Origin of the sequence: Bacillus sp. SG20033 (assembly GCF_044570195.1) — a bacterium.
Taxonomy (GTDB): domain Bacteria; phylum Bacillota; class Bacilli; order Bacillales; family Bacillaceae; genus Bacillus; species Bacillus subtilis.
In genome coordinates this window covers 3,914,538-3,972,041 of the sequence record NZ_CP172606.1, presented here as the reverse complement: position 1 = coordinate 3,972,041, position 57,504 = coordinate 3,914,538, and the positions used below count along the sequence as shown (strand labels likewise).

Below are 57,504 nucleotides of genomic sequence, written 5' to 3'. Positions count from 1 at the left end.
GAAGAGTAGGAGCCGAAAGTGACGGCGTATTCATTGAGCGGCAGCTGAGTCGCACCGACAGAAATCGCTTCTCTTGATGTGCCCGGCGATCCGACTGTCCAGCCGTTCGGTCCGCTGTTGCCGTTTGAGGTAACAGCGACAACGCCTTCTGACATGGCCCAGTCAAGCGCTGTGCTTGTCGCCCAGTCCGGGTTGTTTAAAGAGTTTCCGAGAGACAGGTTCATCACATCTGCCCCGTCCTGCACTGCACGTTCCACACCGGCGATGACGTTTTCCGTTGTGCCGCTTCCGCCAGGCCCTAACACACGATAAGCAAGAAGTGTGGCATCAGGCGCTACGCCTTTAATTGTTCCGTTTGCAGCCACAGTTCCGGCTACGTGTGTGCCGTGGTCAGTCGCTCCGCCCCTCGGATCGCCTGTTGGTGTTTCTTTTGGATCGTAATCATTGTCCACAAAATCGTATCCTTTATATTGTCCAAAGTTTTTCTTTAGATCTGGGTGATTGTATTCAACTCCAGTGTCAATAATCGCCACCTTGATGCCTTTTCCTGTGTAGCCTAAATCCCATGCATCGTTTGCTCCGATATAAGGCGCACTGTCATCCATTTGCGGAGATACGGCGTCTTCGGAGATTGTGACGTCTTTATCCTTCATATTGTCTGTTTTATATGTGACGTTCGGGTACACTGCCTTAACGTCTTTTACCGCGAGAAGTTTTGGAATCTCATTAGCTGGAAGCTTCATAGAGAAGCCTGAAAATACCTGCTCATATTCCCGGTTTACTTTTCCGTTTTTCACCGCTTTGATTGCTTTGTTTTTTGCTTTTGTGCGAGCGGTTTTCAGCTTGCTTTTCGATTGGCTTTCTCCCGCTTCCTTCGCTTCTGCCAAGGATTTTTCTTTTAATTCCACAATAACGGTTGTTTTTTTGCTTGTCGTCATGTCGATATCACCGAATACCTCGGCTTTTTCCAGATCAGCCGACGTTTTTGAAGAAGCCGGAGCGGCCTTGACGCCCGTAATACCTGTGGATAAGGCAAAAAGTAAGACGAAACTTACAAGCAGAAAGCGAATGATTCCCTTTTTCAATGTGTTTCCCCCTTTGTATTTAGAAAAAATGTGAAAGATCTAGTATATATTTCTTGAAAATTCAAAAAAATCCTTGTGTCATTTGGACCATTTATTGGATTTTGTTTGTGTATAAGGAAGGAGTTATACACAGAACCCTGTGTATAAGTGAATAAACCTGTGTATATATATAGTTGGGAATAAATGTTCGTATACAAAATATAGATAGAGTTTGTGGACATGTGGATATCTCTTGTGATTAAGTTGTTCTTATCTTTGGGATAACTTGTGTATAAAGTTTTCAAAGCGGTTCTCCATTTTTCATTTCAATTCTTTCAGCTTTCAACAAAACTTCTAAAAACTAGTTGGTTTTTTCACTCATATTGTGACAAAGAATTCTCTTTCCACGGTCTATCATAGAGTCATGAGTTTTGCTAGAGCCGCTAGTTTGCGAGAAAAGAAATCGGCCGTCTTTTCCTGCGGGCTGTGGCTGAGAAAACGGGCTGCTAAAAAGGCTGCCTGCCAAAAAGAAGCGGAGGGATGTTTTTCTATGAAACGTTTGCTTGTATCTTTACGGGTGTGGATGGTCTTTTTGATGAACTGGGTGACGCCGGACAGAAAAACTGCGGCTGCCGCGGTCTACTCGGCTCAGCGTACATACCAAAGAAAGGCGGCGGTGCAGGCCGCGGGACTTGTTTCGTTTTATGAATGGCGAATGGCTGTGAATGAGGAAGAAAAGCAGAAAGCGAAAGCCGCCCCGCTTTATAAAAGAAGATGTTTGCAAGCCTTCAAGGAATCGCCAAAGCAGGAGAGAGCGGGCCCGCATCTTTACATGGCGGTCAAAAGGAGGTAAAATCCCAGTCAAAAGCAAATTGGCGGGAGAGATAACCTCTTGAAAATCTATAAAGTATTAAACAACAATGCGGCTTTAATAAAAGAGGATGATCAGGAAAAAATCGTGATGGGGCCGGGAATCGCTTTTCAAAAAAAGAAAAATGATCTCATCCCTATGAATAAAGTGGAAAAGATCTTTGTCGTACGCGACGAGAATGAAAAGTTCAAACAGATCCTGCAAACACTGCCGGAGGAGCATATAGAAATAGCTGAGGATATCATCAGCTATGCGGAAGGAGAGCTCGCGGCGGCGCTGAGCGATCACATTCATATCGCGCTTTCCGACCATTTGTCCTTTGCGATCGAAAGGATTCAAAATGGGCTGCTTGTGCAGAATAAATTGCTGCATGAGATAAAGGCGCTCTATAAAAAAGAATATGAGATCGGCCTGTGGGCGATCGGACATGTAAAAGAGACATTGGGCGTGTCTCTGCCTGAAGATGAAGCGGGTTATATTGCCCTTCACATCCATACGGCGAAGATGGATGCGGAGAGCATGTATTCGGCGCTGAAGCATACAACCATGATCAAAGAAATGATAGAGAAAATAGAACAATACTTTAATCGAAAGGTGGATGAAAACAGCATTTCCTATCAACGCCTAGTCACGCATTTGCGATACGCGGTCAGCCGGTTGGAATCAAATGAAGCGCTCCATCGTATGGACGAGGAGATGCTTTATTTCATCCAAAAAAAGTATTCATTCGCCTATCAATGTGCGCTGGAGCTGGCGGAGTTTTTGAAAAATGAATATCAATTACATTTGCCGGAATCCGAGGCCGGCTATATCACGCTGCATGTCCAGCGTCTTCAAGATCTCTCGGAATAACCGCTTTGACTTGCAGGGAGTGATCTCTGGAAGTTTTTTTATTGATCAGGATTCAGTGTGTAGTACATCCAGCCCATCATAACTATTCCCGCGGTCAGATTGCCGAGCGTAACGGGGATTAAGTTTCTGACTGCTCCCATCAGTGTCACTGTATCAGGGTGCTCAATCAAAAGCGAGATGGCGAATGTGCACATATTGGCAATGCTGTGTTCAAAGCCTGAAATAAAGAAGCAGAAAACGAAAAGCATCATGGTAAAAAGCTTTGCTCCTTCCCCTTTGAGAGACATTGGAATGAAAAAGGCGAGGCACACAAGCCAATTGCACAGCATTCCTCTGAAAAACAATTCGGAAGTCGGCGGCTCCATTTTGTGCTCTGCCAAATGAATCAAAAAGGAATGAACAGAAGGCTCCTCAAAAAGTCCCGTCGCGCTGATCAGGATGGCAAACAGAATGGCGCCGATTAAATTGCCGGCATAGCTTGATATCCACAAGTACAGGGTGTTGCGCCAGCTGATTTTTTTCCGGAGCGCGGTATAGGTGAAATAAAAGGTGTTGCCGGTAAATAAATCTCCGCCTCCGTAAGCAATCAGCAGAATAGCGGCCCCGAAAGTGACAGCGGCTGCCGGAAAGGCAAACGGAGAATCAGCCATAAAGAAATAGCTGCCTGTTTTGCTTGCGGCTGTAATGCCAAAACCAATAAACATACTGGCCAAAATGGACCGAAGCACATAACGGATTTTGCTTGAAGCGAATATGTTTTGTTTTTTCAAAGCATACTGTTCAACCTTTTGCAATCCTTGAGTTTCCATTGTCTTTTCCTGCTTTCATTCATGATTGAGCATAGTATAGCATGATATTGTGAAGTGTTTCACAATTAATTTTTACGAATTTTTGTCTACATGTTATATCAAACTATTTAACTAAAAAAATAGTTGACGAAAACGCTGTCATGATTTATGATGAAAGCGTATTCTTAATCTGAATAAGCGGGATTGTGACTGGTAAAGCAGGCAAGACCTAAAATTTGCGTAAATGAAAAAGGATCGCTGTGTCCTTTATTCGTTGGCGAATTTTAGGTCTTTTTTGTTTAAATAAAAGGGGGAGAAATAGATGGATTACAAAGAGACTGCAAAACGCCTCATTGAGCTTCTCGGAGGGAAAGAAAATATTATCAGCGCGGCTCATTGTGCAACAAGACTGCGTTTAGTGATGAAAGATGAATCAAAGATAGATCAAGCACAAGTAGAAGAGCTTGATGGCGTTAAAGGGGCTTTCAGCAGCTCTGGCCAGTACCAGATCATTTTCGGAACAGGCCTTGTGAATAAAGTATTCGATGCCTTTTCTAAAGAAGCTGATATCGAGCGTGAAGAACACGTCAATCATCAGGATGCGGCAAAAGAAAAGCTGAATCCCGCTGCGAGATTTGCGAAAACGCTTTCTAATATTTTTGTTCCAATCATCCCTGCTATTGTAGCCAGCGGCCTATTAATGGGATTGCTGGGTATGATCAATGCGTTTCATTGGATGAGCAAGGATTCTGCAGTTTTTCAGCTGCTTGATATGTTTTCAAGTGCAGCATTCATTTTCTTGCCGATTCTAATCGGAGTAAGCGCTTCAAAAGAATTTGGCAGCAACCCGTACTTGGGAGCGGTCATTGGGGGAATCATGATTCATCCAAACCTTTTGAATCCATGGGGTTTGGCTGAAGCGACACCTGATTATATGCATCTTTTCGGATTGGATATCGCGCTTCTAGGCTATCAGGGAACTGTCATCCCTGTTCTGCTGGCGGTTTATGTAATGAGCAAGGTAGAGAAATGGACAAGAAAAGTGGTTCCGCATGCGGTAGACTTGCTTGTTACACCATTTGTTACTGTAATTGTCACCGGGTTTGTTGCTTTTATTGCGATTGGCCCTCTGGGCAGAGCGCTTGGCTCCGGCATTACGGTTGCTTTAACTTATGTGTATGACCATGCCGGTTTTGTGGCAGGTTTGATTTTCGGGGGCACGTATTCACTCATCGTGCTGACAGGTGTTCATCACAGCTTCCATGCGATTGAGGCGGGGCTAATTGCAGATATAGGCAAAAACTACTTGCTGCCGATCTGGTCAATGGCGAATGTCGCACAGGGCGGGGCAGGTCTTGCCGTCTTCTTTATGGCGAAAAAGGCAAAGACAAAAGAAATCGCGCTTCCGGCAGCATTTTCCGCTTTTCTCGGCATTACTGAGCCCGTCATATTCGGAGTCAATCTTCGCTACCGAAAACCGTTTATCGCCGCGATGATCGGAGGCGCATTGGGTGGGGCATATGTCGTCTTTACACATGTAGCTGCAAACGCTTACGGGTTAACGGGAATTCCGATGATCGCCATTGCGGCTCCGTTTGGCTTCAGCAACTTGATTCACTATCTGATTGGCATGGCGATTGCGGCAGTGTCAGCGTTCATTGCAGCATTTGTCATGAAGATTAATGAGGATGAGGAGAGGAAAAAATGACAGCACATGACCAGGAGCTTCGTCGCCGGGCTTATGAAGAAGTGGAGAAAAAAGAGCCCATCGCTAACAGCGATCCGCACCGCCAGCATTTTCACATCATGCCGCCGGTTGGGCTGCTGAATGACCCGAATGGCGTGATGTATTGGAAGGGCAGCTATCATGTATTCTTTCAGTGGCAGCCGTTTCAGACGGGGCACGGCGCAAAATTTTGGGGGCATTATACGACACAGGATGTTGTGCATTGGAAGCGGGAAGAGATTGCGCTGGCTCCGAGTGATTTGTTTGATAAAAACGGCTGCTACTCGGGCAGCGCTGTCACGAAAGACGATCGGCTCTATCTGTTTTACACAGGAAATGTCAGGGATCAGGATGGAAATCGGGAAACGTATCAATGCCTTGCTGTTTCTGACGACGGGCTGTCCTTTGAGAAAAAGGGTGTCGTCGCCCGCCTTCCGGAAGGATATACGGCGCATTTTCGCGATCCGAAGGTATGGGAGCATGAAGGCACATGGTATATGGTGATTGGTGCGCAAACAGAGAATTTGAAAGGGCAGGCTGTATTGTTTGCTTCTGATAACCTGACAGAGTGGAGATTTCTTGGCCCGATAACCGGCGCGGGCTTCAATGGGCTGGACGATTTCGGATACATGTGGGAATGTCCGGATTTGTTTTCCCTTCAAGGATCGGACGTACTGATTGTTTCGCCTCAAGGGCTTGAGGCTGACGGTTTCCGTTATCAGAACGTATATCAATCAGGTTATTTTGTCGGCCGTCTCGATTATAACAAGCCTGAACTGAAGCATGGTGAATTTACGGAGCTTGATCAAGGTTTTGATTTTTACGCGCCGCAAACACTTGAAGACGATCAGGGAAGGCGGATTTTGTTTGCATGGATGGCGGTGCCTGATCAGGATGAAGGGTCCCATCCGACGATTGACTATCACTGGATTCACTGCATGACGCTGCCGAGACATCTGACGCTTTCAGGCCAGAAGCTGATTCAGCAGCCGCTGCCTGAGCTAAAAGCCATGCGCAGAAATGAGAAAAAAATACACATCAACATGCATGGATCATCTGGTACGCTTCCAGTGGAAAAACCTGAAAGAGCTGAGATTCTGCTGGAAGACATTCATACGGAATCTGGCTTTTCAATCAGTATCCGCGGAACGGCTACGTTTTCCTTCCACAAAGACGAGGGGATTGTTACGCTGGAACGAAAGAGCTTTGACGGAAAAAGAACAGAAGCGAGACATTGCCGCATCATAGATTTGCATACCGTACACATGTTTCTCGACGCGTCATCTGTGGAAATCTTTATCAATAACGGAGAAGAGGTCTTTAGTGCGAGATATTTTCCTTTCCCGGGAAATCATGAAGTAACAGCCAGTTCGACCGGGAAATCTGAAATGAATGTCGGAATTTGGACACTTATGTAGAAAATCCTTCTATTTTCTTATGTGAAATCTGAGTCATCTGTGCTATTCTTCAACGATAACCTACTATTTTTTTCTGTAAAAGGAGTTGTTTTCTTGAATATACATGAACAGAAGATAACACCGGAATGTTTGGAAAAGGCTGCTAACCAAGTTGAAGATAAGCGGGAAGAATATAAGGATGTGCTGCTTCAGCTGAAAAAAATGCTTGGTGGAACAACGCCGCACAGTGAAACGGCGGAAATTCTCACGCGGGCATATGAACAAATGAAGGAATATGCACTTTTTGTTCAGTCGATAGAAACATTTTTGAGGAAATCTGCAAACAATTTAAAAATCAAATAAACAGGCTGCCGACGGGATCGGCAGTTTTTTCTGTGAAAAGTCTTCGGTGATTTAAAAAGGGCTGCCTCTTTGTTAGGCAGCCCCTTTTGTTTATGATTGTTGATTCAGGCGCAGTGCAGAATGCTTCGTAGGACCAACATACTGGTTTAGCGGGAAGGATTCTTTAATAGCCGCTGTGATGAATTCTTTCGCTGCGTAAATGGCTTCTTTGACTTCCGCACCTTTGGCAAGCTCCGCTGTCACGGCTGCTGAGAATGTACAGCCTGCGCCATGTGTATGAGACGTATCGATCATTTCGCTTTCAAGGACTTCCGCTGTTTCTCCGTCATAGAGAACATCAACGGCTTTCTCATGTTTGAGTTTGCCTCCGCCTGTAATGACGACATATTGAGCGCCGAGTGCGTGAATTTTTTTCGCGGCTTCGATCATATCGTCAACTGTTTTTAGTTCATCCATGCCGCTGAGCTGGCTGGCTTCAAACAAGTTTGGCGTAATGACAGTGGCTAGCGGAGCCAATTGCTCACGCAGGGCTTGGGCGTGCTCCGGATAAAGGACTTCATTAGCACCTTTGCAAACCATAACCGGGTCAATTACCACATTTTTTAATTGTTTTTCTTTGATCGTTTTTGCCGCAAGCTCGATAATATCAACGGTTGGCAGCATTCCTGTTTTCATGGCGTCCACACCGATGCCGTCCGTAATTGTTGCAAGCTGGGCGCGGATTGTATCAGTATCGATCGGGAATACCTGATGGTCCCAGCTGTTGTTTGGGTCCATCGCAACGATCACCGTTAAGGCGGTCATCCCGTATACGTTTTTTTCTTGAAATGTTTTTAAATCAGCTTGAATCCCAGCACCGCCGCTGGAATCTGAGCCGGCAATGGTGAGTGCTTTGTGCATAGACATGTCTTGAACCTCCATCGTGTTTTGTCTTTCATTATAGTTAGATTTTCTCTGTATCACAATATAGAAGGCTTAGCAATTCATCTAGTATTTTCATTAGCACCTTATCCTGTTTCAGTAGGATATTCCCACTGATCTCCCGTCCAATATATGTTTTAATAGTACATGACTATGAAAATGAGAAGGAGAGCATCATGAAGATTTCTATCGTAATTGTGACCTATAATCGGATTCCGGCTTTGTGTGAGCTTTTGGAGTCGATTTCCCGCCAGACCTTGAAGCCGTATGAAATTATTATTGTGAATGATGCCGGGGAATCGGTCGTGCCGGTCAAAGCACTGTATCCGGAGCTGCCGATTGCTGTCATCAATTTAGAAAAGAACTCGGGGCATGTGGCTGCGAGAAATGCCGGTGTAAAAGAGGCGTCTGGCGATTGCATTATGCTGTGTGATGACGATGATTTCTTTACGCCAGGGCATATCGAGAAAATGGCAAAGGAAATAGAAACGGCAGACTTCGTTCATTCTGATGCGGAAATAGTTTCGTTTGAAGAGAAAAACGGAACAAGATATCCAGTGTCACGGAAATTGTTTGCTTACACCGCTGACTATGAGGATATGAGAGTGTTTTCTACATACGTGCCGTCGGGCAGCATGTACAGACGTTTTCTGCATGATGAAATCGGGTATTTCGATGCTGATGTGCACAATTACTGGGATTGGGATTTTTATCTGCGCGCGGCCAAGGATTACCGGGTGAAGCGTGTCCCTTGCGCCAGTGTGATTTATGCCTTCAGTGACGCGGGAGACAATCAGTCTGCGGACCTTGGCGCCAAGCGGAAGCAATATTTGGATCGTTTAAGTGAAAAGCACGGACTCGGGGAGCTGCCGACGAAAAACTTTGCCGTCCTGCTTGAAGAGCCTGAGATGAAGAGGCGGGAAGCAAAAAGTGAAATGGTTTGGGATGGCGAGCCTGTCTATTCCAGACTTCATCGTTCGTAAGGGGGCCTGAATCTTGAAACAGCTTTTACAAGACAGCTGGTGGAATCAGCTAAAGGAAGAGTTTGAGAAACCGTATTATCAAGAGCTCAGAGAAATGCTGAAGCGGGAATACGCGGAGCAAACGATTTATCCGGACAGCCGGGATATTTTCAATGCGCTGCATTATACATCATATGATGATGTCAAGGTCGTCATTCTGGGACAAGATCCGTATCACGGGCCGGGACAGGCTCAAGGTTTAAGCTTCTCTGTCAAGCCCGGTGTAAAGCAGCCGCCTTCGTTAAAAAATATTTTTCTTGAACTGCAGCAGGACATCGGGTGCAGCATCCCGAATCACGGGTCGCTTGTGAGCTGGGCAAAGCAAGGCGTTCTTTTGCTGAATACTGTGCTGACAGTAAGGCGCGGACAGGCGAATTCCCATAAGGGAAAAGGCTGGGAGCGACTGACGGACCGAATTATTGACGTGCTGAATGAAAGGGAGCAGCCGGTTATCTTTATTTTATGGGGACGGCATGCCCAAATGAAAAAAGAACGGATCGACACGTCCAAGCATTTTATCATTGAATCGACGCATCCCAGCCCGTTTTCGGCGAGAAACGGATTTTTCGGGAGCAGACCGTTTTCCCGGGCGAATGCCTATTTGGAGAAAATGGGAGAGGCGCCGATTGATTGGTGTATTAAGGATTTGTAAAAAGCGCAGGTGATCTGCGCTTTTTTATTTGAGTATTTTTCGAATCATTCGCAGCCCGTTTTTGGAGGAAGGATAACGAAATGCGAAGTCGAAGCGGTTCGTTTGTTTGACGACGCTTTTTTTGTGCGTGAATGTGTTAAAACTGTCAAACCCGTGATAGCTGCCGATGCCGCTTTCCCCCACGCCGCCGAATGGCAAATACGGCGTCGCCACATGCATTAACGTATCATTGACACAGCCCCCGCCAAACGACAGATTTCCTAAAACAGCGCGCTCAATTTCTTTGTTTGTGGTGAAGAGATACAGGGCGAGCGGCTTAGGGCGCGATTGGACTTTTTCAATGACTTCCCCGATATTGCGGTATGTAAAGAGCGGAAGAATCGGCCCGAAAATTTCCTCCTGCATCACTGGAGAGTCATCTCTCACTTGTTCGAGAATGGTCGGCGCAATTTTGTGATGATTGGGATCAGATTGTCCGCCTGTGAGTGGGATGCCGTCATTCAGAAAGCTGAGCAGCCGCTGATAGTGCCGTTCACTGACGATTTTGCCGTACTGCGGATTCCGTTCCGGCTGAGGGCCGTAAAATTCTCTGATCGCACGCTTCATTTCTTCTGTGAGCTTCGTTTTGATGTCCTCGTGGACAAATAAATAATCCGGTGCGATGCAGGTTTGTCCCGCATTTGTAAATTTCCCGAAGACGATGCGTTTGGCGGCAAGCTGAATGTCAGCATCTTTATGGACGATGCAGGGACTTTTGCCGCCGAGCTCCAAGGTTACGGGAATTAATTGTTTGGCGGCGGCCTCCATGACGATTTTTCCCACGGCTACGCTGCCTGTAAAGAAAATGTAGTCAAAGGGCTGCTGTAATAATGCTGTGCTGACGTCGGGCCCGCCTTCTGCCATAGCGACATAATCGGTCGGAAAAACGCTGCTGATGAGTTTCGAAAGTGCAGCGGAAACAGCCGGCGTATATTCCGATGGCTTGAGAACGACCGTGTTCCCCGCCGCAATGGCTCCAATCAACGGAGAAAGCGCCAGCTGCAAGGGATAGTTCCAAGGCGCAATCACCAAAACGGTTCCATACGGCTCAGGGATGATGATGCTTTTGGAGCCTAGATGAGTCAGCGGCGTTTTGACTCGTTTCGGCTTGGACCATTTTCTCAGCCGTTTCATGACAAAGCTGATTTCCTCCAAGACGATTCCGATTTCTGTTGAGTATGCTTCTTGCTCGGATTTATGGAGATCCTGGTAGAGAGCGGCTATGAGATCGGCTTCATGAGTTCTGACGGCTTGTTTCAGCTTTCGCAAAATGTTCAGTCTCGATTCAAGCGGTCTCGTATGTCCCGCCGCAAAATAGGCTTTATGCTTGCTGATGATAGAGGGGATGCTGTTCATTCCGTTTCTCCTTTTTGTAAGGTATGGTGATTTATTATGTGAAAAATCTCTTCTGCTTGTCAATCGCGCAAGGTTTGTCAGAAAAAATAACAAACTCATATCTGCGTTTACAGCAGGAATTTGATAAAATGCAGGAAGACAACATTTATTTTTTTGGAGGGTGCTTCATGAACATTCATATATCTGCATTAATTCAAAAGATGGAAGAGGAGCTGAAAAAAGCAAAAACAGCTGAACGGGATGAGGAGCTGAAGCGTTATGTAGCGGTTGTCCGTTCTCTGTGTGATGTCGTGCTTGATCAGCCGGAGAACGTGAGCGCGCCCCGCATACAGCCGAGCGTTACGCCAAGTCCTGCCGCGCCGCCATCGACAGACCAGCTGATGATGGAAAAAATGATGGGGAGCGCGGGATTAAACAAATTTCGAAAGCAAGAAAAAGAGAAGCAGGAAGAGGATGGAAACGGAGAGTCTTTATTTGATTTTTAAAGAGAGAGGTTGAGCTTACGTGAAATTGGTTCTTGGCGCGCTGCAATGGACAGCGTTTATCATTGCTGCGGCGATAGTTGTTCCGGTGGCGGTTGCCCAGTCGTTTCATCTGGATCACTCAGATTCTGCAAGATTGATTCAAAGCACTTTTTTTGTACTGGGAATTGCCGCCGTCATTCAGTGTTTGAAAGGCCACAGACTGCCGATTAATGAAAGCCCAGCCGGCTTGTGGTGGGGAGTGTATACGATCTACGCAGGGCTGACGGGAACTGTGTTTGCGACATATGGAGACACACTGCGGGGTTTGCAGGGAGCTCTTCTTGTAAGCGCTGTATGTTTCTTTTTGTTAAGTGTTTTCAAGGTCATTGACAGACTTGCAAAATTGTTTACTCCGGTTGTAACGGGCGTCTATTTATTGCTTCTTGTCATGCAGCTGAGTCAGCCCATTATAAAAGGAATTCTCGGAATCGGTTATCGACAGGACGGGGTGGACGGTCTTGTATTTGGCCTGGCGCTTGTTGTGATCGCAGCCGCCTTTATAATGACAAATTCGAACATCATGTTTTTTAAGCAATATTCTATTTTATTAGCCTTGTTCGGCGGATGGGTGCTGTTTGCGGCTGCCGGAGCGGCAAAGCCGATTGAAATGCCGGACCGGCTGTTTCAGCTGCCTTCCCTGTTTCTTTTTGGGACACCATTATTTAACAGCGGCCTGATCATCACTTCTATTTTTATTACCATCTTGCTGATCGTGAATATGCTGGCGAGCATGAAGGTCGTGGACATCGCCGTGAAAAAATTCAGCAAACAGCCTGATGGAAAGCATCATGAACGCCATGCCGGTTTTGCCGCTTCATTCAGCCATCTGCTTAGCGGTTTGACGGGAGCCATTGCGCCTGTTCCGATTTCGGGAGCCGCAGGTTTTATTGAAACGACCAAAATGCCTTCTAAAAAACCGTTTATGCTCGGCAGTATTCTGGTTATCGTGATCAGCGTGATCCCGTTTTTTATGAATACGTTTGCGAGCCTGCCGTCACCCGTTGGATTTGCGGTGAATTTTGTTGTGTTCTCCGCAATGGGCGGTCTGGCCTTTGCCGAATTTGATTCATATGAGAAAGAAGAATCAAAAAGGGTGAGGTCTATCATCGGCATCTCGCTGCTGACAGGGGTCGGTATCATGTTTGTTCCTGAAACTGCGTTAAAGGGATTGCATCCGGTATTTATTTCTCTATTAAGCAACGGGCTCGTATTAGGTACGCTTGCTGCAATAGCGGCTGACCAGTTCCAGCTTTGGCGCAGGAGAAAATCCGACAATCTCGTGTCAACGGAGAACAAACATTGAATTTTGGTGCAGGTGCGATAAGATAAATGATATGAGTTTAACGAAAAGGCGGGAGAGATAGATGAAAGTTTTTATCATATTAGGGGCCATTAACGCCCTGCTTGCCGTGGGACTCGGAGCATTCGGCGCTCACGGATTAGAAGGGAAAATACCTGATAAATATCTTCAGGTTTGGCACACAGGCGTGCAGTATCATATGTATCACGCCCTTGGGTTATTCGTTGTCGCGTTTCTGGCTGATAAATTATCCGGCATAGGCAGTGTCACAACAGCCGGATGGCTGATGTTTGCGGGAATTGTGCTGTTTTCCGGAAGCTTATATATTCTAAGTGTGACGCAAATCTCCATTCTTGGAGCGATCACCCCGCTCGGCGGTGTGGCGTTTATTATTTCTTGGATTATGATCGTTGTCGCAGCCGTCAAATATCTATAAACAAAAAAGCCAATCCTCATCATTTGAGTGATTGGCTTTTTTCTTATCTTGGCGAATAGGACGCCATGGAATATGGATACGTATAAGCAATTTCTTCATCAAATGTAATGTAATCGAGGTAGATTGTCAGGAGCAGGTAGCGTGTTCCTGATTTCGGGTCGCTGATAATAATGTGATCCCGGCCCGCAGCTTCGATGACGCCGCGAAAAATCTTCGAGCCCCATTCCTTGCTGTTTTCAAATGTCATATAAATGGTGGCCGTTTTTCCCCGATTCAGGCGCAAAATATTCTCGATGTAAGATTCCTCAACAGGCAGCATGCCGGGAACGCTTTGGCCCGGTCCTGACGGTGTAGGCCCCGATGGAATTTGAAAACCGCCGCCCTGCTGCTGGCCCGGGAATCCAAATCCCTGCTGTCCTTGTTGTCCTTGCTGTCCCTGCTGCATTGGCATCATTGGCTGCATCCCCATTGGCTGCATTTGTGAGCCTTGGCCTTGCTGCGGGTACGGGTTGGCGCCAAACTGAGGCTGATACCCCTGCATATTATCAAATGCCTGCATTTGCTGATATTGATTTTTTTTCGGTTTCATATCGTTCCTCCTTTTTATGAAAACCATTCAAAACATGTTCTGGATGTATAGGTGAACGCTCCGCGATGACTCACCTCCGATGGAAAACGATCTTAGTCGCTGGTGCGATTTTTATCTCTTTCACCTTATGAGGCTGATGCTTGGATTATGCTGAAAAAGAACAGCGGACCGATCAGATTTCGCTCTGGGCAGCCGCTGTTTTTCATAGACATACACAAACTTTTCGCATATTGGTTTGTATCCCTAGCGCAACTTGAGCATAAGCAACATAAGATAACGATAGTTTCAGGTGTGAAGTTCCAAGAAGGAGGTGTAGGATTTGCCTAAAGTATCAGTCATTATGACGAGCTATAACAAAAGCGATTATGTGGCAAAGTCCATTTCTAGCATACTCTCACAAACGTTTTCAGATTTTGAATTGTTTATTATGGATGACAACTCCAATGAAGGGACGCTGAATGTAATCCGTCCTTTTTTGAATGATAACCGAGTGCGTTTTTATCAAAGCGATATATCTGGAGTGAAGGAAAGAACAGAAAAAACGAGATACGCGGCACTGATCAATCAGGCGATTGAGATGGCGGAGGGTGAATATATCACCTATGCGACGGATGACAACATCTATATGCCGGACCGCCTCCTGAAAATGGTGCGGGAGCTCGATACCCATCCTGAAAAGGCTGTGATTTACTCAGCCTCCAAAACCTATCATTTAAACGAGAATCGCGACATTGTAAAAGAAACTGTCAGGCCTGCCGCTCAAGTGACATGGAACGCACCGTGCGCAATTGATCATTGCTCGGTGATGCACAGGTATTCGGTGCTTGAGAAGGTAAAGGAGAAGTTTGGCTCCTATTGGGATGAAAGCCCGGCGTTTTACCGTATTGGAGATGCTCGGTTCTTTTGGAGAGTCAATCATTTTTATCCGTTTTACCCACTGGATGAGGAGCTGGACCTGAATTATATTACCGACCAATCGATTCACTTTCAGCTGTTTGAATCAGAAAAAAATGAATTTGTCAGGAACCTTCCTCCGCAGCGAAATTGCCGAGAACTGCGTGAATCATTAAAAAAGCTTGGAATGGGGTGAGAGCTTGTCGGCCTATTTAAGCAATTATTGGGTGCTGTACCGGAAGTACGTGGAGCTTTTTGACAAACTTCGCTACAAAGGGATTCCGCTTGGGCTTATCAGTAATTTTTATCAATACATCAGCCCTGAGCTGAGGGTGATGATGGAAGAAGAACCGGAATTATTCGGATCGGTGGATCAGCATATCGATGAGGGACAGATTCAGCCGTTTTTTGAAGAAAGAATCCGAAAAATCGTTAAAACAAATGTCAAACCTGTTAAAGGGAAAGTCATTTTGCACTTTGATTACCTGCGTTTTTCAAACGAAAATTACTATCAATTTGATCCTGAAAAAACGGCTGTTTTGGCCAGATGGAGTTTGCCGCATTATTGTGATCTGCCTGTAATTAGCAAGCGGGAGATTGCGGATTCATGCCAAAAAGGCGATTCGAAGCAGTATCTCGAAACAGCCTGTTCGCTTCTCGCCCCTTATGATGATCACCCGGCATTTGGTGATCAAGCGTTTCGCGACCGGCTTTTCAAAGATATTCCTTTATTTATAGAGGCCATTGATACAGTTGATGCGCTGTTTGAACAGGAAAAGATTTCAGCTGTTATTGTCGGAACGGCAGAAGACATTTACAGCAGGGTGCTCGCTCTCATGTGTCAAAGAAAAGGGGCCGTCAGCATTTGTCTTCAGCATGGCGCATTGATGGGAGATGAAGCCTTCATTCCTGTTTTTACAAGCTATCAAGCTGTTTTTGGTGCGTATGAAGCAGAGTGGTTCATACGAAAAGGCTGTAAACCCGAGCAGATTCTCGTAACGGGACATCCCCGCTTCGATCAGATTTTTAACAGAACGCCTATGGATATGTCCATATTCTATCGAAAACTTGCTTTTCAGCCGACTAAAAAAATTGTGCTCATTGCCACTCAGCCCTTTTCAGAAGACTTTTATTCCGGTGTGCTGCAGGGGCTTTCTGATCAGAAGCAGCTGCAAATCATTATCAAACCCCACCCGTGGGAAATCGGAAAAAACAAGCTTGATCTGTATCACGAGGCGGCGAAAAAACATCAAGCATGCAGAGTCATCAAAAAGGAGCTGGAGCTTTATGATTTGCTGCCGTATGTTGATGCCGCAGTGACGCAAACCTCGACAGTCGGTCTTGAAGCCATGCTGTTTCAAAAGCCTGTGCTGATAGGAAAATCGTCCGGAAATCGCTCGTATCCGTATTATGAGTCTCTTGGCGATTTTATGTTTGACCAGCCGGATGAACTGGCGCACACCTTGGTTGAGGTTCTTCGAAGTCCCGACGTGCATCAAAAAGCAGAAGAGGCGCGCCTGGCATTCATAGCGGCTAATTATCCGGTGGCAGAATCAACAAATGCTTTATTTGCGGAACTGAAAGCCAAAACAGGGGTTGATTACAGGCGGGAAGATACTGAATAAAATGATAGGAGCGCAAAGAAATGGTGCAAAAGAGAAATCATTTTCTCCCTTACTCATTGCCGTTAATCGGTAAGGAAGAAATTCAGGAGGTTACAGAAACGCTTGAATCGGGATGGCTCTCTAAAGGCCCGAAGGTTCAGCAGTTTGAAAAAGAGTTTGCCGCGTTTGTCGGGGCGAAGCACGCCGTGGCGGTGAATTCATGTACCGCAGCTTTATTTTTGGCTTTGAAAGCAAAAGGGATCGGGCCCGGGGACGAGGTCATTACCTCTCCGCTTACGTTCAGCTCGACCGCCAATACGATTATTCATACAGGAGCGACGCCTGTGTTTGCGGATATTGACGAAAACACGCTCAATATTGACCCGGTAAAGCTTGAGGCGGCCGTCACACCGCAAACGAAAGCAGTTGTGCCCGTCCACTTTGGCGGGCAGTCCTGCGATATGGATGCAATATTGGCTATTGCCCAAAATCATGGTTTATTCGTGCTGGAGGATGCGGCACATGCGGTATATACGACTTATAAGCAAAGAATGATCGGTTCTATCGGGGATGCAACGGCATTCAGCTTTTACGCCACCAAAAACCTCGCGACAGGGGAAGGCGGCATGCTGACGACTGATGATGAGGAGCTTGCCGATAAGATCCGGGTGCTAAGCCTTCACGGCATGAGTAAAGCCGCATGGAACCGTTATTCTTCAAATGGTAGCTGGTACTATGAAGTCGAATCGCCCGGCTATAAGATGAATATGTTTGATTTGCAGGCGGCCCTCGGACTTCATCAGCTGAAACGGCTGGATGATATGCAGAAACGGAGAGAAGAGATTGCCGGCCGCTATCAAATCGCTTTTCAGCAGATTCCTGGGCTGATCACGCCGTTTGTCCATGATGACGGCAGGCACGCCTGGCATCTATATGTTCTGCAAGTTGATGACAAAAAGGCCGGGGTTACGCGCAGCGAAATGATTACGGCTTTAAAGGATAAATACAATATCGGCACTAGCGTTCATTTTATTCCAGTACACATTCATCCGTATTATCAAAAGCAATTTGGATATAAGGAAGCGGACTTTCCGAATGCCATGAATTACTATAAACGAACCCTTTCTCTCCCGCTCTATCCATCAATGTCTGACGACGATGTAGATGATGTCATTGAAGCTGTGCGGGATATCGTAAAAGGGGCTGATTAAGTGTATACGGTAAAAGAAAATGTCTCCAAAGAGTTGATTGAGGAATTTCTCCAAAGCCGACAGCTTACACTGGATGTTCCGTATCAATTTTCCCTCGGCCTTTTTGAAAACAGCAGGCTCCAAGGCGTATTGCTTTACGAAGATTCTTTGTGGGAAAGCAAGGTGCTTCAGAAGAAAGTCATGAACGTCAAACTTCTTGCGGCAAATAGTACCGGGCAGCTAAAGAGGCTGTTTGAAGCTTTTTATACTGTACGCCAAATGGATGAAACGGATTTTATCTTTGTCCGCGTTCCGGCTGAAGATATCGGAGCCGCGCATGTGATACAGCAGCAGCCATCCTCTTACTTTGTCGGGAGTTTGCTGAAGCTGGCGATGCCTCCGTCTTTTTATGACAAAACACCGCCATTTTTTGAACTGGGCCCGCCTGAGCCCGGGGACACAGAAGCGATATGTGAGCTGGCCCGAGACTCGTTTACAAAAAGCAGATATTTTCAGGATCCTCATCTCAGCCGCGATGCAGCAAACAAAATATTTCAGGAGTGGACACGAAACAATCTGAATGGAAGGGCGGCGGTCAATATTGTCGCTAAACACAATGGCGAGGTCATCGGCTATCTTCAGGGCTTATCAAGAGATGATGAGTGCATTCTCGATTTGATGGCTGTAAAGCCGGGATTTGAAGGAAAACGTATTGCGTTTCATTTATTGGCGAATCTCATAGAACAACCGGAGACCCAGAAGCATAGAACGGTAACAGCGGGGACGCAGCTTCACAATGTAAGGGCGATCCGCCTTTATGAACGAATGGGCTTCACCGCTGAACAATCGTATTACTATTATCATATTTGGCCGGGCAAGGAGGCGAAATAATGGCAGCGTTTCAGATCGCGAATAAAACTGTAGGCAAAGACGCTCCTGTTTTTATTATTGCTGAGGCGGGGATTAATCATGACGGGAAGCTTGATCAGGCTTTTGCGTTGATAGACGCCGCGGCGGAAGCGGGAGCGGATGCCGTGAAATTTCAAATGTTCCAAGCTGATAGGATGTACCAGAAAGATCCTGGTTTGTACAAGACGGCAGCGGGCAAGGACGTCTCTATTTTTTCTTTGGTTCAATCTATGGAAATGCCCGCTGAGTGGATTTCACCGTTATTGGATTACTGCCGCGAAAAGCAGGTGATTTTTTTAAGTACGGTATGTGACGAGGGGTCAGCTGATCTGCTTCAGTCTACCTCGCCGAGCGCTTTTAAAATCGCATCCTATGAAATTAACCATCTCCCGCTGCTCAAATATGTCGCCCGGCTGAACAGGCCGATGATTTTCTCGACAGCCGGAGCTGAAATCTCTGATGTCCACGAAGCTTGGCGCACCATCAGGGCAGAGGGAAACAATCAAATTGCCATAATGCATTGTGTGGCGAAATACCCAGCACCGCCGGAGTACAGCAACCTCAGCGTCATTCCGATGCTTGCCGCCGCTTTTCCTGAAGCGGTCATCGGCTTCTCCGATCATAGCGAGCATCCGACAGAAGCGCCGTGTGCCGCGGTTCGGCTCGGAGCAAAACTGATAGAAAAGCATTTTACGATCGATAAAGATCTGCCGGGTGCCGACCACTCGTTTGCATTAAATCCGGATGAATTGAAAGAAATGGTCGATGGCATCAGGAAAACGGAAGCTGAGCTGAAACAGGGGATCACAAAGCCGGTCTCTGAAAAACTGCTTGGCAGTTCATACAAAACAACAACCTCCATCGAAGGAGAAATCAGAAATTTTGCATACAGAGGCATTTTTACAACAGCTCCGATTCAAAAAGGTGAAGCCTTTAGTGAAGACAATATCGCAGTGCTTCGGCCCGGACAAAAGCCGCAGGGGCTGCACCCGAGATTTTTTGAACTGCTGACCAGCGGTGTTCGGGCTGTAAGAGACATTCCAGCCGACACAGGCATTGTCTGGGATGACATTTTACTGAAGGACAGCCCGTTTCATGAATGATATTCTCTTTATCATTCAAGCAAGAATGGGTTCAACAAGGCTTCCGGGAAAAGTGCTTCGGCCGCTCGGATCGAATCGTTTACTTGATATTCTCGTTCACCGTGTCCGGCAAAGCGCGTTTTACCAAAAGGATCGGGATAATCTTGTCATCGCCACGTCTGACAAAGAAACTGACGACATATTAGAGGCGCACTGTATCAAACAAGGCTTTCGTGTTTTCCGCGGGAGCGAAGAACGTGTCCTCGATAGGTTTGTGAAGGTCATAGAAGCTGTTAAACCGTCAGTCATCATCCGGTTAACGGGTGATAATCCGTTTGTCGATCCTGAGCTGCTCGATGTAATGATTAAGGCGCATTTTGATCAAGGATCGGATTATACGTATATCCTGAATGCGCCATTAGGGATTTGCGGCGAAGTGGTCAACGCCAACCTGTTAATTGACATCAGCCGTATTCAGAATATGGAGGATCAATATCAGGAGCATGTCACGTTATATATAAGGAATCATCCAGCTCTTTATCGTGTTCAGTTTTTAGAGGCGCCGGAACGATTTCGCGCCCCTCAATATCGGCTGACCATTGATACAAAGGAAGACTATGAATCGATAAAGGCCCTCTATCAAAAAGCAGGCGAGCGCCCCGATGTATCCGCCTCAGAGCTTATCACCCTTCTGAACCGGAATCCCGATGCGGCAACCGAACGAGAGGCTGACTAGCCATGCATGTTGGGATCTTCGCAGACGGCGGCTATGAAAAGGGAATGGGCCATGTTGTCCGGATGAAGAGACTTGCGGAGGGGCTCAAACAGCGATGCTTGATTACGTTTTATACGAATCAGGAGTCTGAAGCGTTTCTTCATGAAGAGCATTGGCGTGTCATCGTAAAGCCGGAGCTGCAGCAGCACGAATTTATTCTCCGGGAAATAAAAAGCAAGAAGCTTGATTTGCTTTTGTTTGATATTCTAGGCGCGCCTGCAGAGCTGTTAAAGAAAATAAAGACGGAGACAGATGCGAAAATTGTTCTTTTTGAAGAGAAAAACGGTAAATCGATTCAATATAGTGACGCAGTCATTAACGGAATTTACGGTGACATCAGAGGCAGGGTGTACATTCAGGGAAACACACGCATCTATGAAGGTCCGGACTATCTTATTCTTCACCCCGCCTTTCAGGCCGCAAGAGAGGATTACACACTTAAGAAAGACTGCCGCAATATCCTTGTTGCATTAGGAGGAAGTGATCCGAAGCAGCTTATTTTTAAAGTGCTGGCTGCCGCTGATCAAGTCCCCGACATAAAAGACAAAAACATAATGTTTGTGATGGGGAGCGCTTCACCGCATCAAGAGGCAGTCCGAAAGCGGATCGAAAAGAAGCCGCAGTACAAGATGATCGAACAGACAAATGATATGGCAGGTTTGATGAAACAAGCGGACGCAGCCATTGTCGCCGGCGGCATCTCTCTATATGAAGCCATTTGCATCGGCGTGCCGTGCCTTGTTCTTTCTCAGGTTGAGCATCAAACGGCTACAGCCAAAACATTTGCTGACCAAGGCGCCGCTCTTGATCTTGGCTTAGGTGAGCTTGTACCGGATGAAACACTCATCTATCAGATGTCGCGCATTATGAGCAGCTATCCTCTTCGCCTTTCTTTGCATAAGGGAGGAAGGCCGCTCGTGGATGGCAAAGGCATTATGCGGGTAACAGCTATTCTTCAAGATTTATATGAACAAAAGATATAAAAATGCATGTAAGGAAGTGTTAATGTGAAAGGTGTTATTTTAGCCGGAGGAAACGGCTCACGCCTTATGCCCTTAACGAAAGCCGTCAACAAGCATTTGCTTCCTGTAGGCCCGTATCCGATGATATACTGGTCGATTATGAAGCTGGAGGAAGCCGGAATAAAAGACATTTTACTCATCAGCCAAAAGGAGCATATGCCGCAATTTTACAAACTGCTTGGGAACGGGGAAGAGCTTGGCGTTACTATCACTTATCAAGTACAGCCGGCAGCATCGGGCATTTCGGATGGGCTGTCTTATGCAAAGCGCTTTACGAAAAAAGAGTCTTTCATTTTATTATTAGGTGATAATATATTTGAAGATTCATTAAAGCCTTATACAGAACGCTTTGAACAGCAGGGGAAAGGAGCAAAAGTGCTTCTGAAAGAAGTTGATGACCCGGAACGTTTCGGGATTGCTGAGATTGATGAGAAAAACAAGCGGATTCGTTCCATCATCGAAAAGCCCGAACAGCCACCGACCAACCTTTGTGTTACCGGCATTTATATGTATGATGCAGAGGTGTTTTCATATATTGAACAAATATCACCATCAAAGCGCGGCGAGCTGGAAATCACCGATGTGAATAATCTATACATCGAAAACAGCCAGCTTACGTATGATGTGTTATCAGGCTGGTGGGTAGATGCCGGAACTCACGAATCGCTTTATCTCGCTTCCCAGCTTGTACACCAGGCTCTACGGAAAGGACAGGACGAAAAGTGATGGCAAAATCATATTTAATTACAGGCGGGGCCGGCTTCATCGGGCTCACGTTTACAAAGCTCATGCTGAGGGAAACGGATGCGCGCATTACCGTTTTAGATAAACTGACGTACGCCAGCCACCCGGAGGAAATGGAAAAATTACAGCAAAACAGCCGTTTTCGCTTTGTAAAAGGGGACATCAGCGTTCAGGAGGATATCGACCGCGCGTTTGATGAGACCTACGATGGCGTCATTCACTTCGCAGCAGAATCGCATGTGGACAGAAGCATTTCCCAAGCGGAGCCGTTTATCACCACAAATGTCATGGGGACATACCGATTGGCGGAAGCGGTCTTGAAAGGAAAAGCCAAGAAGCTGATTCATATTTCAACAGATGAGGTATACGGGGATTTAAAAGCGGATGATCCCGCGTTTACAGAAACGACGCCGCTTTCTCCTAATAACCCATACTCAGCCAGCAAAGCAAGCTCAGATTTGCTCGTGTTGTCTTATGTGAAAACCCACAAGCTTCCGGCCATCATTACACGATGCAGCAACAATTACGGACCTTATCAGCACAGCGAAAAAATGATTCCGACGATTATCCGTCATGCGAAGCAGGGCCTGCCTGTTCCGCTGTATGGCGATGGACTCCAGATCCGAGACTGGCTGTTTGCGGAGGATCATTGCCGCGCGATCAAGCTGATTTTAGAAAAAGGGACCGACGGCGAGGTGTATAACATCGGCGGCGGAAATGAACGCACGAATAAAGAGCTGGCGAGTGCCATTTTGAAGCATCTGGGCTGTGAGGAATTGTTCGCCCACGTGGAAGACCGAAAAGGGCATGACCGGCGCTATGCGATCAATGCATCAAAGCTGAAAAATGAACTGGGCTGGCGGCAGGAAGTGACGTTTGAAGAAGGCATTGCGCGTACGATTCAGTGGTATACAGACAATGACCGATGAGAAGGTGATCTGATTGACAAAGGTATTGGTAACTGGGGCGGGAGGACAGCTTGGCTTGGAACTATGCCGCCAGCTGAAGCAAGCCGGATATGAGGTCATTGCGTTAACAAAGAAGATGATGAACATTGCTGACCAGCGCTCAGTACGGCATTCGTTTGGCCATTATCAGCCGGATATCGTGGTCAATAGCGCCGCGTTTACGTCGGTTGATCAATGCGAGAAAGAGCTTGATAAAGCGTACTTGATTAACGGAATCGGCGCTTATTATACAGCGCTTGAGTCAACCCGCATCGGAGCTCAATATGTTCATATCAGCACGGACTATGTATTCAATGGGAAAGGAACCCAGCCATATAGGGAAGACGATCCCCTCGATCCGAAAACCATTTATGGCAAAAGCAAAAGGCTCGGAGAAGAACTGATACGATTAACGACAAAAGACAGCACGATCATCAGAACATCGTGGGTGTACGGACATGGCGGCAGTAATTTCGTTGAAACCATGCTGAAGCTTGCTGAAACGAAACAAGAGCTTCGGGTTGTCAGCGATCAAATTGGTTCGCCGACTTATACGAAGGATTTAGCAGAAGCGGTCATCAAGCTGTTCAGCCATCCGCCGGGCATCTATCATGTCAGCAATTCAGGCATATGCAGCTGGTATGAGTTTGCGACGGCAATTATGGAAGAAAGCGGGCTGGAAACAGCCATTTTGCCTGTAACGACAGAGGAATACGGGAACAAAACGCCCCGCCCGGCATACTCTGTGCTGAGCCATCGGGCTATTGAAGAAGCCGGCATCCGCCCCCGCCACTGGCGGGAAGCGTTACGAGAGTATTTGCAGGAAAGGAGCAGTGCGTGTGATTGATGGAGTCAAGGTGAAAAAATTGATGAAGCATAGCGATGACAGAGGCTTTTTTGCTGAGCTGGTCCGGGACGATGAGAATCTCCTTGAGCATTTTGGGCAGGCCTCTTGGTCGAAAAGCTATCCGGGTGTGATTAAGGCATTTCATTATCATGAGAAGCAGGATGATCTCTGGTTCTTCCCAACCGGCCACGCTCAGGTTGTCCTATACGATCTTCGAGAGGATTCAAAGACAAAAGGAGAAACGGACGTCTATTATATGGGCGAAGACAACCCGATGCTGTTATTAATCCCAAAAGGGGTGGCTCACGGATATAGAGTGCTGGGAGAGACGCCGCTGACAATTATCTATTTTACCACCATGTCGTATAACCCGGATCAGCCTGATGAAAAAAGAATTCCGTGGAATGATGAGACGATCGGTTTTAACTGGAACACTGAATTCAGATAAAAATAGGAACGTGATCAATCGAAGAGCAGAGGCATCTTCGACTTTTTTTTGCCCTTTTTTAAAATAGGATAAAAGATAGAAAATGTCAGGCGGATGTTACTAGAAAAAGAGAGGGAAATCGTCCATTTGAACCTTGTATAAACAGGAAGGAATTCTCATTGAATTCCAAGTGTTAATATTCCTTAAAAAACATTTACTTCCATGGAAAATGATGATAGATTAATTTTTAAGAAAAAGAACTGGTAATTCGCGAATTATGAAAAAGCGCTTTTTCTGCAGAGGACGCTCTGGCCAAATTTCAACAATCAATTAGGGGGAAATGTCATGCTAAAAAGAACTTCATTCGTATCTTCATTATTCATCAGTTCAGCTGTTTTACTATCAATCTTACTTCCTTCGGGCCAAGCTCATGCACAGTCTGCATCAATCGAGGCAAAAACAGTTAACAGCACGAAAGAGTGGACCATTTCTGATATTGAAGTGACATATAAACCAAATGCGGTGCTTTCTCTTGGAGCGGTAGAATTTCAATTTCCTGACGGGTTTCATGCTACGACAAGAGATTCAGTGAATGGAAGAACACTGAAAGAAACACAGATTTTAAACGATGGAAAAACAGTCAGACTCCCGCTTACGCTTGATTTGTTAGGCGCATCCGAATTTGACCTCGTCATGGTGCGCAAAACTCTTCCTCGCGCAGGCACTTACACGATTAAAGGCGATGTAGTAAACGGTTTGGGAATCGGCAGTTTTTATGCTGAAACGCAGCTGGTGATTGATCCCCGTTAATCGATAGATTTGTAGTCAGAGACTGAGATGTTTTCAGTCTCTTTTTTTGTGGATTCAAAAGCTGGTACGGATCTTGCATGATGATAAGGGTGAATCCAATGCAGAAAGGAATTGGCGGGCTGATTTTTTTAAAGCGCTTACATTACAGCCGGCCAAAAAAACAATGAGGTGAAAAAGATGTCAGCAAAGCAAGTCTCGAAAGATGAAGAAAAAGAAGCTCTTAACTTATTTCTGTCTACCCAAACAATCATTAAGGAAGCCCTTCGGAAGCTGGGTTATCCGGGAGATATGTATGAACTCATGAAAGAGCCGCAGAGAATGCTCACTGTCCGCATTCCGGTCAAAATGGACAATGGGAGCGTCAAAGTGTTCACAGGCTACCGGTCACAGCACAATGATGCTGTCGGTCCGACAAAGGGGGGCGTTCGCTTCCATCCAGAAGTTAATGAAGAGGAAGTAAAGGCATTATCCATTTGGATGACGCTCAAATGCGGGATTGCCAATCTTCCTTACGGCGGCGGGAAGGGCGGTATTATTTGTGATCCGCGGACAATGTCATTTGGAGAACTGGAAAGGCTGAGCAGGGGGTATGTCCGTGCCATCAGCCAGATCGTCGGTCCGACAAAGGATATTCCAGCTCCCGATGTGTACACCAATTCGCAGATTATGGCGTGGATGATGGATGAGTACAGCCGGTTGCGGGAATTCGATTCTCCGGGCTTTATTACAGGTAAACCGCTTGTTTTGGGAGGATCGCAAGGACGGGAAACGGCGACGGCACAGGGCGTCACGATTTGTATTGAAGAGGCGGTGAAGAAAAAAGGGATCAAGCTGCAAAACGCGCGCATCATCATACAGGGCTTTGGAAACGCGGGTAGCTTCCTGGCTAAATTCATGCACGATGCGGGCGCGAAGGTGATCGGGATTTCTGATGCCAATGGCGGGCTCTACAACCCAGACGGCCTTGATATCCCTTATTTGCTCGATAAACGGGACAGCTTCGGTATGGTCACCAATTTATTTACTGACGTCATCACAAATGAGGAGCTGCTTGAAAAGGATTGCGATATTTTAGTGCCTGCCGCGATCTCCAATCAAATCACAGCCAAAAACGCACATAACATTCAGGCGTCAATCGTCGTTGAAGCGGCGAACGGACCGACAACCATTGATGCCACTAAGATCCTGAATGAAAGAGGCGTGCTGCTTGTGCCGGATATCCTGGCGAGTGCCGGCGGCGTCACGGTTTCTTATTTTGAATGGGTGCAAAACAACCAAGGATATTATTGGTCAGAAGAAGAGGTTGCAGAAAAACTGAGAAACGTCATGGTCAGCTCGTTCGAAACAATTTATCAGACAGCGGCAACACATAAAGTGGATATGCGTTTGGCGGCTTACATGACGGGCATCAGAAAATCGGCAGAAGCATCGCGTTTCCGCGGATGGGTGTAATTTGAGAAGCCTCCGCAAAATCATTTTGCATTTGTTTTTTGCGTAAAGAGCAAAAATCGCAAAATAAATTTGCGTTCAAGATTGGAAAAAGAGAAAGGTGATCACCTGTTAGACAAATTTCTGTTCGATTCAACAAGTTTTTTCAGCAAAAGACAAGAAAATGGCATGATTCTTGCATTTTTATTCATATGCGAAGATATATTTCATAACACGAGGAGGACTACATATGACAGTCACATACGCACACGAACCATTTACCGATTTTACGGAAGCAAAGAATAAAACTGCATTTGGGGAGTCACTGGCCTTTGTAAACACTCAGCTCGGCAAGCATTATCCGCTTGTCATAAATGGAGAAAAAATTGAAACGGACCGCAAAATCATTTCCATTAACCCGGCAAATAAAGAAGAGATCATTGGGTACGCGTCTACAGCGGATCAAGAGCTTGCTGAAAAAGCGATGCAAGCCGCATTGCAGGCATTTGATTCCTGGAAAAAACAAAGACCGGAGCACCGCGCGAATATTCTCTTTAAGGCAGCGGCTATTTTGCGCAGAAGAAAGCATGAATTTTCAAGCTATCTTGTGAAGGAAGCGGGAAAACCGTGGAAGGAAGCAGATGCGGACACGGCTGAAGCGATAGACTTTTTAGAGTTCTACGCGCGCCAAATGTTAAAGCTCAAGGAAGGGGCTCCGGTGAAGAGCCGTGCTGGCGAGTTCAATCAATATCATTACGAAGCGCTTGGCGTCGGCATCGTCATTTCTCCATTTAACTTCCCGCTCGCGATTATGGCGGGAACAGCGGCGGCAGCGATTGTGACAGGAAATACGATTCTCTTAAAACCGGCTGACGCAGCCCCGGTAGTGGCAGCAAAATTTGTCGAGGTCATGGAGAAAGCGGGTCTGCCAAACGGCGTTCTGAATTACATTCCGGGAGATGGAGCGGAGATCGGTGACTTCTTAGTTGAGCATCCGAAAACACGGTTTGTCTCATTTACAGGTTCCCGTGCAGTCGGCTGCCGGATTTATGAGCGAGCCGCCAAAGTGCAGCCGGGCCAAAAATGGCTCAAACGGGTAATTGCTGAGATGGGCGGAAAAGACACAGTGCTTGTTGACAAGGACGCTGATCTTGACCTTGCTGCATCCTCTATCGTGTATTCAGCATTTGGATATTCTGGACAGAAGTGTTCTGCGGGCTCCCGCGCGGTCATTCATCAGGATGTTTATGATGAAGTGGTGGAAAAAGCTGTGGCGCTGACCAAAACGCTGACTGTCGGCAATCCAGAAGATCCTGATACGTATATGGGTCCCGTGATTCATGAAGCATCCTACAACAAAGTGATGAAATACATTGAAATCGGCAAATCTGAAGGCAAGCTATTGGCCGGCGGAGAAGGCGATGATTCAAAAGGCTACTTTATTCAGCCGACGATCTTTGCAGATGTTGATGAAAACGCCCGCTTGATGCAGGAAGAAATTTTCGGCCCAATTGTTGCGATTTGCAAAGCGCGTGATTTCGATCATATGCTGGAGATTGCCAATAACACGGAATACGGATTAACAGGTGCGCTTCTGACGAAAAACCGTGCGCACATTGAACGGGCGCGCGAGGATTTCCATGTCGGAAACCTATATTTTAACAGAGGATGTACCGGAGCAATTGTCGGCTATCAGCCGTTCGGCGGTTTTAATATGTCAGGAACAGACTCAAAAGCAGGCGGTCCCGATTACTTAATTCTTCATATGCAAGCCAAAACAACGTCCGAAGCTTTTTGATTTGAGAGAAATAAAATCGTGCGATTCTTTAGCGGATCGCACGATTTCAACTTTTTGATCAGGAGGACAATTTATGCAGTATACAAAAATCAGTCACATGAATCCGGCTGAAAGAGTGGAGGCGCTGACAGCATCTCTGGTCAGCCTCAGCAGTGTGAACGGCACCGTTGGAGAAGGGACAAAAGCAGATTTCATCAAAGAAGTGATCACGAGCTATCCTTATTTTCAGGAAAACCCCAGTCATGTGTGGGAACAGGCCATTCCCAATGACCCATACAATCGCAAAAATATTTTTGCGTTTATTAAAGGACATGGAGAAAGCCGTAATACAGTCATTTACCATGCCCATCTGGATACAGTTGGAATTGAAGATTTCGGCCCTTTAAAGGATATCGCTTTTGATTGTGAGAAATTGGCCGAGTATTTCAGCCGCTATGAGTTCGATCAGGATGTTCAGCGGGATGCCAAATCAGGCGATTGGATGTTCGGAAGAGGATCTGTCGATATGCAAAGCGGCATCGCCGTGCATTTAGCCAATCTCCTGCATTTTTCGGAGAACCTTGAGACGTTGCCGGGAAATGTATTGTTTATGGCCAATCCCGATGAGGAGAGCCAGCATTCGGGCATTCTTGCCAGCATTTCAGAGCTGAACCGGCTAAAAAAAGAAAAACAGCTTCACTATTTGGCTGCTATTAATACGGATTTTATTACCCCGCTTTACGATGGTGATCAGACAAGATATATCTATACCGGAGCCGCGGGAAAACTGCTGCCTTGCTTTTACATTTACGGGCGTGAAGTCCATGTTGGCGATACACTGGCAGGAATTGACCCAAATTTAATTTCATCTGAAATCACAAGCCGTCTCCACAATAACATCCATCTGGCAGAAAAGGTTGAAGGGGAGTTGGTTCTGCCCCCATCCTGTTTGTATCAGCGTGATAACAAGGAATCCTATAATGTGCAAACTGCTGTCAGCACCAGCTTGTACTTCAATTGTTTTATTTATGAAAGAACAGCAAAAGAAATGATGGATTTGCTTATTGAAGTCACTGAGGAAGCATGCCGAGAGACAGAACAAAAATTATCAGATTATTATGAAGAATATGTAAAAAGAGCCAACCTGCCAAAGAAACATTTATCATGGGGCATTCAAGTGTATAGCCTGGAGCAATACTTAGAAAAGCTGAGAAACCGGGGGATAGATCCCGAGCAGTGTATCGAGCAGACATTCAAAGCCAACGAGCACCTTGAACTTCGCATGAGATGCTTTCAGGCAATCGAAGAGCTTCAAAAGCTTGACCCCGATCAAGGCGCAAAAGTCATTCTATTTTACGCACCTCCTTACCTGCCGCATAACTATTTGAAAGAAGATAGCGCAAGAGATCAGCTTTTGCAGCATGTGATTAAAGAAGCGGCTGACAAAACCGCTGAATCGACAGGCGAAACATTTGTCTTCAAAAAGTTTTTCCCCTACTTGGCAGACGGCAGTTTTTTATCACTGCACGAAACCGATGGCGAAATTGATTCTTTTATCAGGAACTTCCCTGGGTGGAATATGATTGGGACCATTCCGTTCAAAGACATACGCAAGCTGAATATTCCATCCATTAATATGGGCGTGTACGGAAAAGACGGCCATAAATGGACAGAACGAGTCTATAAACCGTACACATTTCATGTATTGCCTCTCCTCATACAGCAAACCACCGTTCATCTTTTGCAAAGCTACCGGATGACCATCACGGCAAAAGAACCAAAGGGGGAAGGATGATGCAGAATCATAAAAATGAATTGCAGCGCAGCATGAAAAGCAGGCATTTGTTTATGATTGCTTTGGGAGGGGTGATTGGAACTGGGCTGTTTCTAGGCTCTGGCTTTACCATTAGCCAGGCGGGACCGCTCGGCGCCATTGCCGCTTATATCATCGGCGGATTTTTAATGTATCTCGTCATGCTTTGTTTAGGAGAATTGGCTGTTGCTATGCCGGTGGCCGGATCGTTTCAGGCCTACGCCACTAAATTTCTGGGTCCGTCGACAGGCTTTATGATTGGCTGGCTGTATTGGTTCAGCTGGGCCAATACAGTAGGGTTAGAGCTGACGTCAGCAGGCATTTTGATGCAAAGGTGGCTGCCCTCCGTTCCGATCTGGATATGGTGCCTCGTGTTCGGCATCGTCATCTTTTTGATTAATGCGCTCTCTGTCAGAAGCTTTGCAGAAATGGAATTTTGGTTTTCAAGCATCAAAGTGGCGGCGATCATATTATTTATTGTGATTGGCGGAGCCGCTGTGTTTGGCTTGATTGACTTTAAAGGCGGACAGGAGACACCCTTTTTGTCTAACTTTATGACTGATAGAGGGCTTTTCCCTAATGGGGTGCTGGCCGTTATGTTTACGCTGGTCATGGTGAACTTCTCGTTCCAGGGAACGGAGCTTGTCGGCATTGCGGCAGGGGAAAGTGAAAGCCCGGAAAAAACACTGCCAAAGTCCATTCGAAATGTCATTTGGCGCACGCTGTTTTTCTTTGTGCTCGCTATGTTCGTCTTGGTTGCCATCCTTCCGTACAAAACGGCGGGGGTGATTGAAAGCCCATTTGTAGCGGTACTCGATCAAATCGGCATCCCATTTTCGGCAGATATCATGAACTTTGTCATCTTAACAGCCATTTTATCTGTTGCTAATTCGGGGTTGTATGCGGCGTCGCGTATGATGTGGTCACTTTCATCAAATCAAATGGGTCCATCCTTTCTCACCAGACTGACAAAAAAAGGCGTGCCGATGAATGCCCTGCTGATTACGCTAGGCATTTCAGGCTGTTCGCTGCTGACAAGTGTCATGGCCGCAGAAACAGTGTATTTATGGTGTATCTCAATCTCGGGCATGGTGACAGTTGTCGCGTGGATGTCCATTTGTGCGTCGCAATTTTTCTTTCGCAGACGTTTCCTTGCTGAAGGCGGAAATGTGAATGATCTGGAGTTCAGAACGCCGCTTTATCCGCTAGTCCCGATTCTCGGATTTTGTTTATATGGCTGCGTGTTGATCAGCCTTATTTTCATTCCGGATCAAAGAATTGGCTTATACTGCGGTGTGCCGATCATTATTTTCTGCTATGCATACTATCATCTAAGCATCAAAAAGCGTATAAATCATGAACCGATTGAAAAAGAGCAGACAGAGGCGCAATAGAAAAAGCTCTCCGGGAGGCCGGAGAGCTTTTTTTACGCATTACATCCTCATGTATTTTTAGAATGAAATATAGAAATATATAATGGGATTTAAATGAAAATAATAAAACTTATAAATATTTCGTTCGAATTGTAAATAGTGAAAAAACAATGCTAAACTATAATACAACTTTATGATAAGAAGATTATGGAAGAGGTGTTTGAGAAAGAATGAACAGCAATCAAAACAATGACATCAAAACAAAACATCATTTTCCGTTATTGTTGGCACTGGCTTTAACGATGGGGGTATTTGCAGCCGGATCTGAAGAGCTTGTGATCTCACCGCTGCTGCCGGATTTAGCAAAAGCCTTCAACTCAGATGTCAGCGTCCTTGCGTTATCTATTAGTATTTATGGCGTTATGATTTTTATCGGTGCGCCGCTTTTGGTTCCATTAGGCGATAAATACTCCAGAGAACTGAGCTTATTGGCCGGGCTTATGATTTTTATCATAGGAACGGTGATATGCGCTTTAGCTCAAAATATTTTTTTCTTCTTTTTAGGCCGGGCGCTTTCGGGATTGGCTGCGGGAGCGTTTGTTCCGACCGCTTACGCAGTTGTCGGTGATCGTGTTCCTTATACATACAGGGGCAAGGTGATGGGACTGATCGTTTCAAGCTGGTCGCTGGCGCTGATTTTCGGAGTGCCGCTCGGATCATTTATCGGCGACGTCCTGCATTGGAGATGGACGTTTTGGATTTTCGCCTTGATGGGCGTTTTAGTTGTCCTGCTGATTCTCCTTGAAATGCGCCGCCATGCCCAACATAAAAACAGCGGCAAGGAAGAAATAGAAGAGCCGGCAGGAACATTCCGGGATGCGCTGAAAGTCCCTCGTGTACCTGTTTATATCACGATAACCTTTTGTAATATGATTGGTTTTTACGGTATGTATTCCTTTTTAGGCACCTATCTTCAGGACGTTTTTACCGGAGGAAACACGGCTGCGGGCTTATTTATCATGATTTATGGAATCGGGTTTTCCATGAGTGTGATTACAGGAAAGATAGCCGACCGCATCGGAAAAATGCGCTCCCTTTTGATTGCGCTGGGGGTCATCAGCGTTCTGCTGGCGTGTTTACCATATGCGCCGGCGTCTATGTTTCTGTTAATCGCCAGCCTATTTATTTGGGGATTAATGCAAAGTTTGACGGTGACGCTGCTCAGCACAATTTTGAGTGACTGCTCAGAGCGTCACCGCGGAAAAGTCATGGTGTTTTACAGCCTCGCCTCGAATCTGGCCGTGACATTAGGTTCTGCTTTAATGGGACCCGTATATGTGGCATACGGCTATGCAGCTGTCGGATTGATTTGCGCCGCCATCACAGTCCTCGGATTTGTGCTCAGTGTATTCGCATATAAAAAGTACGGCAAACTTGAGCAGAAGGCCGATCAGTCCTTATCTCAATAAACAAAGTTTCTAAATTCCTATAATTAAAAACCCTTTTTAAAGGGTTTTTTTGTTTGTATGGGAATAATTATCAATATTTTCAAAAAACATTGACAGTTCAATTTCAGCTGGATAAAATTTACTTAAAATTTTAAAAGATTGGTTGGTGCTCATGATTATATTGGATAATAGCATTCAGACAAAAAAAAGAACTGATTCACTATCCAAACTCATTACAGTCAACACGCTCGGCCCTGAGGGGACAAGCAGTGAGTACGCAGCAAAGCATTTCATTTCCAATTTTACTCTTCTACAAGGGCTGAACAGTAAATTGTCCTTGCATGATACTTTTGAATCGTGCATCGAAAGGACACTCCAAAGCCCGCTGGAATATACCATCGTCCCACATGCTTACGATGGCATTAAGCATTTCTACATGAGGCCGGATTTGCAGCTATTGCAGATCTTCAGGTGCGATACACCGATGTACGGCCTGGCTGTTCGTCCTGATTTTGAATTCAGAGACGATATGCTTGATACATCTGTTATTGTTTCACATCCTTCACCTATTAATTTAATAAAATATTTTACCCGCAAAGATGTTCGTTTCAAACTAGTCAATTCAACCAGTCAAGCCGCAAGAAAAGTAAAAGAAGGTTTGTATGACATTGCCTTAACCAATGAGCTTGCACGGCAAAAGTACGGGCTAACCTTTGTAAAAACATTCAAAAGCATTCCAATGAGCTGGTCATTATTTGGAAAAGGAGACGTTGATGATGAAAACTAAAGAAGATATGCAGGAGCTTTATTTCCCGACCCCGAAATTAATTGAATGGGAAAACGGAGTGAGGCAGTATTCAACCGTACGAGGGGATACTGAAGTATTAATGTCTTACGTCCCGCCGCATACCAATGTTGAACCCCATCAGCATAAGGAGGTCCAAATCGGCATGGTCGTTTCTGGCGAGCTGATGATGACTGTCGGAGATGTGACAAGAAAAATGACAGCCTTGGAATCTGCCTATATCGCGCCGCCGCATGTGCCTCACGGGGCAAGAAACGACACAGACCAAGAAGTGATTGCTATTGATATCAAGCGGCTGAAAGCTGATGAAACATATACAAGTCCTGAGGACTACTTTTTGGATATTTTCAAAACAAGAGACCTGTTGCCAGGCATGGAAGTCACGTTCTTTGTTGAGGATTGGGTAGAAATTATGCTTGCCAAAATCCCTGGAAATGGCGGAGAAATGCCTTTCCATAAACATCGGAATGAACAAATCGGCATCTGCATCGGCGGCGGCTATGACATGACGGTCGAAGGCTGCACAGTCGAGATGAAATTCGGCACAGCCTATTTCTGTGAGCCTCGTGAAGATCACGGTGCCATCAACCGTTCGGAAAAAGAATCAAAATCGATTAATATCTTCTTCCCGCCGCGCTACAACAGAGCAAAAGCAAAAAAAATGAAGGCGGATGAATGATCATGAACCTCACCGATAAAACCGTCCTCATAACAGGAGGCGCATCAGGCATTGGTTATGCTGCGGTTCAGACTTTTTTGGGCCAGCAGGCCAATGTGGTTGTGGCGGATATTGACGAAGCGCAGGGAGAAGCAATGGTACGAAAAGAAAATAATGACAGGCTGCACTTTGTGCAAACGGACATCACAGACGAAGCTGCCTGCCAGCACGCAGTTGAATCGGCGGTTCATACATTTGGCGGGCTCGATGTCTTGATTAATAATGCAGGCATCGAAATCGTGGCGCCTATTCACGAGATGGAGCTCAGAGATTGGAACAAGGTGCTGCAAGTCAATTTGACCGGCACGTTTTTAATGAGCAAACATGCACTCAAGCATATGCTGGCCGCCGGCAAGGGCAACATCATTAATACGTGCTCTGTCGGCGGACTCGTGGCATGGCCTGATATTCCTGCCTATAACGCCAGCAAAGGCGGGGTTTTGCAGCTGACTAAATCAATGGCCGTTGATTATGCGAAGCATCAAATTCGCGTGAACTGCGTATGCCCAGGGATCATCGACACACCGCTGAATGAAAAATCATTCCTTGAAAATAATGAAGGCACACTTGAAGAGATCAAAAAAGAAAAGGCGAAGGTAAATCCGCTGCTGAGGCTTGGGAAACCTGAAGAAATCGCAAACGTGATGCTGTTTTTAGCCTCGGATTTATCAAGCTATATGACCGGAAGCGCCATCACCGCAGACGGAGGATACACCGCACAATAGAGAAGGAGTGTTTTACATATGGAGAGAAAAACAGTATTGGTCATCGCTGATCTTGGAGGCTGCCCGCCGCACATGTTTTATAAAAGCGCTGCTGAAAAATATAACCTGGTCAGCTTTATTCCAAGACCTTTTGCAATTACAGCCTCCCATGCAGCATTGATTGAAAAATACTCGGTCGCGGTCATAAAAGATAAAGACTATTTTAAGAGTTTAGCTGATTTTGAGCATCCTGATTCCATTTATTGGGCGCATGAGGATCATGACAAGCCTGAGGAAGAGGTCGTCGAGCAAATCGTCAAGGTTGCCGAAATGTTTGGGGCGGATGCCATCACAACAAACAATGAATTATTCATTGCTCCGATGGCGAAAGCCTGTGAACGTCTGGGCCTGAGAGGTGCCGGCGTGCAGGCAGCCGAAAATGCCAGAGATAAAAATAAAATGAGGGACGCTTTTAATAAGGCCGGAGTCAAATCGATCAAAAACAAACGAGTCACAACTCTTGAAGATTTCCGTGCTGCTCTTGAAGAGATCGGCACACCTCTTATCTTAAAGCCTACATACTTAGCGAGTTCAATCGGTGTAACGCTGATTACGGACACTGAGACGGCAGAAGATGAATTTAACAGAGTCAATGACTATCTGAAATCAATTAACGTGCCAAAGGCGGTTACGTTTGAAGCGCCGTTTATCGCTGAAGAATTTTTACAGGGTGAGTACGGAGACTGGTATCAAACAGAAGGGTACTCCGACTATATCAGTATAGAAGGCATCATGGCTGACGGTGAGTATTTCCCGATCGCCATTCATGATAAAACGCCGCAAATCGGGTTTACAGAGACATCCCACATTACGCCGTCCATTCTGGATGAAGAGGCAAAAAAGAAAATTGTCGAAGCTGCCAAAAAGGCAAATGAAGGTCTTGGCCTGCAAAATTGCGCAACACATACAGAGATCAAGCTAATGAAAAACAGAGAACCGGGTTTAATTGAATCGGCAGCCAGATTCGCCGGCTGGAATATGATTCCTAACATTAAAAAGGTTTTCGGCCTTGATATGGCGCAATTATTATTAGATGTCCTCTGTTTCGGAAAAGACGCCGATCTGCCTGACGGATTATTGGATCAAGAGCCTTACTATGTCGCCGACTGCCATTTGTACCCGCAGCATTTCAAACAAAATGGCCAGATTCCAGAAACTGCTGAGGATTTGGTCATTGAAGCGATCGATCTGCCTGACGGGCTTTTAAAAGGGGATACTGAAATCGTTTCTTTTTCGGCCGCAGCACCAGGCACTTCAGTTGATTTGACATTGTTTGAAGCTTTCAATTCCATTGCTGCATTTGAACTGAAAGGCAGTAATTCACAGGATGTGGCTGAATCAATCAGACAAATTCAGCAGCATGCAAAGCTGACGGCAAAGTATGTGCTGCCAGTATGAAACAGCTGAAACCCAACTCTAAATACTTGCTTTATGGGCAGGCGCTATCGTTCATGGGAGACTATTGTGTTCTCCCTGCCCTGCTCATTTTGTCTACATATTATCACGATTATTGGGTGACGTCCGGGGTCATCGTGGTCAGAAGCATTCCGATGGTGTTTCAGCCGTTTTTGGGGGTTCTGGTCGACCGGTTAGACAGAATTAAGATCATGCTATGGACGGATATCATCAGAGGCATCATCTTTTTGGGGCTCACATTTCTTCCAAAAGGCGAGTATCCGCTGATTTTTCTGGCCCTGCTGTTTATTTCTTATGGAAGCGGCGTGTTTTTTAATCCCGCCCGTCTCGCTGTCATGTCGTCCTTGGAATCAGATATTAAAAGCATCAACACGTTATTTGCAAAAGCGACAACCATCTCCATTATCGTCGGGGCGGCTGCCGGAGGGCTCTTTCTGTTAGGTGGATCTGTAGAGCTGGCTGTTGCCTTTAACGGTGTGACATACCTGGTTTCGGCATTTTTTATCAGCCGTATCAAGCTACAATTTGTGCCGATTCAATCTGAAAACATTAAAGAGGCCTTTCAGTCTTTTAAGGAAGGACTCAAGGAAATCAAAACCAATGCATTCGTATTAAACGCCATGTTTACGATGATTACAATGGCTTTGCTGTGGGGAGTTGTGTACAGCTATTTTCCGATTGTCAGCCGCTTTCTGGGTGACGGGGAAATCGGCAACTTTATTCTCACGTTCTGCATCGGCTTCGGCGGCTTTATCGGAGCGGTGCTTGTCAGCAAATGGGGCTTTAACAACAATAGAGGCCTGACGTACTTTACCGTTTTATCCATTGTCTCACTGGCGCTGTTTTTATTCACGCCGATTTTCGCTGTTTCTGTCATCGCGGCGATCCTCTTTTTCATCGCGATGGAATACGGGGAAGTGCTTGCAAAAGTGAAGGTTCAGGAAAATGCGGCAAACCAGATTCAAGGGCGCATTTTTTCAGTGGCCGAAGCGTCTATCGGATTATGCATTTCTATTGGTTCAATGTTCATTAACATCCTAAGCGCTCCGGTCATTATGGGGCTGATTGTCGTGATCGTATGCGGTTTGTTTCTGCATACGAAGCTCGTCAACAAATCGTTTTTGGAACGGGATAACAAAACGGAGCAAAAAGGAGTCTTTTAGATGGAAATAACACCGTCCGATGTCATCAAGACACTTCCAAGGCAGGAGTTTTCTCTCGTTTTTCAAAAGGTAAAGGAAATGGAAAAAACGGGAGCCCATATCATTAATCTCGGACAGGGGAACCCTGACCTTCCCACTCCGCCGCATATTGTGGAGGCTTTGCGGGAGGCTTCTCTGAATCCTTCGTTTCATGGATACGGCCCTTTCAGGGGCTATCCTTTTTTAAAGGAAGCGATCGCTGCTTTCTATAAAAGGGAATACGGAGTGACAATCAATCCTGAAACGGAAGTCGCGCTTTTCGGAGGCGGGAAAGCCGGATTGTATGTGCTGACACAATGCCTGCTCAATCCGGGAGACATCGCTTTAGTCCCGAATCCAGGCTATCCTGAATATTTATCAGGGATTACGATGGCGCGAGCTGAGCTTTACGAAATGCCGCTGTATGAAGAAAATGGCTATCTGCCGGATTTTGAAAAGATTGATCCAGCCGTGCTGGAAAAAGCGAAGCTTATGTTTTTAAACTACCCGAACAACCCCACTGGAGCTGTGGCTGATGCGGCTTTTTATGCAAGAGCTGCTGCTTTTGCGAAAGAGCATAACATCCATTTGATTCATGATTTTGCATACGGAGCGTTTGAATTCGATCAAAAACCGGCCAGTTTTCTTGAGGCAGAGGATGCCAAAATTGTCGGAGCAGAGCTTTATTCATTTTCAAAAACATTTAACATGGCCGGCTGGAGAATGGCGTTTGCGGTTGGGAACGAAAAGATCATTCAGGCCGTCAATGAATTTCAGGATCATGTATTTGTCGGCATGTTCGGCGGGCTGCAGCAGGCAGCGAGTGCGGCGCTTTCTGGAGATCCGGAGCATACGGAATCGTTGAAACGAATTTATAAGGAACGAATTGACTTTTTTACGGCGCTTTGCGAAAAGGAATTGGGCTGGAAGATGGAAAAGCCAAAAGGAACCTTTTACGTATGGGCTGAAATTCCGAATACGTTTGAGACATCTCACCAATTTTCCGATTACTTGCTGGAGCATGCCCATGTCGTAGTCACACCGGGCGAAATTTTTGGAAGCAACGGAAAAAGGCATGTCAGAATCTCAATGGTGTCGAAGCAGGAGGATCTGCGGGAATTTGTCACGCGGATTCAAAAGCTGAACCTGCCGTTCGGGTCATTACAAGAAACATCCCGCTAAAAAGCGGGATGTTTTTATATGCTTTTCATGCTGCCGCCATCAGCGGAAATTTGCTGTCCCGTGATGTAGGAGGCTTCCTCAGAGGCAAGAAACGCGGCGAGCGCTGCGGTTTCTTCGGCTGATCCGACCCGTTTCATCGGAATCCCGGAAGCAATCTGTTCCTCTGCTTTCTGTTTGGATATGCTGTTCTTTTTCATCACATTTTCCACAAATTGATGATAACGGTCTGTAGCGATAAAACCAGGATTCAGACAGTTGACAGTAATGTTGTGAGGAGCAAGCTGGATGGAAATATTTTTACTGGCGTTAATTAAAGCGGCATTCATCATACTGTTTGTGAACATGTTGGCGCCGGGTTCTTTCCATAGATTTCCAACAATGTTGATGATTCTGCCAAACTCGTTTTGTTTCATCAGTGAGGAAGCACGCTTGATAGCGTCAATATAGGCAACGGTCTTTTGAGTGAACGTGGCCGTCATATCGTCTATATTGCAGTTATCAAATGTATCAGGCGCGCCGCCCGGGATATTATTAATCAGAACATCAAGCCGTCCGCATTGAGATTCGATTTCCTGAAAAATGCCCGCTCTCGTATGCCGGTCAGACATATCCCCCGCAAGGACAATGACGCTCGCCTCAGGATGCTTGGCCAAAATGTCTTCTTTGACAGATTCAATATTATCCAAATTTCGCGAATTAATGACGAGGGAAAAATGCTGGTCTGCTAATTTCAGAGCGATTGCTTTCCCGATCCCTTGACTGGCTCCCATAACAAATGCGGTTCGTTTTGACAAATAACTGCACCCCTTTGAAAAAATTGGATTATTATCTACATCGTAAGAAAAAACGAAGAAAATAGCAAATTTTATTTAAATTCTGATAAAGGAGGATTGAAAAACTCCCGCCGGATGGGCGGGAGGGGATATTATACATATAGGAATTGAGGAAGTGTATCAAGCGAAAGGTGATTGCCGACAAAGAATGAACCAAATTCGCCATAGCGAGCGCTGACTTCGTCAAAACGCATTTCATACACTAACTTCTTGAATTGAAGGACATCATCGCTGAATAATGTAACGCCCCACTCGTAATCGTCAAAGCCGACAGAGCCGGTGATGATCTGTTTGACTTTGCCCGCATAGCTGCGGCCGATTAAACCGTGGCTTCTCATCAAGTTTCTGCGTTCTTCCATTGAAAGCATATACCAGTTGTCGTTGCCGGATCTTCTTTTATCCATTGGATAGAAGCATACATATTTTGATTCCGGCAGTTCAGGGTAAAGGCGAGCGCGCACATGCGGATTTTCATAAGGATCGCCGTCACCGCTTGCCAAGTAGTTGCTCAGCTCTACCACTGATACGTAGGAGTATGCCGGAATGGTGAACTCAGCAAGTCTTGATTTGTTGAATTCAAGCTCAATTTGATTTAATTCTTCCATTGTAGGACGAAGGATCATCAGCATAAAATCAGCTTTTTGGCCGACGATGCTGTAAAGAGTTTGCGATCCTTTTCCTTCTTTTTGGGCTACGCCCCATTTTTCAAGCAACCCAGTGAATTCATGTATGATAGATTGGCGCTCATCACTGGACAGAAGCTTCCAGGAAGCCCAATCCATTGTGCGGAAATCATGAAGCGCATACCAGCCGTCAAGCGTTTTTGCAGCTTCATTCGTCATTTGCTGTTCACTCATTTATCTTCACTCCCATTATCTTTTCATGATTGCCTTCACTATACCATAGTTTATCCGATTCTACTGTGGAGAAACCTTGAACATCCCTTCCGTATAACTCCATCAAAATAGAAGAACCTATAAGGGAAGATTGAGTCACTTAAATTAGTTAGAAAAATAAGATTTTTTTATGAAAGCGCTATAATGGAAGTTGGCTGTTTGAATTTGATTGGAAGAAGAGTATGCTAGTAAAAGAAAGCGTTTTTGTAACTTTTTGAGGAGGTTTTATTGTGGCAGATTTATTTTCAACAGTGCAAGAAAAAGTAGCTGGAAAAGACGTTAAAATTGTATTTCCTGAAGGCTTAGACGAGCGTATTTTAGAAGCGGTCAGCAAGCTTGCAGGAAACAAAGTGCTAAATCCGATTGTGATCGGCAATGAAAATGAGATCCAAGCAAAAGCAAAAGAATTGAACCTTACGCTGGACGGCGTTAAGATTTATGATCCTCATACATATGAAGGCATGGAAGACCTTGTACAAGCATTTGTAGAACGCCGCAAAGGCAAAGCGACAGAAGAACAGGCTCGTAAAGCATTATTAGACGAGAACTACTTCGGTACAATGCTGGTGTATAAAGGCCTTGCAGACGGACTCGTAAGCGGAGCTGCTCACTCGACAGCTGACACTGTCCGCCCGGCTCTTCAAATCATCAAAACAAAAGAAGGCGTGAAAAAGACTTCAGGCGTGTTCATCATGGCTCGCGGAGAAGAGCAATACGTATTCGCAGATTGCGCGATCAACATTGCACCTGACAGCCAAGACCTTGCCGAGATTGCGATCGAAAGTGCCAATACGGCAAAAATGTTCGACATTGAGCCTCGCGTGGCAATGCTCAGCTTCTCTACAAAAGGCTCAGCAAAATCTGATGAAACAGAAAAAGTAGCGGATGCAGTGAAAATCGCGAAAGAAAAAGCGCCTGAACTGACACTTGACGGCGAATTCCAATTTGATGCTGCATTTGTTCCATCTGTAGCTGAGAAAAAAGCGCCGGATTCCGAGATCAAAGGGGACGCTAACGTATTCGTATTCCCAAGCCTTGAAGCAGGAAACATCGGCTATAAAATCGCTCAGCGTTTGGGCAACTTTGAAGCGGTAGGACCAATCCTGCAAGGTTTAAATATGCCTGTAAACGACCTTTCAAGAGGATGTAACGCTGAAGATGTTTACAATCTCGCATTAATCACAGCGGCGCAAGCACTGTAATAAAAATGAAGACGATGGCAGCTCTCGACCGAGGGCTGCCTTTTTTGCGCTTCCGTATAGCCTTCTTTACCAAGACGGATGATATGAGTACAATAAAGAAAACTAATCATAACCATATATTTCATTAATGACAGGGGTGGGGTTTTTGTATTACGACGTGCTGAAAACGTTTATAGCGGTGGTAGAAGAAAAAAACTTCACAAAAGCGGCGGAAAAGCTGATGATCTCCCAGCCCAGCGTCAGTCTGCATATCAAAAATCTTGAGAAAGAATTTCAAACGGCTCTTCTGAACAGGTCGCCAAAACACTTTACGACAACGCCGACAGGAGACATTTTATATCAAAGAGCAAAGCAAATGGTGTTTCTCTACGAACAAGCCAAGGCTGAAATCTATGCGCATCATCACTATGTGAAGGGCGAATTGAAAATAGCTGCAAGCTTTACAATCGGTGAGTATATTCTTCCGCCGCTATTGGCCCAGCTGCAAAAGCTGTATCCAGAGCTGAATCTAGATGTCATGATTGGTAATACAGAGGAGGTCAGCGAGCGTGTGCGGATGCTTCAGGCTGATATCGGGCTGATTGAAGGACATACAAACGAGAATGAGCTGGAAATTGAACCGTTCATGGAGGATGAAATGTGCATTGCCGCTCCAAATCAGCATCCGCTCGCCGGGCGGAAAGAGATTTCGATCAGCGATTTGCAGAACGAAGCGTGGGTGACAAGAGAGAAAGGCTCCGGGACGAGAGAATATCTCGATCATGTACTCAGTTCAAATGGACTTCGGCCGAAATCAATGTTTACCATCAGCAGCAATCAAGGTGTAAAGGAAGCGGTGATTAACGGCATGGGACTTTCGGTTCTATCCAGAAGCGTGCTGCGTAAGGATTTGATCCACCGCGAAATTTCAATTCTGCATATTAATAATTTCTCGTTAAAGCGCAAGCTGTCTTACATTCATTCTCCTCTCATGGAGAATACAAAAAATAAAGAAATTTTTATTACGATGCTGAAAAGCAATTATCAATCACAGCTGCTGAAATGATATAATAGTTTTCGTTCAATAAGCCTAACATGAAAGGGTTTTACATAGATGGCAAACCAACCGATTGATTTACTGATGCAGCCGAAATGGAGAGTCATTGACCAATCCAGTCTCGGCCCTTTATTTGATGCGAAGCAATCCTTCGCAATGGATGATACGCTATGCATGTCCGTCGGAAAAGGCGTGTCGCCGGCGACAGCGCGCTCATGGGTGCACCACGATACAATTGTCCTTGGAATACAGGATACACGCCTCCCGTTTTTGCAGGATGGTATCTCCTTGCTGGAGAGCGAAGGATACCGTGTGATCGTACGCAATTCCGGCGGTCTTGCCGTCGTATTGGATGACGGTGTTTTAAATATCTCTCTCATATTCGAGGACGAAAAGAAAGGCATCGATATAGACAAAGGATATGAAGCGATGGTCGAGCTGATGAGACGAATGCTGAGACCGTACAACGCAAAGATCGAAGCCTATGAAATTGAAGGGTCTTATTGTCCCGGCAGCTATGACCTCAGTATAAATGGCAAAAAGTTCGCCGGCATCTCTCAGAGACGCGTTCGCGGCGGAGTCGCTGTTCAAATTTATCTCTGTGCAGATAAAAGCGGCAGTGAAAGGGCCGACTTGATCAGACGATTCTATCAAGCGGCGCTGAAAGACAAACAAAACGATAAAAAAGGCGTCTATCCGGAAATACGTCCGGAAACGATGGCGTCCTTAAGTGAGCTTCTGCAAAAAGACATCTCCGTACAAGACTTAATGTTCGCTTTATTGACGGAATTAAAAGCGTTAAGCACCCATCTTTATTCAGCTGGACTGTCCATTGATGAGGAAATGGAATTTGAGAAAAACCTCGTCCGGATGGCTGAGCGGAATGCAAAGGTATTTGGGTGAACGTTCTTCGCATGCCGGCTGTATATGCCGGCATGCATTTTTTATCACAAGCGGCATTTTACCCCAATAATCTTATTTTCAGATAAATCCTTCTTACATACAGATAACCACGACAAAAAGAAAAACGATAAAATGACATCAGCATCCATATTAAAGGAGAGAGGCAGATGAAAGGGAATATTTACAGCCTTTTTGTATTGATTGCGGCTTTTTTCTGGGGGACCACGGGAACCGTTCAGGCATTGGCTCCAGAAAGCGCCACACCGCTGGCATTTGGAGCGTTCAGGTTATTAATAGGAGGAAGCGCCATGCTGCTTGCGGTTTGGGTCAGCCGGGAGCTTCACGTGAAAAATTGGTCATGGCCGCTCGTATTTTTAGCCGCTGTTTGTATGGCGTGTTACCAGCCGCTGTTTTTCACAGCGGTTAAAGAAACGGGAATTGCAGTGGGAACTGTGATTGCCATCGGCAGTGCGCCTATCATTGCCGGGACCCTCGAATGGGCCGTATTGAAGAAACGCCCGCGAAACTCTTGGTGGATTGCGACTGTGCTGGCTTTAGCGGGTTGCTGGCTTCTGTTTTCCGACAGTTCCAATGTTCGGATTGATGTGGCTGGTGTTCTTATGGCGCTTGGAGCGGGTGCTTCTTTTGCAGGCTATACGCTCATCAGTAAAGCGATGATGAAAACCCAGCCTCCGCGAGCGACCTCCGCCGTTGTATTCATGATCAGCGCCATCTTGCTGACGCCGCTATTATGGCAGTCAGATATCTCGTGGATATGGACCCCTAGAGGACTGGGAACAAGCCTTTACATCGGGTTAATTGCAACATGTGCCGCATACTTTTTGTTTGCGAAAGGGCTTACCGGGGTTCCGGCCTCGGCGGCGGTCACGCTGTCTTTAGCTGAACCGCTGACGGCTTCATTGCTTGGCGTGTTTTTCATAGGGGAAATGCTTTCGCCTTCCTCGTGGCTGGGCATTGCGCTTATGATGCTGGGGCTTTTGGTCATTTCTGCTGCGCCTCGGAAACAAAAAACGGCCGAGGCAGCTCACATGTCTTAATAGATTCACATAAGCTTGGCCTCATTTTACAAGAATAGCTGATCCGGCTGCAAAATGAGGAAATTCTCTTTTAACAATAGAAAAGGGGATTTTGCACATGGCGAAAATCCCAAAACAGCTGCCCGTCTTGGGATTTTTCTATGTCATTCCGCTAATTTTTCTAAATTGCCGTTCCGGTCCATTTTGAAGGACGGAGAGGCATGTTCATCTTCTTCAAATAAAACTAGCTTTCTGGCTCTGTTCATAATTTTCACCAAGGTTTCATAATCTTCTTGGATCGTTTTTTGGTCTTTTTCAAGCTTTTGAACTTCTGCCTCTAGCTGCTCTGTTTTGTTTTGCAATTCCTGATTTTCTTTCTTTAAACGCTCGTTTTCCATTTTTAATGCTGATGATTGCTCGTTATTGCCTTCGTAATTCTGCAGGAAGCGGATCACATCATTCATCGTCATCTCAGGCGCAGCTGCAGGCGTTTGAGGAGACAATAAGTGTGATAGACTAGCTAACTCTTCCTTAAAGCTTTCATCAACAAAAGGCATATGTTCGCCAGACATTAAAGGTTGCTCATTTTCGACAGAAGGTGTTTCCGTTTTAACCGGCTCTTCTGCAGCGGTTTCTTGAATGATTTCAGGATCAACGGCAGGAGGCTGATATAATAATCTTTTTTTCGCGGGCTGCCCGTTTCCGAGCGCTCTCATCCGCTGTTTTCGTTGTTTCTTCGCAAGCTGAAGCGCTTTTTCATATTGATGGCGGACCACTGCGTTCCATCTGAATCCGCAGGCTGCGGATGTCCGGTTTAATTTATCGCCGACTTCTTCAAAGGCGTTCAGCTGAGTGCTGCCCTCCCTCACATGCCGAAGCACTGTTTCGGCTAAAAGCAGATCGTTTTCCTCTGACCAAGCGTCTTGTCGCTGTTTTGTCATTTATCTCAACTCCCATTTTTCTTTTCATGGTATTAGAATGTCCAGGTTGGAAAATATTTATACAAATTGGCTGAAAGAATAGGAGATACGAAGGATGGAGCGGCTTGCAGGAACAGTCGAATCCTTGTAAAATGAAGAGTGATGTGATTTTTTTTTGAAACGTGATTTTAGGTTATTCACATAGATGAACATAGAAATGAAGGGAAGCGTACGTCATGGCTAATGAATTTCGAGTGTGTGATGATTGCCAAGCCACTAATATCAAAACATTGCTGCCGCGTTTGAAAGAAGTGGACCCGGACGCAAAGGTTGAGGTAGGATGCCAATCTTATTGCGGGCCCGGACGGAAAAAATCATTTGCTTTTGTGAACAATCGCCCGCTGTCAGCTCCGACAGAGGATGAGCTGATTGACAAAGTAAAAAAGAAAATAAAAAAGTAAAAACATATTTTTTCTTAGCCTCGGCCCTCAGGTCAGGCTTTTTTGCTTCACAAGATGTGTTTTTCATGAAGATGGAACAAATCGCCGGGCAAATTCAAGGATGTTTTCAAAGAATAGAGTCGATATAATAGAAACACGGCTAAAAAAAAGAGGGAATGACGATGGCGTATCCAAATGGAAAATTATCAGAAGAAAAAGTGTTTAAAGATCCGGTGCACCGCTATGTTCATGTTCGGGACAAGCTGATATGGGATTTAATCGGAACCCGTGAATTTCAGCGTCTCCGCAGAATTAAGCAGCTCGGAACGACCTATTTGACGTTCCATGGGGCTGAGCACAGCCGGTTCAACCATTCTCTCGGTGTCTATGAAATTGTCAGAAGAATGGTTGATGACGTCTTTAAAGGCCGCCCTGAATGGGATGACAGTGAGCGCGAACTCTGTTTGGCCGCGGCGCTGCTTCATGACCTCGGGCACGGGCCGTTCTCGCATTCATTTGAAAAGGTCTTTCACCTTGACCACGAGGATTTTACAAGAGGTATCATTTTGGGAGACACGGAGGTTAATCAGGTGCTCAGAAAGGTGAGCCCGGGTTTCCCTCAGGATGTTGCTGAAGTCATTGCCAAAACATATAAAAACAAGCAAGTGGTCAGCCTGATTTCGAGTCAGATTGACGCAGACCGCATGGATTACCTCCAGCGCGACGCATATTATACGGGCGTCAGCTACGGCCATTTTGATATGGAGCGGATTCTTCGGGTGATGCGGCCGCGCGAGGATCAGATCGTCATTAAAGAAAGCGGAATGCACGCTGTCGAAGACTATATCATGAGCCGTTACCAAATGTACTGGCAGGTCTACTTCCATCCTGTGACCAGAAGTGCAGAGGTCATTTTAACGAAGATTCTTCACAGGGCGAAGCAGCTGCACGATGAAGGCTATGTCTTTACTCACGCTCCGGTTCATTTCTATTCTATTTTTGAAGGGAAATTGACACTGGAGGATTATGTAAAGCTGGATGAATCTATTATTTTGTATTACTTCCAGGCCTGGGAGGATGAAGAAGACGCGATTTTATCCGACTTGTGCCGCAGATTCATTAACCGCCAGCTTTTCCAATACGTTGAATTCAATCCGAATGAAGAAATGTCGGCTTATTTTGAGCTGACTTCATTGTTCAAAGAGGCGGGGATCGATCCGAGCTATTATTTGGTCGTTGATTCTTCATCAGATCTGCCATACGATTTTTACCGACCGGGAGAGGAAGAGGAGCGTCTGCCGATCCATCTCTTGACGCAAAACGGCCAAATTAAAGAGCTGTCCAGGCAGTCGGCTATTGTGGAATCCATCTCAGGTAAACGGCGGACGGACCACAAGCTGTACTATCCAAAGGACTTGATTTATGACGGCTCTAAACATCCGGAAGCGAAAATGAAAATCCGGCAGCTGCTGGGACTGACATAGAAATTGGAAAGAAGGAAAAAGGAGATGTCGGGAATTTGTTGAAAGAACATGCAAAACTGATGAAGGTGTTCTCGGATTCTGGAGAAATCATCGGGCGAAAGAAGCTGCAGAAAATGATTTATATCGCCAAGAAAATGCAGTTTCCTTTCTATGAGAAATATGATTTTCACTTTTACGGACCATATTCAGAGGAACTGACGCTCCAGATTGAAGAGCTGTGCAACCTTGGATTTCTGCATGAGGTGAAGGAAAAAAAGGGCGGCTACTTTCAATACCGGTATTCGCTGACTGAGACAGGCTCCGCATTTTTAGACCATGCTGATCTGGACATGCCGGATATGAAAGGCTATATCGACAGTGTAAACAGCCGTTCATCACGGTTTTTAGAGCTGGTTTCCACGATCCTTTACTTTGACGGGCTTGAGGATGAGGAAAAGAAAGAAAAAGTCTTTACCATCAAAAGCAAGCAAAAATATACAAATGAAGAATATGACGAAGCGCTTCAATACATAGAGGAACTGAAGCAGATTTGTTAACCATACCAAGCAAAAGAAATGATCCGTTTCTTTTGCTTTTTTTTTATTGACAAAAGCTGCTAAGAGATTCATTATGGATAATAGTTATCCATAATGAATCAGGAGTGATTAGAATGAAAATGAAATCAGGGATGGAGCAGGCGGTTTCTGTGCTGCTGTTACTGTCACGGCTGCCTGTACAGGCTTCTTTGACGTCAGAGGCTATAAGCCAGCGATTGCGCGTGTCTCCGTCTTACTTGAAGAAGCTGATGAGAACATTAGTTCAAGCCGGTTTGGCAGAATCCTTACCAGGGACGAAGGGCGGTTTTACCCTGACGAAGCCTTTGGCGGACATTACGCTTTATGATGTTTATCAAGCGGTCGAAGGCAGAGGTTCGATGTATCAGGGGAAAGGCCTGCTGCAATCTGTATTTGAGGGTGAAAGTCACTGTGTGCTGGAGACAGTCATGGGGGAAATCGAGGATAAATGGTCCAATCTCATGAAAGAAGAATCCTTGCAGCATGTCATGGACAGAGTCGGGGAATTGTATGATCTTGAAAAAATAGATGATTGGGTAATCAAGCAAGTGAAAGGGCAATTGTAATGAAAAATAGCGGGTCTATACAAGAATCAACATCATCAACAGGCATATCCGTGCTGATCGTGCTCGCTCTTGGTTTTCTCATGGCTACTCTTGATGTAACCGTTGTAAATGTGGCGATGGCTGATATGAAAAACACTCTTTCAATGTCACTTTCAGGTGTAACGTGGGTTGTGGACGGGTACATTCTTACTTTTGCGTCGCTTCTGCTGGCGGGCGGAGCCTTGGCTGACCGTTTCGGCTCGAAGACGATCTATATCTTGGGTCTAGCCGTTTTTGTTCTGGCCTCCTGTTTATGCGCTGCATCTATAAATGGGCAGATGCTGATTGCCGGACGTCTCATACAGGGAATTGGAGCAGCTTTGTTTATGCCAAGCTCACTCAGCCTTTTGGCTGCCTCTTACCCTGATGAGCGGGTGCGGGCGAGAATGTTTGGACTGTGGGCCGCGCTTGTTTCCGCCGCTTCAGGCCTCGGGCCCTTTATCGGGGGAGTGCTGGTACAGTTGGCGGGCTGGCAGAGTATTTTTCTGATCAATGTGCCAATAGGGGCTGCTGCGCTCATTTCAGCTTACCGAATCCTCAGCCGCGTTCCGGAAAAAAGCAGCCGCGTGAACATCATCGGGCATCTGCTTGGCATGATGGCTCTCGGGTTTCTTTCCTATGCTTTGATACAGGGGCCTTCAGCGGGCTGGCGCTCGCCAGTGATTCTTGTAGCATTTACTGCAGCGATTTTGGCATTTGTGCTATTTTTGCTGCGGGAAATTTCTGCAAAAGCACCCATCCTGCCGGCGTCCTTATACAAAAACGGCCGCTTCTCAGCTGCCCAATTTATCGGGTTTTTGCTGAATTTCGCCCTTTTTGGCGGCATGTTTATGCTCAGCCTTTTTTTGCAGGAAGCAGGAGGGGCAAGTTCCTTTATGGCTGGAGTGGAGCTGCTGCCGATGATGGCCGTCTTCGTGATCGGCAATCTGCTGTTTGCCCGTCTGGCGAATCGGTTTGAAGCCGGGCAGCTTATGTTTGTATCAATGGCGGTCAGCTGTATCATTGCATTGCTGTTGTTTGTGCTGATTTCTCCGGATTTTCCTTATTGGCAGCTGGCGGTGTTGATGTCTGTTATGAACCTCTGTACCGGTATTACAGTTCCTGCCATGACAACTGTGATCATGCAGGCTGCCGGGCAAAGGCATGCGAATATCGCCGGTGCGGCGTTAAATGCAAACCGGCAAATCGGAGCCTTGGTCGGCGTAGCGATAACCGGGGTGATTATTCATCTGTCCGCCACTTGGTATGCCGGTGCCGGGTTTACGTTTTTGATGATGGGAGCGGCATACAGCCTCGCTGCATTGCTTGTATGGCTGTTTCTGGCTGCCCATAACGGGACTGCCGCGTCAGAAAAAATGTAAATCACTGATTGCGCTTTGTGGGAATATATAGTAAGATATAAAAAATTATTGAAACAACAGGCACTGATAAGGACACGAGATGCTTTTTACGGTTTCCAGAGAGGGAAGGACAGCTGAGATCTTCCTAACGCAGGGAAAGCAGCTTACCGCCTTTGAGCCGTATCGGGGAAATCAAGTATCCGATACCGTCATGCTGCGTTACAGCACCGAGCCGGCAACATAGCGCTTGTCGGGAATTTGGGTGGAACCACGGATGATCAACACATTCGTCCCTTTTAGAGGGATGGGTGTGTTTTTTTATATGAACTACATAAATGCGTTGAAAAGGACACGAATGATAGTTACGGTTTTCAGAGAGGGAAGGAAAGGTGAGAGCTTCCCAGCTTAGGAGTATCATTTACCGCCTTGGAGCAGCATTGGGGAACTGAAGTATCCAATGCCGTCTATGCTGCGTTACAGCACCGAGCCGACAACATCGCGTTTGTCGGGAACTTGGGTGGAACCACGGGTTAATCACACACTCGTCCCTATCTGCGGGACGGGTGTGTTTTTTTATGAATTGAATACATGCGATGATAAGGACATGAATGATAGTTACGGTTTTCAGAGAGGGAAGGAAAGGTGAGAGCTTCCCAGCTTAGGAATATCATTTACCGCCTTGGAGCAGCATTGGGGAACTGAAGTAACCAATGCCGTCTATGCTGCGTTACAGCACCGAGCCGACAATATCGTATTTGTCGGGAACTTGGGTGGAACCACGGGTTAATCACACACTCGTCCCTATCTGCGGGACGGGTGTGTTTTTTTATATACAACAATGAATAAGGAGTGTTCTAAAATGAGTAAACATGTACACATTCAGCTTCCGGACGGACAGATCCAGGAATATCCGAAAGGCATCACAATCAAAGAAGCGGCTGGTTCTATCAGTTCCAGTCTGCAAAAGAAGGCGGCTGCAGGTCAGGTCAATGGCAAGCTTGTTGATCTCAGTTTCAAGCTGGAGGAGGATGCTGAGCTTTCGATTGTTACACTCGATTCACAAGAAGGCTTGCAGGTGCTTCGCCACACATCAGCGCATGTGCTGGCCCAAGCAGTAAAACGGCTGTACGGCGAAGTGTCATTGGGGGTAGGGCCAGTGATTCTAGACGGCTTCTACTATGACATGAAGCTGGGGAAAAGCTTGGCATCAGGAGACTTAGAGGCCATCGAAAAAGAAATGGAACACATAATAAATGAGAACCTTGAAATCAAACGTATGGAGGTTTCTTACGAAGAGGCTGAAGAGCTGTTTGCACAAAAAGGCGAGCGGCTTAAGCTTGAGATTTTAAAGGATATTCCGCGCGGGGAGGATATCACGCTGTACCAGCAAGGGGAATTCGTTGACCTGTGCCGCGGGCCGCATCTTCCTTCTACAGGGATGATCAAGGCGTTCAAACTGACAAGAGTATCAGGCGCTTATTGGCGCGGAGACAGCAAAAATGAAGTCCTGCAGCGGGTGTACGGGGTTGCGTTTCAAAAGAAAAAAGATTTGGATGCGCACCTGCATATGCTGGAAGAAGCGGCAAAACGAGACCATCGCAAGCTCGGCAAACAGTTAGGGCTGTTTATGTTTTCTGAAGAAGCGCCGGGGATGCCGTTTTATTTGCCGAAAGGGCAGATTGTCCGCAATGAGCTGGAACGCTTCTCGCGTGAACTGCAAACAAATGCCGGCTACGATGAGGTGCGTACGCCGTTTATGATGAATCAGCGGTTATGGGAGCAGTCAGGCCATTGGGACCATTATCGCGACAATATGTACTTTTCAGAAGTGGATGATACAAGATTCGCAATGAAGCCGATGAATTGCCCCGGCCACATGCTCATCTTTAAAAACAGCCTGTATTCTTATCGGGATCTGCCGATTCGCATGGCGGAATTCGGACAGGTGCACCGCCATGAATACAGCGGCGCTTTAAACGGAATGCTTCGCGTTCGGACGTTCTGTCAGGATGACGCCCATATTTTCGTTCGGGAGGATCAGATTGAGAGTGAGATCAAAGAAGCGATTCGGCTGATTGATGAGGTATATCGGACATTTGGTTTCGAGTATTCAGTTGAGCTTTCGACTCGCCCGGAGGATTCATTAGGCGATGACAGCCTTTGGGAAGCGTCGGAACGTGCCTTAGCACGCGTCCTTGAGGAGCTTGGCCTCTCTTATGAGATCAATGAAGGTGATGGGGCGTTTTACGGGCCGAAAATTGATTTCCACATAAAAGATGCCCTGAAACGGAGCCACCAATGTGCGACAATTCAGCTTGATTTTCAAATGCCGGAAAAATTTGATTTAACATATATCAACGAACACAATGAAAAGGTTCGTCCCGTTGTCATCCACAGAGCGGTTTTCGGCTCGATCGACCGTTTCTTCGGTATTTTGATCGAGCATTACGGCGGGGCTTTCCCAGTCTGGCTCGCACCGGTCCAGGTTCAAATCATACCGGTTTCGCACGTTCACTTAGACTATTGCAGAAAGGTGCAGGCGGAGCTGAAGCAGGCGGGGATAAGAGCCGGCATTGATGAGCGCAATGAGAAGCTCGGCTATAAAATCAGAGAATCGCAGGTGCAGAAAATCCCGTACGTGCTGGTGCTTGGAGATCATGAGGAGCAGGAGAATGCGGTAAACGTCCGCCAATTCGGACATCAGCAGAGTGAACACGTTCCTTTCCAAACTTTTAAAGATAAACTTGTCAAACAGGTGGAAAATCGAGGCATGTAGGATAAAAGCTGTGAATTCACATTTTGCTTTTTTGACTTTCCCTATTCGGAATCAGTAAAATAATAAGTAAATCATATCGTTCGTATGTTATGAATGCATCTCGAAATGGGGAAATTTACATGGACCATGACAAACTGGAAGCAAATTTGCTGGATCACGCACTTACAAAATATTTGAAAAGCACGAAGCAATTAGATGAAGCCACCGTTCCGAAACACGTGAATAATGTAAGAGGGTTTATTCTGCGGATCATATACAGACATGGGAGCTGCACCATAAAGGATATTTTGAAGGAGGTCACACTGTCTCCCTCTGCCACGACCACAGCTCTGAATCATTTAGAGCAGGAAGGGTTTATTGAGAGATCCAGAAATAACAATGACCGCCGCACTGTATGGATTACGCTTTCTGAATCGGGCCGGGGAGCGGCTGAACAAATGATCGAAAACCGCCAGCAGCTGATTGACGGCATGTTTGAACGTTTAACAGCCGAAGAGAAAGAGACGTTCTTGGCGATTATTGCGAAGCTGGCTCAATAGGGATAATAAAAGCCGGTGCGCGAAGCGCCGGCTTTATAGAGATTATTCCATATCGCTCAGGCGTTTGCCTGCGACGGCATAATGGTCTTTTCTCATTTCTTCTATAAAGACAACAATTTTTTCTTCAGAAGCACCGGTTGTTTCCTTTACGGCTTCTGTTACTTTCTCGACAAGATTGCGTTTTTGCTCGTCTGTACGGCCTTCGAGCATTTTGACAGTTACGTATGGCATGGGTGCTGAATCCTCCTTTATCTCGTTTCCTCTCTTTAGAAAAAGAGGCTTCTTATAGTATACTGAATAAAGTAAATTCTTGCATTTTGAGAAAGAGGGATATCTCACTTGGACCGTTTTTTATATTATCCGTTATCTTTAATGCCATACCTCGTCATCACGCTAATTGTGTCGTTTACGATGCACGAGCTTGCCCACGCTTATGTCGCATACAAATTCGGTGACGATACGGCGAAAAAACAAGGAAGACTGACGCTGAATCCCATTAAACACCTTGATCCGTTCGGAACCATTTTGATTCTGGTGGCCGGATTCGGGTGGGCTCGTCCCATTCCCGTGAATCGCCGCTTCTTTAAGAAACCCCGGCTTGCTGGTGTGCTCGTATCTATAGCCGGGCCCGTCAGTAACCTGATTCTTGCGTTTATTGGTTTCTTTTTGTTAGTGTTGATGCATGCGTACGGAATGGAAATGCTTGCGGCGTTCAGCACGGGGCTGGATCAGTTTTTTTCTATTTGGATACAGCTGAATCTTGTCTTGTTTTTATTTAATCTGCTGCCGCTTCCTCCGCTCGATGGCTATCGAATTATAGAAGATCTCGTTCCGCCGGGCGTGCGTGCCAAAATGACGCAGGCGGAGAGCTACGGCTTTATCGTGTTTTTGGTGCTGTTTGTGACACCGCTCGGATCTTACGTGCTGTGGCCGATGCTCAATGCAGGAAGAGATTCGATTTTAAAGCTGTTTTCAGCGATATTTCAACCGCTTTTGTAGGAGGTAGAACTTCATGGAAGAAAAAAAGAAAAAATCAATCGGGTTTAATATTATCAAAAGTGATCCGACAGACGGACACGGCGGTTTTGGCGTAGGGGCACTCAGCCTTGATAACATTTCTCCCGTATTCGTTGATGTAGAAGAAAAAGAAGCGTTCGTAGACATCGGCGCCATGCATGCCCGCAGCACCGTTGAAAAAGGAATTAAATTTCTCCCGAATAAAGAAGAAGTTCCGAACGGAAAACCATACTGGCTTGTGTGGGTAACGATTGACAGAAAAGAAGAGGGGCCTTATTACGCTGGTGTGACAGCTTGTGAAATGACGGTCGACAGAAGCATCAGAAGAGGCTACAAGTCGCTGCCTGAGCATGTGAATTTGATGGATAAATCCATGAAACGGAAAATCATCGTTGATAAAATGGACGACAGCTCGAAGCGTGTACTAGGCGAATTTCTGAAAAAGCATGATCAGGGCCTATGGGACCGTTCATCAGATGAATTAAAAACAAGCCTGCTTCCGGAAGATGATTAATTTGTGAATTTTCTGTGAACTTTTAAAGTATTTGAGATATTTTTCGTAAACATTGAGTAAACTGGTGATACAGAAATAGGACATGGAAAATCCCGAGCCGAAACAAGACTCGGGGTTTTTCATTTTTAGGGGGATATGATGTACGAAACCATTCGAGTCGGCGATTGGTTGATAAAAGCCGACGTGGAAGAAACGAGAAAGCAATATGAGAAAGATATAGAGGATATGTGTGAATGCGGTAACTGTCTTAACTATTACGAGGCAGTGAATGAACTGCCAGTCCAAAAAGCACAAGTATTAGAAAGTTTCGGCCTCATTCCGTCCAAATGCACAGATATAAATTATCATGGGGTAAAAGATCATCTGCACTTTTATATAGCGAGTTATTTTATAGTAGGCCGTATTGTTGAAGGAAAACAAGAATGGAATCCGAAAAAGATTGATTTCTCGTGGCATATTTCATTTTCAGTGCCGCAACACCAAATTTACATTCCTAAGGGTTTTCCAAAACCAATTATTCAGCTCGATTGTGTTACGCTTCTTCCATGGGTCATTGACCAACCATACGAATAACCCGGCCTCCGAGGAGCCGGGTTATTTTCAATGATGTCGCCCCAGCCATTTGTCCCACCATTTTTTCTCGGAAGCGGGCTTTTCTTTGGATGGAAGCCGGTCTTTTGTTTGTTTTGCGGGTTCTGCCCCGTAGCACACGTTTGCTGGTTCTGTGCCTTTCACAAAATATGTGTAATGCTTAGCGGCGCAGCCGGGACCTGATGAGTAGCCTGTTTCCGGATCAATGTACACACCGGTTACGCCTTTTGGCGGCTTGAACGCGGTTTCTGGTTCGCCTTTGAGCGCGTCCTCCATGAAGTCCGCCCAAATGGTTTTAGCATAGCTTTTTTCTTCGACCGAGTCGATGGTGCTGTTTTTGTCATAGCCGGTCCAAACACCTGCGGCCAGCTTCGGATTGAAGCCGATCATCCAGCTGTCTGCGCTGGTGGTTCCTGATTTTCCGGCATACGTTCTTGTCAGGCGGTTGGCTATCGTTCGCCCCGTAACCGACGTATATCCATTTAAATCGGTATCAAACATGCCTGTCATCATACTCGCTGTGACAAAAGCGGCTTTTTCATCAAGCACCTGTTTATGCTGATTCGGGTTTTCGTACAGCACGTGGCCGGCTGCATCCGTTACTCTTGAAATAAAAGTCGGTTCGATTTTCTTTCCGCCATTTGCGAGCATGGCATAGGCGTTGACCATCTCAATCGGGCGTACGGGTTCGGTGCCGAGTGCCAGAGACGGCAGTGCTTGAAGATGGGCGGTAATGCCGAATTCCTTTGCCGTCTTTACAAGTTTGTTCGTGCCGAGAAAAAGATGCGTTTTCACAGCGTAAATATTGTCGGAAAGCGCCAGCGCCTGCAGAAGCGTAATCGGCTTGTTGGCGTAGTATCCGTTATAGTTGCTTGGAGAATAGGTTTCTCCCTTTGCGTCAATTTGAAACTCGGTTTCTTCGCTTTTCATCAAAGTGACTGGCGTAAATCCGCTCTGAATCGCTTTATAGTACAGCAACGGCTTGATCGTCGAAGCAGGCTGGCGCTTCGCCTGTGTCGTCCGGTCAAACGGGCTTTTTTGATAATCCCTGCCGCCGACAAGGGCGAGAACGTTTCCGGTGCGGGGATCAATGGCTGAAAACCCGACTTGAATGTCAGATCCCCCGTTAACCGTTTCGGTAATGGTCTCCTCGGCGATGCGCTGCATCCGTTTATCTACCGTTGTATAGACGTTTAACCCGCTCGTTTCAATTTGCTCCCGTGTCATGCCGAGCTTTTTTTCCAGCTCTCTCATCGCATTGTCATAGAAGTAAGGAGCCTTTCTCTTGGAAACTTGTTTATTCAAAGGCTGATAGGAAAGAGGTTCCTTGATCAATTCATCCGCTTTCTTTTGGCTGATCATCTGCTGCTTTTCCATCATCCGCACAATCGTTTTCTGGCGTTCCTTGGCCTTCGTCTCATTGACATACGGTGAATAGCCGGAAGGGCCTTTCGGGATTCCTGCCAAAAGCGCCGCCTCCGCATCCGTCAGGTTTTTGGCATGCTTGCCGAAATACAGGCGGGAAGCTGCTTCAATGCCGTAGGCGCCGTGTCCGTAGTAAATCGTATTTAAATAGCCTTCTAATATCTCGTCCTTAGAATAGTTTTGTTCCAGACGGATCGTGTAGAACGCCTCATTCCATTTCCGTTTCCACGTTTTGTCGTGTTCAAGGTATAAGTTTCTCGCATATTGCTGGGTGATGGTGCTTGCACCCTGAACCTTGGCAAATGCTTTCAGGTCAGCAAGCGCCGCGCCGGCCAT

58 protein-coding genes and 2 other annotated features (2 of these 60 running past the window's edge) are annotated in these 57,504 nt (G+C 46.0%); of the genes, 48 read left to right on the top strand and 10 right to left on the bottom strand.

Annotated features, from left to right (window positions below; genetic code table 11):
• Positions 1-1,085, bottom strand: partial view of a serine protease Vpr gene (vpr, locus tag ACFVP7_RS20860; RefSeq protein ID WP_172850186.1) — the 5' end (the start) only. The gene continues 1,336 nt to the left of window position 1, outside the view; 1,085 of the gene's 2,421 nt are visible here — the first part of the coding sequence; the start codon lies at positions 1,083-1,085; its stop codon lies off the left edge, out of view.
• 529 nt (positions 1,086-1,614) lie between these two features.
• On the opposite strand from vpr, the gene ACFVP7_RS20855 reads away from it, so the two are divergent.
• Complete coding sequence (locus ACFVP7_RS20855) at positions 1,615-1,917, top strand: hypothetical protein (protein ID WP_082248722.1); 303 nt, start codon at positions 1,615-1,617, stop codon at positions 1,915-1,917.
• A gap of 39 nt (positions 1,918-1,956) precedes the next feature.
• Entirely contained in the window at positions 1,957-2,787 is an 831-nt protein-coding gene (gene sacT, locus ACFVP7_RS20850) for a sac operon transcriptional antiterminator SacT (protein WP_396582835.1), read from the top strand.
• A 38-nt stretch (positions 2,788-2,825) separates the two neighbouring features.
• Here the strand turns inward: sacT and ACFVP7_RS20845 are convergent, their stop codons facing one another.
• A complete protein-coding gene (locus ACFVP7_RS20845) occupies positions 2,826-3,596 on the bottom strand; it encodes a formate/nitrite transporter family protein (RefSeq protein ID WP_396582833.1) in 771 nt (256 codons plus the stop codon).
• A gap of 301 nt (positions 3,597-3,897) precedes the next feature.
• Between ACFVP7_RS20845 and scrA the strand changes: the two genes are divergently transcribed.
• From scrA to ACFVP7_RS20830, 3 genes are all read left to right on the top strand, one after another.
• On the top strand, positions 3,898-5,283 hold the full coding sequence (gene scrA, locus ACFVP7_RS20840; RefSeq protein ID WP_232566865.1) for a PTS system sucrose transporter subunit IIBC: 1,386 nt from the start codon (positions 3,898-3,900) through the stop codon (positions 5,281-5,283).
• Positions 5,280-6,719, top strand: a complete 1,440-nt coding sequence (gene sacA / locus ACFVP7_RS20835; RefSeq protein ID WP_396582831.1) for a sucrose-6-phosphate hydrolase — start codon at positions 5,280-5,282, stop codon at positions 6,717-6,719. Before scrA ends, sacA begins: the two co-directional genes overlap by 4 nt.
• Before the next feature lie 93 nt (positions 6,720-6,812).
• Positions 6,813-7,061, top strand: coding sequence for a hypothetical protein (locus tag ACFVP7_RS20830; protein ID WP_003243437.1), 249 nt, complete (start codon positions 6,813-6,815; stop codon positions 7,059-7,061).
• Between the two features lie 90 nt (positions 7,062-7,151).
• Here ACFVP7_RS20830 and ACFVP7_RS20825 read toward each other — a convergent pair whose 3' ends face one another.
• Positions 7,152-7,967: a bifunctional hydroxymethylpyrimidine kinase/phosphomethylpyrimidine kinase gene (locus tag ACFVP7_RS20825; protein ID WP_396582829.1), complete on the bottom strand. Its 816-nt coding sequence runs from the start codon at positions 7,965-7,967 to the stop codon at positions 7,152-7,154.
• Positions 7,968-8,158: 191 nt separating this feature from the next.
• On the opposite strand from ACFVP7_RS20825, the gene ACFVP7_RS20820 reads away from it, so the two are divergent.
• Positions 8,159-8,965: a glycosyltransferase family 2 protein gene (locus ACFVP7_RS20820; protein ID WP_015250953.1), complete on the top strand. Its 807-nt coding sequence runs from the start codon at positions 8,159-8,161 to the stop codon at positions 8,963-8,965.
• Between the two features lie 13 nt (positions 8,966-8,978).
• On the top strand, positions 8,979-9,656 hold the full coding sequence (locus ACFVP7_RS20815) for a uracil-DNA glycosylase (protein ID WP_015384978.1): 678 nt from the start codon (positions 8,979-8,981) through the stop codon (positions 9,654-9,656).
• A 24-nt stretch (positions 9,657-9,680) separates the two neighbouring features.
• On the opposite strand, the gene ACFVP7_RS20810 is transcribed toward ACFVP7_RS20815, so the two are convergent.
• On the bottom strand, positions 9,681-11,051 hold the full coding sequence (locus ACFVP7_RS20810; RefSeq protein ID WP_125121068.1) for an aldehyde dehydrogenase: 1,371 nt from the start codon (positions 11,049-11,051) through the stop codon (positions 9,681-9,683).
• 167 nt (positions 11,052-11,218) lie between these two features.
• On the opposite strand from ACFVP7_RS20810, the gene ACFVP7_RS20805 reads away from it, so the two are divergent.
• From ACFVP7_RS20805 to ACFVP7_RS20795, 3 genes are all read left to right on the top strand, one after another.
• Positions 11,219-11,536, top strand: a complete 318-nt coding sequence (locus ACFVP7_RS20805; protein ID WP_014481255.1) for a YwdI family protein — start codon at positions 11,219-11,221, stop codon at positions 11,534-11,536.
• Between the two features lie 19 nt (positions 11,537-11,555).
• Positions 11,556-12,878, top strand: coding sequence for a purine/pyrimidine permease (locus ACFVP7_RS20800; protein ID WP_396582826.1), 1,323 nt, complete (start codon positions 11,556-11,558; stop codon positions 12,876-12,878).
• Between the two features lie 61 nt (positions 12,879-12,939).
• Positions 12,940-13,311 carry a DUF423 domain-containing protein gene (locus ACFVP7_RS20795; protein WP_003227446.1) on the top strand — a complete coding sequence of 124 codons (372 nt, stop codon included), beginning with the start codon at positions 12,940-12,942 and terminating at the stop codon, positions 13,309-13,311.
• Between the two features lie 43 nt (positions 13,312-13,354).
• On the opposite strand, the gene gerQ is transcribed toward ACFVP7_RS20795, so the two are convergent.
• Entirely contained in the window at positions 13,355-13,900 is a 546-nt protein-coding gene (gene gerQ, locus ACFVP7_RS20790) for a spore coat protein GerQ (RefSeq protein ID WP_014481253.1), read from the bottom strand.
• A gap of 319 nt (positions 13,901-14,219) precedes the next feature.
• On the opposite strand from gerQ, the gene spsA reads away from it, so the two are divergent.
• The 23 genes from spsA to bacF all read left to right on the top strand — a co-directional run bounded on the left by spsA (position 14,220) and on the right by bacF (position 39,056).
• On the top strand, positions 14,220-14,990 hold the full coding sequence (gene spsA / locus ACFVP7_RS20785) for a spore coat dTDP-glycosyltransferase SpsA (protein ID WP_141949277.1): 771 nt from the start codon (positions 14,220-14,222) through the stop codon (positions 14,988-14,990).
• Between the two features lie 4 nt (positions 14,991-14,994).
• Positions 14,995-16,419, top strand: coding sequence for a CDP-glycerol glycerophosphotransferase family protein (locus ACFVP7_RS20780; RefSeq protein ID WP_396582824.1), 1,425 nt, complete (start codon positions 14,995-14,997; stop codon positions 16,417-16,419).
• Between the two features lie 20 nt (positions 16,420-16,439).
• Positions 16,440-17,609, top strand: coding sequence for a DegT/DnrJ/EryC1/StrS family aminotransferase (locus ACFVP7_RS20775; RefSeq protein WP_336804656.1), 1,170 nt, complete (start codon positions 16,440-16,442; stop codon positions 17,607-17,609).
• On the top strand, positions 17,610-18,479 hold the full coding sequence (locus ACFVP7_RS20770; protein WP_014481248.1) for a GNAT family N-acetyltransferase: 870 nt from the start codon (positions 17,610-17,612) through the stop codon (positions 18,477-18,479). It abuts the gene before it with no gap.
• Complete coding sequence (locus tag ACFVP7_RS20765) at positions 18,479-19,600, top strand: N-acetylneuraminate synthase family protein (protein WP_087614782.1); 1,122 nt, start codon at positions 18,479-18,481, stop codon at positions 19,598-19,600. Before ACFVP7_RS20770 ends, ACFVP7_RS20765 begins: the two co-directional genes overlap by 1 nt.
• A complete protein-coding gene (locus ACFVP7_RS20760) occupies positions 19,593-20,315 on the top strand; it encodes a glycosyltransferase family protein (protein WP_014481245.1) in 723 nt (240 codons plus the stop codon). Before ACFVP7_RS20765 ends, ACFVP7_RS20760 begins: the two co-directional genes overlap by 8 nt.
• A gap of 2 nt (positions 20,316-20,317) precedes the next feature.
• Positions 20,318-21,337, top strand: coding sequence for a PseG/SpsG family protein (locus ACFVP7_RS20755; protein WP_396582821.1), 1,020 nt, complete (start codon positions 20,318-20,320; stop codon positions 21,335-21,337).
• A 24-nt stretch (positions 21,338-21,361) separates the two neighbouring features.
• Positions 21,362-22,102, top strand: a complete 741-nt coding sequence (locus ACFVP7_RS20750) for a sugar phosphate nucleotidyltransferase (RefSeq protein ID WP_014478328.1) — start codon at positions 21,362-21,364, stop codon at positions 22,100-22,102.
• Positions 22,102-23,049: a dTDP-glucose 4,6-dehydratase gene (gene rfbB / locus ACFVP7_RS20745; protein WP_029726219.1), complete on the top strand. Its 948-nt coding sequence runs from the start codon at positions 22,102-22,104 to the stop codon at positions 23,047-23,049. Before ACFVP7_RS20750 ends, rfbB begins: the two co-directional genes overlap by 1 nt.
• 13 nt (positions 23,050-23,062) lie before the next feature.
• A complete protein-coding gene (gene rfbD, locus ACFVP7_RS20740) occupies positions 23,063-23,914 on the top strand; it encodes a dTDP-4-dehydrorhamnose reductase (protein WP_015250965.1) in 852 nt (283 codons plus the stop codon).
• Entirely contained in the window at positions 23,907-24,362 is a 456-nt protein-coding gene (locus ACFVP7_RS20735; protein WP_014481242.1) for a dTDP-4-dehydrorhamnose 3,5-epimerase family protein, read from the top strand. The genes rfbD and ACFVP7_RS20735 overlap by 8 nt, the downstream gene beginning before the upstream one ends.
• Before the next feature lie 324 nt (positions 24,363-24,686).
• Positions 24,687-25,151 (top strand): biofilm surface layer hydrophobin BslB, encoded by a 465-nt coding sequence (gene bslB / locus ACFVP7_RS20730; RefSeq protein WP_003242493.1) that lies wholly within the window; start codon positions 24,687-24,689, stop codon positions 25,149-25,151.
• Between the two features lie 177 nt (positions 25,152-25,328).
• Positions 25,329-26,603: a glutamate dehydrogenase gene (gene rocG, locus ACFVP7_RS20725; protein WP_015250966.1), complete on the top strand. Its 1,275-nt coding sequence runs from the start codon at positions 25,329-25,331 to the stop codon at positions 26,601-26,603.
• A gap of 226 nt (positions 26,604-26,829) precedes the next feature.
• Complete coding sequence (gene pruA / locus ACFVP7_RS20720; protein ID WP_396582818.1) at positions 26,830-28,377, top strand: L-glutamate gamma-semialdehyde dehydrogenase; 1,548 nt, start codon at positions 26,830-26,832, stop codon at positions 28,375-28,377.
• A gap of 73 nt (positions 28,378-28,450) precedes the next feature.
• Entirely contained in the window at positions 28,451-30,151 is a 1,701-nt protein-coding gene (locus ACFVP7_RS20715) for a M20 family metallopeptidase (protein ID WP_396582816.1), read from the top strand.
• Positions 30,151-31,563 (top strand): amino acid permease, encoded by a 1,413-nt coding sequence (locus tag ACFVP7_RS20710; protein WP_029318679.1) that lies wholly within the window; start codon positions 30,151-30,153, stop codon positions 31,561-31,563. Before ACFVP7_RS20715 ends, ACFVP7_RS20710 begins: the two co-directional genes overlap by 1 nt.
• Positions 31,564-31,772: 209 nt before the next feature.
• Positions 31,773-33,011: an MFS transporter gene (locus ACFVP7_RS20705; RefSeq protein WP_396582814.1), complete on the top strand. Its 1,239-nt coding sequence runs from the start codon at positions 31,773-31,775 to the stop codon at positions 33,009-33,011.
• Positions 33,012-33,162: 151 nt separating this feature from the next.
• Complete coding sequence (bacA, locus tag ACFVP7_RS20700; protein ID WP_009968341.1) at positions 33,163-33,777, top strand: prephenate decarboxylase; 615 nt, start codon at positions 33,163-33,165, stop codon at positions 33,775-33,777.
• Complete coding sequence (gene bacB, locus ACFVP7_RS20695; protein ID WP_003244300.1) at positions 33,767-34,474, top strand: 3-((4R)-4-hydroxycyclohexa-1,5-dien-1-yl)-2-oxopropanoate isomerase; 708 nt, start codon at positions 33,767-33,769, stop codon at positions 34,472-34,474. The genes bacA and bacB overlap by 11 nt, the downstream gene beginning before the upstream one ends.
• Before the next feature lie 2 nt (positions 34,475-34,476).
• The gene (bacC, locus tag ACFVP7_RS20690) at positions 34,477-35,238 is read left to right on the top strand and encodes a dihydroanticapsin 7-dehydrogenase (RefSeq protein ID WP_213407861.1); all 762 of its coding nucleotides are present in this window, start codon (positions 34,477-34,479) and stop codon (positions 35,236-35,238) included.
• An 18-nt stretch (positions 35,239-35,256) separates the two neighbouring features.
• A complete protein-coding gene (bacD, locus tag ACFVP7_RS20685) occupies positions 35,257-36,675 on the top strand; it encodes an alanine--anticapsin ligase (protein WP_024571622.1) in 1,419 nt (472 codons plus the stop codon).
• Entirely contained in the window at positions 36,672-37,856 is a 1,185-nt protein-coding gene (bacE, locus tag ACFVP7_RS20680) for a bacilysin exporter BacE (RefSeq protein ID WP_029726226.1), read from the top strand. The genes bacD and bacE overlap by 4 nt, the downstream gene beginning before the upstream one ends.
• Positions 37,857-39,056: a transaminase BacF gene (gene bacF / locus ACFVP7_RS20675; protein WP_032722710.1), complete on the top strand. Its 1,200-nt coding sequence runs from the start codon at positions 37,857-37,859 to the stop codon at positions 39,054-39,056.
• Between the two features lie 14 nt (positions 39,057-39,070).
• On the opposite strand, the gene bacG is transcribed toward bacF, so the two are convergent.
• Complete coding sequence (gene bacG, locus ACFVP7_RS20670) at positions 39,071-39,850, bottom strand: NADPH-dependent reductase BacG (protein ID WP_029726228.1); 780 nt, start codon at positions 39,848-39,850, stop codon at positions 39,071-39,073.
• Between the two features lie 131 nt (positions 39,851-39,981).
• Positions 39,982-40,746: a hydrogen peroxide-dependent heme synthase gene (gene hemQ / locus ACFVP7_RS20665; RefSeq protein WP_003242896.1), complete on the bottom strand. Its 765-nt coding sequence runs from the start codon at positions 40,744-40,746 to the stop codon at positions 39,982-39,984.
• A 269-nt stretch (positions 40,747-41,015) separates the two neighbouring features.
• On the opposite strand from hemQ, the gene pta reads away from it, so the two are divergent.
• The 4 genes from pta (at position 41,016) to ACFVP7_RS20645 (ending at position 44,984) form a co-directional block, all read left to right on the top strand.
• Positions 41,016-41,987 carry a phosphate acetyltransferase gene (gene pta, locus ACFVP7_RS20660; protein ID WP_003235941.1) on the top strand — a complete coding sequence of 324 codons (972 nt, stop codon included), beginning with the start codon at positions 41,016-41,018 and terminating at the stop codon, positions 41,985-41,987.
• A gap of 145 nt (positions 41,988-42,132) precedes the next feature.
• Entirely contained in the window at positions 42,133-43,032 is a 900-nt protein-coding gene (cysL, locus tag ACFVP7_RS20655) for a cysJI operon transcriptional regulator CysL (RefSeq protein WP_003243173.1), read from the top strand.
• Positions 43,033-43,080: 48 nt separating this feature from the next.
• Positions 43,081-43,926 (top strand): octanoyl-[GcvH]:protein N-octanoyltransferase, encoded by an 846-nt coding sequence (gene ywfL / locus ACFVP7_RS20650; RefSeq protein WP_003227511.1) that lies wholly within the window; start codon positions 43,081-43,083, stop codon positions 43,924-43,926.
• Between the two features lie 167 nt (positions 43,927-44,093).
• On the top strand, positions 44,094-44,984 hold the full coding sequence (locus tag ACFVP7_RS20645; protein WP_015250976.1) for a carboxylate/amino acid/amine transporter: 891 nt from the start codon (positions 44,094-44,096) through the stop codon (positions 44,982-44,984).
• Positions 44,985-45,127: 143 nt separating this feature from the next.
• On the opposite strand, the gene rsfA is transcribed toward ACFVP7_RS20645, so the two are convergent.
• On the bottom strand, positions 45,128-45,904 hold the full coding sequence (gene rsfA / locus ACFVP7_RS20640) for a prespore-specific transcription regulator RsfA (protein WP_003227516.1): 777 nt from the start codon (positions 45,902-45,904) through the stop codon (positions 45,128-45,130).
• A gap of 215 nt (positions 45,905-46,119) precedes the next feature.
• On the opposite strand from rsfA, the gene ACFVP7_RS20635 reads away from it, so the two are divergent.
• The 8 genes from ACFVP7_RS20635 to ACFVP7_RS20600 all read left to right on the top strand — a co-directional run bounded on the left by ACFVP7_RS20635 (position 46,120) and on the right by ACFVP7_RS20600 (position 53,621).
• Positions 46,120-46,344, top strand: coding sequence for a DUF1450 domain-containing protein (locus ACFVP7_RS20635; protein ID WP_003222050.1), 225 nt, complete (start codon positions 46,120-46,122; stop codon positions 46,342-46,344).
• A gap of 161 nt (positions 46,345-46,505) precedes the next feature.
• Positions 46,506-47,807: an HD domain-containing protein gene (locus tag ACFVP7_RS20630; protein ID WP_163117066.1), complete on the top strand. Its 1,302-nt coding sequence runs from the start codon at positions 46,506-46,508 to the stop codon at positions 47,805-47,807.
• A gap of 35 nt (positions 47,808-47,842) precedes the next feature.
• Positions 47,843-48,343, top strand: coding sequence for a YwgA family protein (locus ACFVP7_RS20625; protein WP_003227524.1), 501 nt, complete (start codon positions 47,843-47,845; stop codon positions 48,341-48,343).
• Between the two features lie 113 nt (positions 48,344-48,456).
• On the top strand, positions 48,457-48,927 hold the full coding sequence (locus tag ACFVP7_RS20620; protein WP_072175776.1) for an Rrf2 family transcriptional regulator: 471 nt from the start codon (positions 48,457-48,459) through the stop codon (positions 48,925-48,927).
• Entirely contained in the window at positions 48,927-50,327 is a 1,401-nt protein-coding gene (locus tag ACFVP7_RS20615; protein WP_396582809.1) for an MFS transporter, read from the top strand. Before ACFVP7_RS20620 ends, ACFVP7_RS20615 begins: the two co-directional genes overlap by 1 nt.
• A gap of 79 nt (positions 50,328-50,406) precedes the next feature.
• A complete protein-coding gene (locus ACFVP7_RS20610) occupies positions 50,407-50,550 on the top strand; it encodes a hypothetical protein (RefSeq protein WP_019716087.1) in 144 nt (47 codons plus the stop codon).
• Positions 50,551-50,637: 87 nt separating this feature from the next.
• Positions 50,638-50,859: a binding site (T-box leader), on the top strand.
• Positions 50,860-50,890: 31 nt separating this feature from the next.
• Positions 50,891-51,112, top strand: a binding site (T-box leader).
• Between the two features lie 53 nt (positions 51,113-51,165).
• On the top strand, positions 51,166-53,082 hold the full coding sequence (gene thrS, locus ACFVP7_RS20605) for a threonine--tRNA ligase (RefSeq protein ID WP_124059363.1): 1,917 nt from the start codon (positions 51,166-51,168) through the stop codon (positions 53,080-53,082).
• 119 nt (positions 53,083-53,201) lie between these two features.
• Positions 53,202-53,621 (top strand): MarR family transcriptional regulator, encoded by a 420-nt coding sequence (locus tag ACFVP7_RS20600; protein ID WP_003227535.1) that lies wholly within the window; start codon positions 53,202-53,204, stop codon positions 53,619-53,621.
• A 42-nt stretch (positions 53,622-53,663) separates the two neighbouring features.
• Here the strand turns inward: ACFVP7_RS20600 and ACFVP7_RS20595 are convergent, their stop codons facing one another.
• Positions 53,664-53,852, bottom strand: coding sequence for a 2-hydroxymuconate tautomerase (locus ACFVP7_RS20595; protein ID WP_003222038.1), 189 nt, complete (start codon positions 53,850-53,852; stop codon positions 53,664-53,666).
• 108 nt (positions 53,853-53,960) lie between these two features.
• Here ACFVP7_RS20595 and ACFVP7_RS20590 point away from each other — a divergent pair, with 108 nt between their 5' ends.
• From ACFVP7_RS20590 to ACFVP7_RS20580, 3 genes are all read left to right on the top strand, one after another.
• The gene (locus tag ACFVP7_RS20590; RefSeq protein ID WP_003243167.1) at positions 53,961-54,620 is read left to right on the top strand and encodes a site-2 protease family protein; all 660 of its coding nucleotides are present in this window, start codon (positions 53,961-53,963) and stop codon (positions 54,618-54,620) included.
• A gap of 13 nt (positions 54,621-54,633) precedes the next feature.
• Complete coding sequence (locus ACFVP7_RS20585; protein WP_014478300.1) at positions 54,634-55,152, top strand: YwhD family protein; 519 nt, start codon at positions 54,634-54,636, stop codon at positions 55,150-55,152.
• A gap of 135 nt (positions 55,153-55,287) precedes the next feature.
• A complete protein-coding gene (locus ACFVP7_RS20580) occupies positions 55,288-55,725 on the top strand; it encodes a hypothetical protein (RefSeq protein ID WP_031601096.1) in 438 nt (145 codons plus the stop codon).
• A 27-nt stretch (positions 55,726-55,752) separates the two neighbouring features.
• Here ACFVP7_RS20580 and ACFVP7_RS20575 read toward each other — a convergent pair whose 3' ends face one another.
• Positions 55,753-57,504: the 3' portion of a transglycosylase domain-containing protein gene (locus ACFVP7_RS20575; protein WP_144500474.1), read on the bottom strand. It continues 324 nt past the right edge of the window; the window shows 1,752 of its 2,076 coding nt (coding positions 325-2,076); its start codon lies beyond the right edge, outside the window; it ends in the stop codon at positions 55,753-55,755.

Coding starts and splice junctions, on each gene's coding strand:
- ACFVP7_RS20855 (WP_082248722.1), top strand. CDS start 1,615: ATGAAACGTTTGCTTGTATCTTTACGGGTGTGGATGGTCTTTTTGATG.
- ACFVP7_RS20845 (WP_396582833.1), bottom strand. CDS start 3,596: ATGGAAACTCAAGGATTGCAAAAGGTTGAACAGTATGCTTTGAAAAAA.
- scrA (WP_232566865.1), top strand. CDS start 3,898: ATGGATTACAAAGAGACTGCAAAACGCCTCATTGAGCTTCTCGGAGGG.
- sacA (WP_396582831.1), top strand. CDS start 5,280: ATGACAGCACATGACCAGGAGCTTCGTCGCCGGGCTTATGAAGAAGTG.
- ACFVP7_RS20825 (WP_396582829.1), bottom strand. CDS start 7,967: ATGTCTATGCACAAAGCACTCACCATTGCCGGCTCAGATTCCAGCGGC.
- ACFVP7_RS20820 (WP_015250953.1), top strand. CDS start 8,159: ATGAAGATTTCTATCGTAATTGTGACCTATAATCGGATTCCGGCTTTG.
- ACFVP7_RS20810 (WP_125121068.1), bottom strand. CDS start 11,051: ATGAACAGCATCCCCTCTATCATCAGCAAGCATAAAGCCTATTTTGCG.
- ACFVP7_RS20805 (WP_014481255.1), top strand. CDS start 11,219: ATGAACATTCATATATCTGCATTAATTCAAAAGATGGAAGAGGAGCTG.
- ACFVP7_RS20795 (WP_003227446.1), top strand. CDS start 12,940: ATGAAAGTTTTTATCATATTAGGGGCCATTAACGCCCTGCTTGCCGTG.
- gerQ (WP_014481253.1), bottom strand. CDS start 13,900: ATGAAACCGAAAAAAAATCAATATCAGCAAATGCAGGCATTTGATAAT.
- ACFVP7_RS20775 (WP_336804656.1), top strand. CDS start 16,440: ATGGTGCAAAAGAGAAATCATTTTCTCCCTTACTCATTGCCGTTAATC.
- ACFVP7_RS20765 (WP_087614782.1), top strand. CDS start 18,479: ATGGCAGCGTTTCAGATCGCGAATAAAACTGTAGGCAAAGACGCTCCT.
- ACFVP7_RS20760 (WP_014481245.1), top strand. CDS start 19,593: ATGAATGATATTCTCTTTATCATTCAAGCAAGAATGGGTTCAACAAGG.
- ACFVP7_RS20755 (WP_396582821.1), top strand. CDS start 20,318: ATGCATGTTGGGATCTTCGCAGACGGCGGCTATGAAAAGGGAATGGGC.
- rfbB (WP_029726219.1), top strand. CDS start 22,102: ATGGCAAAATCATATTTAATTACAGGCGGGGCCGGCTTCATCGGGCTC.
- bslB (WP_003242493.1), top strand. CDS start 24,687: ATGCTAAAAAGAACTTCATTCGTATCTTCATTATTCATCAGTTCAGCT.
- rocG (WP_015250966.1), top strand. CDS start 25,329: ATGTCAGCAAAGCAAGTCTCGAAAGATGAAGAAAAAGAAGCTCTTAAC.
- pruA (WP_396582818.1), top strand. CDS start 26,830: ATGACAGTCACATACGCACACGAACCATTTACCGATTTTACGGAAGCA.
- ACFVP7_RS20715 (WP_396582816.1), top strand. CDS start 28,451: ATGCAGTATACAAAAATCAGTCACATGAATCCGGCTGAAAGAGTGGAG.
- ACFVP7_RS20710 (WP_029318679.1), top strand. CDS start 30,151: ATGCAGAATCATAAAAATGAATTGCAGCGCAGCATGAAAAGCAGGCAT.
- ACFVP7_RS20705 (WP_396582814.1), top strand. CDS start 31,773: ATGAACAGCAATCAAAACAATGACATCAAAACAAAACATCATTTTCCG.
- bacA (WP_009968341.1), top strand. CDS start 33,163: ATGATTATATTGGATAATAGCATTCAGACAAAAAAAAGAACTGATTCA.
- bacB (WP_003244300.1), top strand. CDS start 33,767: ATGAAAACTAAAGAAGATATGCAGGAGCTTTATTTCCCGACCCCGAAA.
- bacC (WP_213407861.1), top strand. CDS start 34,477: ATGAACCTCACCGATAAAACCGTCCTCATAACAGGAGGCGCATCAGGC.
- bacD (WP_024571622.1), top strand. CDS start 35,257: ATGGAGAGAAAAACAGTATTGGTCATCGCTGATCTTGGAGGCTGCCCG.
- bacE (WP_029726226.1), top strand. CDS start 36,672: ATGAAACAGCTGAAACCCAACTCTAAATACTTGCTTTATGGGCAGGCG.
- bacF (WP_032722710.1), top strand. CDS start 37,857: ATGGAAATAACACCGTCCGATGTCATCAAGACACTTCCAAGGCAGGAG.
- hemQ (WP_003242896.1), bottom strand. CDS start 40,746: ATGAGTGAACAGCAAATGACGAATGAAGCTGCAAAAACGCTTGACGGC.
- ywfL (WP_003227511.1), top strand. CDS start 43,081: ATGGCAAACCAACCGATTGATTTACTGATGCAGCCGAAATGGAGAGTC.
- ACFVP7_RS20645 (WP_015250976.1), top strand. CDS start 44,094: ATGAAAGGGAATATTTACAGCCTTTTTGTATTGATTGCGGCTTTTTTC.
- rsfA (WP_003227516.1), bottom strand. CDS start 45,904: ATGACAAAACAGCGACAAGACGCTTGGTCAGAGGAAAACGATCTGCTT.
- ACFVP7_RS20635 (WP_003222050.1), top strand. CDS start 46,120: ATGGCTAATGAATTTCGAGTGTGTGATGATTGCCAAGCCACTAATATC.
- ACFVP7_RS20630 (WP_163117066.1), top strand. CDS start 46,506: ATGGCGTATCCAAATGGAAAATTATCAGAAGAAAAAGTGTTTAAAGAT.
- ACFVP7_RS20620 (WP_072175776.1), top strand. CDS start 48,457: ATGAAAATGAAATCAGGGATGGAGCAGGCGGTTTCTGTGCTGCTGTTA.
- ACFVP7_RS20615 (WP_396582809.1), top strand. CDS start 48,927: ATGAAAAATAGCGGGTCTATACAAGAATCAACATCATCAACAGGCATA.
- ACFVP7_RS20610 (WP_019716087.1), top strand. CDS start 50,407: ATGCTTTTTACGGTTTCCAGAGAGGGAAGGACAGCTGAGATCTTCCTA.
- thrS (WP_124059363.1), top strand. CDS start 51,166: ATGAGTAAACATGTACACATTCAGCTTCCGGACGGACAGATCCAGGAA.
- ACFVP7_RS20600 (WP_003227535.1), top strand. CDS start 53,202: ATGGACCATGACAAACTGGAAGCAAATTTGCTGGATCACGCACTTACA.
- ACFVP7_RS20595 (WP_003222038.1), bottom strand. CDS start 53,852: ATGCCATACGTAACTGTCAAAATGCTCGAAGGCCGTACAGACGAGCAA.
- ACFVP7_RS20585 (WP_014478300.1), top strand. CDS start 54,634: ATGGAAGAAAAAAAGAAAAAATCAATCGGGTTTAATATTATCAAAAGT.
- ACFVP7_RS20580 (WP_031601096.1), top strand. CDS start 55,288: ATGATGTACGAAACCATTCGAGTCGGCGATTGGTTGATAAAAGCCGAC.